Genomic DNA, 56216 nt, shown 5'->3' with positions numbered 1-56216 from the left:
GCACTCAGCGAAGGGCCCAACCGGCGAAGTCTACGCGCTGGAGCGCGATCCCCAGGGCGTACACGCCGGGATCATGAAGTACAACCTGAACCAGAGCAGTTAAACGAACCGCAGTGAGTCGGACCCTCAGAATTCCGAGCCCCGATCAGGCATCAGAATTCAGTCTCGGAAGCGGATGTCGGAAGTCCGTCCTCAGGATTCAGAGTCACACTCCCTGACCCTGAATCCCGAAGTCCGCCATCCGACCTCTGCGCCCGAGACCGAATTCCGATGCCCGATCAAGCACTGAGTTCGGAAATCCGATCAACCGCATCCGGGCGGATAAGCGCGACGCGCTGCAGCGCGTCGCCACTCGCCGACGCCACATAGGCCATCGCCGCGCCGCTCGCGTCCAGCGCGCGCCGCAGCTGCGTGAGCTCGCCGCACTGATACCGGTTGCACAGATTCGACCGCAATTCGCGCCGCAGCGTGCACCCCAGGCGCGCGTGGAACACGCACGAGTCCGCGTAGTGCTCCGCCGGCAGCGCCGCCACATACAGCGCCTCGATCGCGGCCGGGTTCTCCTCGTGCACGCCGAGGGTGACCCGCTGCGCCCGCACGCGCACCAGTGAATCGGCCTTGAGAAACGCGCGCGTGCCCCCCGACGTGCAGCAGTCGCCGCGGCAGGTCGAGCAGCCGCCCAGCACCATGTAGGCGGGGAGCCCGTCGTCGCGACTCATCGTTTCACCCGCGTCATCGCGCTCACTGGCCGCCTGCGCGCTCATGGCATCCAGATTGTCGCGCAGCGGCTGCGCAAACGACTCCGCGATCACGTCGCGCAGATGCGCCAGAAACGCCTCGCGCGCGCGGTCCGGCAACGGGACCAGCGCGCGCGTGTTGGCCGGCACCATCACCACCGGAACGTTGGCGCGGACCCCATGCGCCGCCGCGTGGGTGGCCGCGATCTGTTCCGCTTCTCCCTGCATGCGCGCGTTGCGCGCGCGTTGGGCCGCGATGGGGCCGAGCGACGAGGTCATCGCGCAACCTACTGCACGACTCAGCGTGAGAACACCGCCCCGTGCGGAATTCCCTTGGCCGACCCGCCGTGCGGCCACGTCTTGTTGTCCATGAAGAAACCCGGCGTTCCCGACGCCGGCTCACGGAAGCGCGTATCGAGCGCCAGCTGCCCCGTCTGTTCGTTGAACGTGAGCATCATGACGCGATGCTGCATGCCGGCGTAACCGGTCACGACGATCCGCTGATGATTCGGTTCCACACTGAGCCAGTGCGGCACGTCGTCTTTCCCGAACGCCACGCGCGACACCTCCTTGGGGTGCAGCGGGTCGCGGATATCCAGGCTCACCACCGCGCTGTACGCCGGGACCGTCACCACGTAGTAGTGCCCCACGATACTCGGGATCGCACAGTACGTCTTGGGCTTCTGCGGAAAGCTCGCCACCAGCTTGGCCGTCGGGTTGGGCGTATCGAGCCCGCTCACATGATAGAGCCCGCAGTTGAACGTGCTCACCAGCAGCGACTTGCCATCGGGCAACAGACGCGGCTCCGCCGTGAGCGCCCCTTCGTTGCCCCGCGGACCGTTCGGCAGCTTGAACGTCTTGAGCAGGGTGAGATCCGACAGCTTCCACAGCTGCACGTCGTTGATCTCGTCCTTCCCATCCATGTCGGTCGTGGTCGTGAACACCCGATCGATCGTGGGCATGATCGCCGCCGAGTACGGGCGCACGCGCGGATCGACGCCCGGTCCATTGGCGTTCGCCGTACGCACCACGGCGCCCGTATTCGTCAATTCGGCGAGTCCACCCGGGAGCGTCTTGCCATTCGCGTGGCGCATCTGGAAGGTGGCCAGCACGTTCCCATTCGCCAGACGAAGGAAGCTGTGCGGATGCATCATCCCCTGCACATCGCCGAACGTACGGAACAGGCTCGGCGCCGCCGGCGTCTTCAGGTCGAAGATGAACGTCTTGCCGCCATCGAAGCCGTTCGCGAACAGCCGCCCGTCAGCGGCCAGCTCGTGTTCGGTGTGATGCGGCCAGTTCGCGCGCCCGGGCACCGGCACCGTGGTGACCAGCTTGCCGTACGTCGGACTCTGCGGGGCCACATCCACCACCGCCAGAAAGTCGGGCAGCGTGGTATCGGCCGACGCCGTCCACAAATAGAGATAGCGGCTCGGCGCGGCCGGCTTGGCCTGCGCCCGCAGCGCAACCGGAGCGATGGCACAGGCAGCGAGGGCGGACGACAACAGGGTACGACGCAGCATCACGAACACGACCGGCGCTCCACAAGAAGGTCGCCTAAGCTAGACCCGCGCGGCCGCTCCGTCCATTAACGCCTGCGGTGACGCCCACGCCACCCGCAGCTCCGGCAGCACGCGGCCGTCGCTCGCCAGCTGCTCCACCGCTTCCACTTCCGCGCCGCCCACCCGTGCGTAGAAGCCGCGCGCCGGCGTGTTGTCGGTAAACACCCACAAATAGACGCCCGCATCCGGCGCGTACTGCATGCACCAGGTGGCCACCTCGTGCAGCAACCGCTTGCCCAGCCCGTGCCCCTGATACGTCGGCAGCACATGCAGGTTGTCCACGAGCGTCCCCCACTGCGCGTCGGCGTGCGGCCGCACGAACACGAACCCCGCCGGCGCGCCATCCACCCGCACGATCCACCCAAGGCCCACCCCGTCAGCCAGCTTCTCGCGCCACACCGCCGTCCGTTCGGCGACCAGATCACCATCGAGATAGTCGTCGCCCAGAATGCCGCGATACGCCCGGCGCCAACTCGTGGCGTGCAGCGAGGCAATCGTGGGGAGATCGTCGAGCGCCAACGCGTGCAGCGACACCATTGAGCTCACCGTGCGCCCAGCTCCCGGTACCACGCCGTCATCGCGCGCTCCACACTCGGCTTGCTCGCCATCCACTCGCCGAGCGCTGCTGGCACGGTGTACGCCGCCGCCACATCGGCCGCCGGCTTGCCCGCCGCATGCCCGGCGCGCGCCGCACCTTCGAGACTCTCGAGCAGCCCCACGTAGGTGCGCATGCCGTCGGCGGTGATGCGCGCCCCGTGCCCCGGCACCATCAGCGCCCCCTTCGCATCGAGGCGCGACGCCAGCGCGCGCACGCTCGCCGCGAGCTTGGTGGGCGTCGCGTCCACGAAGTTCGGGAACATGCGATACCACACGAGATCCCCACTCCAGTGCAGCGCCGCATCGTCGTCGTGTACCGCGAGATCGCTGCTCGTGTGCCCCGTGAACGGCTCCAGCGTGAGCACCCGATTGCCCAGGTCAATCCGCGTCGCGCCGCTCGTCGGCACCACCACCACATCGGCCAGCGCGTGCTCGAGCGCCGCGTCCTTGGCCGGCGCCACCGGCCCGCCACCCAACGCCTGCGCACGCGTCGGCGCCGTGGCATGCACGCGCGGCATCGCACCGCCATCTGCAAATCCCGCCACCCCCGACGCGTGATCCACATGGTAGTGCGTGAGCACCACGTGCGTCGGCCACCGCCCCGTGAGCGCCCGCGCCTGCTGCGCCAGCCACTCCGCGCCCGCCGTCTTGTAGAACCCTTCCACGACGACCACCCCACTGCGCCCGGCAATGATGCCGCCATTCGCAAACGTGGTGCGATCACCACCCAGCGGCGTGGAGATCAGCGCCCACGCATCCGCCCCAATCGCCTCAAGCCGCGCGAAGGGCGTGGTGGTCACCACCGGATCCTGCGGCGCCGTCCACGCCAATCGCGACCGCCGCGGCGCGCAGGCCGCGTTGAGGAAGACGTGCGCGGCGCAGCCGGCGGTCAGCTTTAGGAAGGTACGTCTGGAAGACATGCTGGATTTTAACTGCGTAGACGTGGGGCGCATACGTGGGGCGCATACGTACAGCGCATACGTCCAGCGGGCACCGCGGTGAGCGCGGTGAGCGCATCACGTATGCGCCCCACGTATGCGCTGTACGTATGCGCCCCCCGTATACGCAGTTCACCCCCCATCAGCCTCCCGCACCCGCCTCCCCGCCTCCTCCCAATCCACCACCGGCGCAACGCCCGCGTCGTCCAGCGCCAGCGACGCGAGCGCGCGCTCGATCACCGGTGCACCGAGTTCCGGCGGGAGCGCGCGACCAAAGGCGAGCTCGGCGCGGCGGCACACCCGTTCTTCATGCGCCGCATCGCCGTCGGCGACGCCGCCAAGGACGCGGGTACGGAAGGCATGGACGCGCGCGTGCACGCCTTCGTGAAGAATCGAGCTCGCCACCGGCGCGGCGGAGATGTCGCGGCGCGCGAGGAAGGTGAGTTCGGTGAGCACCGTACGCTCGCCCGGGAAGTACGCGCCGCGTGTGGCGAATCGTTCGACCTTGATCCCGCGGATGTCGCGCTGCAGATGCCGCAACCGCGCCGGCGCGTAGCGCTCGATCAGCGCGAGCGCCTCGTCGAGCCGCTCAAGCACCGCCTCATCGTCGATGTCGGCGCGCGTGTTGGTAAGACGAATCGGCACCCCGCGAAGCACCAGCGGTGGCGGCGCGTCGGGTCGGCGGAACAGGCGATCGAGAAAACCCATGGGTGAAGTCTACCCCGAACCGCCGAAACCGATCGGACACCCACCACCCACAACCAAAAACCCGATACCCACGACCAATCAGTTCAACACCACCCGCCGCCGCGCCGCCCGCACCAACAACAGCGTCCCCACCGTCAACCCGCCAAAGAACACCAGCAGGCTGGTCGACTCGAGCAGCAGCCACGGCTGCGTGAACAGGTTCCACTTGCCGGCGATCTCGAGCGGCGTCCAGGCCACGATCATCGCGCCGATCGCGTAGCGAATCGCCGGCCCCCAGCCGCGGTGCTGGTGCAGCCGCCAGAGTACAAAGAGGGTGCCCGAGATCGTCGCGAACATCGTGGCGGTCGTGAAGATGCCGTGCACGCCGAACACCACTTCGTCATACGCCCAGAGCAGCAGGAGATAGAAGCCCCACACCGTCGTGGCGTACTGCACCGCGCTGCGTGAGCCGTAGTTCTCAATGCGCCCCACGCCGGCGGTGACCTTGGCGCGCACGAAGAAGCGGCGCCACCAGATGGAGATCGGACAGCGCGAGCTCTCCTGCATCAGGAGATACGCCACCACCAGCACCATCAGCCCCCAGGTGTGCTTGAGGAGCACGTACTCGCCGTAGATCCCAGCGAGCTGCCCATCGATCACCCCCACGTTCTTCGCCACACCCAGCGCGCGCCCGGCGATGGTGAGCCCATACTCGACGCCGCCCGTCCAGAGCAGGTTGCCGGCGAACACCCCGGCGATCGTCTGCGCCGCATCGGTCTTCATGCGCGTCGTGCTCCACAGCAGAAGCAGACCGGCGACCGTGATCAGCAGCGTGGCCCACACCAGCGCCGGCGTCACCGGCAGCGTGCGGATCTCCACCGCCTTGCCCGCCTCGACGTCCGCGATCGCGCGCCGCAGCACCGCCTGATCCGCCGGCACCTTGGACTTCTTGAGCGCCGCCGCCAGTTCGTCGGCCATCGGCGAGTCGGCATACATCCGCGCCGTCATCCCCTGAGCGGGGGTGGGATGCTCGAGGCGCATCTCGATCGCGTTGACCACGACCATGGAGAGATGGGCCGAGCCCAGCATCAGGAGGATGAACAGCGCCGAGAGGACCGTGCGCACGATCGGCACGGAACGCCAGGAGGCCAGCGGCGACGCCGCGGCAGGCAGGGAGAGGGAAGCGCCCATGCCTGAGACATAGCCCATTCCAGTCGCCTCCGTAAGACTACGGAGGCACCAAGAGACACCTATCGGACCTCCGACCTCAGAATCCATCGGGCCTCGGAATTCGAGATCGGCCACGGATGTCCGAATTCAGTCGTCAGGATTCAGACGGCAACCGCCGTCGAATCCCGAGATCCGACCTCCGACCTCCGCGTCCGATCTCGAATTCCGAGGCCCGACGGATGCCGAGGTCTGACGTCCGATCAAGCGCGCCGCATCGCGGCGCGCTTGAGCAGGGCAATCTGCCCCCCATGCCAGATCCCGTGCTCGATCACCCCATCCAGCATCGTCGCCACCGAGTAGTCCTGCTCCGGCACCACGGCCAGCAGATCGGTCGGCTCGAGCTGCGCCGCGCGGGTCGCCAGTGCTCCATACGCGTCGCCTAAAGCAACGACATCACGAAGCCATATTTCAGGCAGAGCAGCGTCAGGAACGGCCGGCCAGTCCTCATCGGCCGGCGGATACGCCAACCGCTCGCCATCCAGTCGGGCCAGCGCGATTTCCGCCCACACCGTCATGTGCCGCACCAGCGCCCAGATGCTGTGCGCCCCCGCCACGTCGCTCCGGTGCGCCAGCGTGGCGTCGACCTCCTGCAGCACCTCCCGCAGCGACGCCCCATGCCACATCGGGCCGTCGAAGGTCCGGCGCAACCGGCCGGCCACATGCCGCACCGGATCGAACGCGAGATCGGTCATATAGAACACCTCCCTCTGACTGGAACGGCTTCGCCAAATCATCGCGCGCGTCGTAGCTTCGCGCATGAGCCCACGTCATCCCCTCGGCTGGCTCCTGCTGAGTGCGCTCGCGAGCCCCGCCGCCCAGGCGCAGCCGCGCCCCACGGCCCCGAGCGCCAAACGCGCGCTCGCCATCGAAGACTACTATCGCGTCCAGACCGCGGGCGCCCCGACGATCTCGCCCGATGGGCGCTGGGTCGCCTTCACCGTCTCGACCCGCATCGAGGAGACCAACGCCGAGCCCACGGAAGTGTGGCTCGCCGCGACCGATGGCACCGCGCCCCCGCGGCGCGTCTCGCCAGCGAACGTCTCGGCCAGTGCCCCCACGTGGCGTCGCGACACGCTCGAGCTCCGCGCCAACGGGCGCAGCTGGCGTCTCCTGCCCGGACGATCCGATAGCCTGACGCCCGTCGCACCAGCGGCAGCCGGCGGCGAGCTGCCGCTGCCGGCGCCGACCGGAACCCGCGTCGCCCTGCTCCGCGACGTGGCCGTCCCCGCCGCGGCCCCCGACACACGCACCCCCTTTGAGCAGCGCCACGACGCGCGCTTCAAAGGGCGGCAGTTCGACTGGCTCAACTTCCAACGCGACGGGGCCGTCTATCCCGTCCCCGATCGCACCAATCCGCGCCTCTTTCCCGCCCAGGAGCTCTGGCTCGTCAACGCGCCCGGCGCCGAGCCGCGTCGCCTCACCGCACTCGGCCTGCGCCCGCAAACCGTGCGCTGGAATCGCGCCGGCACCGCGCTCGTCTTCTCCGCCGACTCCGGGTATCGCGATGAACGCCGCTACGCTGCCGCGCAGGTCTACATCGCGCGCATCGACGGCACCGTCACGCGCCTGACGCCCGAGGCGGACTGCGATTGCGATGACCCCAGCTTCTCCCCCGACGGGCAGTGGGTGCTGTACACCAAGCAGATCACGACCAACGCGCTCATCGCGCGCAAAAGCGATCGCGGCAGCCCCACCGATCTCGCGCTGCGCCCCGCCACCGGTGGAACGGAACGCGTGCTCACCAGCGACTGGGATCTCATCCCCGAGAACCCGCGCTGGAGCGCCGACGGCCGCTTCATCTACTTCTCCGCGGCCATCGCCGGCGCCCAGCATCTCTTCCGCGTGGCCAGCACCGGTGGGCGCGTGGAACAGATCACCACCGGCACGCGCCGACTCACCACCATCTCGTTCGACAGCGCCTTCACGCGCATGGCGTATCTCGCCACCGCCATCGATGCGCCCCCCGAGGTGTTCGTCGCCGCCATCGATGGGACGCAGGAGCGGCGCCTCTCCACCGTCACCACGGCGCTCACGCGGGACGTCGCTCTCAGTACGGCCGATCGCCTGCAGTTCCCCAGCGCCGACGGCACGCCCATCGAAGGGTGGTTGCTCAAGCCCTTCGGCTACGATCCCACCAGGCGCTACCCGCTGGTGGTCAGCAATCACGGCGGCCCGCACTCGGCGGATGGCTATGCCTTCGACTTCAAGGCTCAGTATCTGGCGGCCAACGGCTACTTCGTCCTCAAGGTCAACTTCCGCAGCAGCACCGGCTACGGCGAACCCTTCCTCTGGGCCACGTGGGGCGCATGGGGCACGAAGGACGGACAGGATGTGATGGCCGGTGTGGACTACGCGATCGCGCACTATCCCATCGATCGCACGCAGGTCGCCACCATGGGCCACTCGTATGGCGGCTTCATGACCAACTGGCTCATCACGCAGTATCCCGATCGCTTCGCCGCCGCGATCCCCGGCGCCGGCATCGTGAACTGGGTGAGCGACTACGGCACCGCCGATATCGCCGTCACCAAGGAGACCGAGTTCTACGGCACGCCGTGGGACTCCACCGCGCGCGCGATCATGATCCGGCAGTCACCGCTCAGCTACGCCGGTCGCGTGCGCACGCCCACGCTGCTCATTCACGGCGAGATCGACGAGCGCGTCCCCTACTCCGAAGCCGAACAGTTCTTCGTGGCGCTCAAGAAGAACGGTGTCCCCGCCGCGATCATTCAGTACAAGGACATGCCGCACAGCATCAGCGGCTCGTGGAATCAGGTCCATCGCATGCTGCACGAGCGCGCGTGGCTCGATCAGTGGATGCGGAAGCCGACGCCGTAGACCACGCCTCCCTCCCCCCTCTTTCCTGACGTCTGGATGTCCATCTCGCCCACGCACTCGTCTCGACGTGATTTCCTCTCCACGTCACTGACGCTCACCGCCGGCGCCGCGCTCGCCCCACACGCGCTGCACGCCGAGGACGCTCCTCAACCCCCGGTCCTCCCCCCCGCCATCGCCGCCCTCAAGCCCATGAAGGACGGCGTCGTCCCCATCAGCGTGGACGAGCGCCGCGGCCGCCTCGAGAAGGCGCGGCGTCTCATGAAGGAGAACAAGATCGACGCCCTCATGCTCACCGGCGGCACGAGCATGATGTACTTCACCGGCATCAGCTGGGGCCTGAGCGAACGGCTCCTGGCCGCGATCATCCCCGCCACCGGCGCGCCCTTCCTCGTCACCCCCAAGTTCGAAGAAGAACGCGCGATGGAGCAGGCGCATCTGGGCCCGTTGGGCAAAGACGCCACCGTGTACGCGTGGGAAGAACACGAAAGCCCCTACGCCCTCATCGCGCAGGGGCTCAAGGCGCGCGGCCTGAGCACCGCCACCATCGGCGCCGAAGAAACGGTGCGCTTCGTCTTTGCCGACAACGCCGCGCACATCCCGAATGTCAAAGTCGTGAGCGGCACGCCCATCACCGCCGGCTGTCGCACCATCAAGGACGCGCACGAACTCGCCCTCATGCGCCACGCGAGCGCGGTCACGCTCAAGGCCTACGAAGCCGCGTACAAGTCCCTCAAGGAAGGGATGACGCAGAACGACTTCGCCGACCTCGTGCGCCTCGCGCACAAACAGCTCGGCTACACCGGCTCCGCCGGCGTGCAGGTCGGCAAGTACTCCGCGCTTCCGCACGGCAGCGCCACCCCGCAGGTCGTGCGCGAAGGGAGCATCCTGCTCATCGACGGCGGCTGCAGCGTCGAAGGCTACGCCAGCGACATCTCCCGCACCTTCGTGCTCGGCAAACCCACGCAGCGCATGAAGGATGTGTTCGAGATTGAACACCGTGCGCAGACGGCTGCCGTGAAGACCGCCCGCCCCGGCCTCCCCTGCGAAGCCGTCGACGCGGCCGCACGCAAGGTCATCGTCGACGCCGGCTTCGGCCCCGACTACAAGTATTTCAGCCACCGCGTCGGCCACGGCATGGGCATGGACGGCCACGAGTGGCCGTACCTGGTGAAGGGCAACACACTGCCCCTCAAGCCCGGCATGGTCTTCAGCGACGAGCCCGGGATCTACATCCCGGGTGAATTCGGCATTCGCCTCGAAGACGACATGGTGATCACGGAAGCCGGCGCCGAGCTCTTCACGCCGCAAAGCGAAAGCCTGGAAAAACCCTTCTAACCCAGTACAACCCAAAACCCAGAACCACCCACAACCCATGACCAAAAACCTGAAACCCAGAACCGATCAGTTCTGGGTTTCGGGTTTTTGGTCATGGGTTGTGGGTTGTTTTGGGTTGCCCTCCAGCACCCCCTCGATCACCTCGCACGCCGCCGCCGCTCCGTCCTCCGCGCGCACTTGCTCCGCCACGCGCGCGGCCGCCTCGGAGTAGGAGCGCATGCCGAGCAGCACCTCCAGCTCACGCGCCGCCCGCCGCGGCGTGTAGCGGTTGGGGTACAGCGTGCGCGCCACGCCCAGGCGCTCGAGGCGCCACGCATTGTCGGGTTGATCGTTTGCGAAGGGCACGGCCAGAATGGGGACGCCCGCGTGCAGCGCGGTGCCCACGGTGCCAATGCCGCACTGCTGCACCACCGCCGCCGCGCGCGGAAAGAGCAGCGAGTGCGGCGCCGACTCCACCACCATCACATCAGGCGCGGCGTCGCCCGCCTCGCGCGCCGCACGCGCTGCCAGCGACGCAGTCCGCTGGCGCCCCGCCAGCAGCACAGCGCGACGGCCAAGTCGTCGCGCGGCGGCGAGGCTGTGTTCGTAGAACGTCCCCGCCACTTCCACCGCCGATGAGCCGAGTGTGAACACGATCGGTGGCGGGCCCGCCGCGAGAAACGTCTCGAGCGCCGGCGTGAGCGCCGCGCCGTGCGCCACGTCGTAGCGCACTTGCCCCGTGATCGTGACGTTCGGCGGCCAGTCCGGCTGCGGCGAGGCCAGCACCCGCGAGAACATCGCGAGCACACCCGACGGCGCGTGCGATCCCTCGAACACCGGATGTGCACCACGCGGTAACCCCAACGACGCGCGCAGCTCGTACACCGGCGTGACCCACTTGTCGGCGACCAGTCGCGCGCCGCCCGCCATCCAGTCCGCAAAGCGCGCGAGCCGATCGTAACCCAGATACCGCAGCCACGGCGCCACCGGCGGAATCACCGGCTCGTATGCCGACAGGAACGACAGCGGTGCCAGCACCGTGGACACCCAGCGCACCCCCGTCTTCGCCACCGCGATCGGCGCCGCCGGAACACCGGGGTGGCTGATCAGCAGGTCCGCATCGTCGGCCAACTCACGCAACGTGGCGTACTGCTGCGCCAGCGCCGGCATCAGCACCTCGCGGAAGATCACCTCCGCCCCGCGCCGCGGATCCATCACCCGCCGCACCATCGCCGCGTCCTTCTCCGGATCCGCATCCGGCTCGAGCCCCACGAACGCAAACCCCAGCGCTTCGCATACAGCGCGATAGTACGGCGGCAACGCCAGCACCGGCACATGCCCCCGCGCGCGCAGGGCAGTGGCAAGGCCAAGCATGGGATTCAGGTCCCCGAAGGACCCCCAGGAGCACAGGACGATACGAGACACGCCAGAAGATAGAAGCCAAAAACCCAAGAACCCCAAACCCTAAAACCCCGAACCCCAAACTGATCAGTTTGGGGTTCGGGGTCATAAGGTTTGGGGTTGGCGGGTTACTTCCCTGACGTCGCCCACGCCGTGTACCACAGATCCCGCAGCATTTCCGCTCCCGCCGCCAGCCGCGCCACCGCGAACGCCTTCTGCTCCGGCGTCGCCTGCTCGGGCGCAAACTGCATCTTGCCGTCGAGCTGATACAACTCCTCGAGGTGGCTGTACGACTCCTTGAGATACGCCAGCACCGCCGGCCGCAGCGCGGGGAACGTCTGCGGCGCGTGCGTCATCGCGGCCTTCACATCGGGCGCCTTGATGTGCGCCTGCACGAACGCCGACTCGAAGCGGTAGTGGAAGCGATTGTCGGTCGTGTACCCCTTCGGGTTGTCGCCGACCCAGCCGTTGTGATGCTTCGTGGTGTGATGCGGGTTCGAGCCATCCGCCACGTAGTGGCCGAGCAGGCCGGCGTCATCGATGATACGCGCTTCGATCCACTTCCGCACCGAATCGTTGGGCGCGATGCGCCACAGACGGAAGTCTTCACGCAGCTTGGACGTGTGCTCGAGAATCGTGTACGGCAGGAGCCCCATCTTGTCGGCGCCCACGCCGAGTGGGCGGAGCGAATCGGAGAAGGCCCAGCGATGCGGCGCGGCGAGTGCCTTGTCGAGCGCGCCCAGATCGATGAGATCCATATCGATGTAATGATCCGGGCTCGTCCCACCATTGAGCGCCGGCTCGAGCTGCGACTCGGCGCGATCCTTCCAGCGATCGGGCTCCGGATTGAGATAGCTCAGCTGTTCCGCCGCATCGCGGAAGAACTTCGGCATGTCGGCCGGCAGCGCTTGCGCTGCGGTGAGGCCGATGATGCGATGCCCCGCATCACCCCACGCGTTGAGCGTAGCGGGAAGGGCGAGCAGGGCCGCGGCAAGCGTGCCACGGAGCAAGCGGGAGCGTGTGATGGCGTGCATGCCGGAACATAGCAAGGCCGCGAGAGCCCCGCGCCTCCGACGCCCGTCCCTTGTGTCGGCGAGCCCAACCGCGATATTCGCGCGATGCGCTTTCCTGTCGTGCTCGCCGTCCTGCTCCTGCCCCTCGCCGCCTGCGGCGACAGTAGCCTGAGCGTCCCGAAGACGCTCGAAGCCGCCCACGTGGACGTGGCGCGCGTCAAACCCGAACTGACCCGGTACGGCGCCGACTCCCGCCTCGGCGCCGTCTGGGGGCTCGCCCAGGGCCCCGCCGATACCGGCATGCTCGCCGTCGGCGACGCGTTCTGCCGCATCGCCTCCACCGACGCCACCGCTGAATGCTTCCCGTCGCCAGTCGCGATGGAATCGGTGCACGCCATCATCAACGACAGCGGTCACGTCGCCGGCGTCGTGGTGAGCGGCCAGTTCGGCAAACCCAGCGCCGCGCGTCTCTCCCCCACCGGTGAACTCGTGTGGCGCTACGACGGCGACGTGCGCAACATGGGCTCCATCGCCATCGCCGATCTCGCCGACGGCCCCGCCGTGATCGTCTCCGGCAGCGACAGTATCGCCATCCTCGACTTCGCCACCGGCAAGATCAAAAGCCGCCGCACCAAGGGCCGCGCCCTCCTCGGCGCCAACTGGATCGGCGGCAGCACGCGCGAATACCTCCTCGGCACGAGCGACAGCACCTTCAACCTCATCGGCCCCAGCGGCAGCACGCTCGCCGCGCTCACGCTGCCCACCGGCAGCTGGATCGAGCCGGTGATGACGCCTGTCGTCGCCGCGAACGAGCGCCCGTATCTCGTGAGCTCCGCCGGCACCACGATCAGCGTGTACGACTCGCTCCTCGCACCGGTACGCACCTTTCAGGCGCCCGCGCTCGTCGCCCCACTGCACGTCGTCGCCGCCGCCTTTCTGACGAACGACCCCAAGGGCCCCTTCGCCGCGGTCTACAACGCCGCCAACAACTGGCACCGCAGCGTCCTCTGCGTCTTCGGCAGCGACGGCAGCGTGGCCTACGCCGAAGTGCTCGAAGACGACCACCACGTCCTCCGCCCACGCCCGGACCCCACCGGTCTCACGTTCCTGCTCGGCGGGCGTGGGGTGGTGTGGCAATACCGCTTCCCCATCGGCTTGTAAAAACCCAGAACCCACAACCAAAAACCCGGAACCCAGAACTGATCAGTTCTGGGTTCCGGGTTTTTGGTGGTGGGTCGTGGGTTGTTTCGGGTTCTGGGTTGTTGCGGGTTTCGCTTAGCCGGCTACCTGCGCCGACGCCACATCCCAATTGATCCGCCCCAGCACCGCGTCGAGGTAATCCGCGCGCCGGTTCTGGTACTTGAGATAGTACGCATGCTCCCACACATCGATCCCCACGATCGGGAGCTCGCCTTCGAGCAGCGGCGAATCCTGATTCGGCAGCCCGCGAATCGCGAGCCGGTTCGTGGCCGTCTTCACCAGCCACGCCCAGCCGCTGCCGAACTGCCCCGTGCCGGCCGCCTTGAGCTGTGCCTTGAGCGCGTCGAGCGATTCGAACTCGCGCTTCACCATCTCCGCCAACCGCCCCGTCGGCGCCGTGGCGCCACCGGGCGAGAGCAGCTTCCAAAAGAGCGCGTGATTCGCATGCCCGCCGCCATTGTTGCGAATGGCCGTCTGCACGGCCGGCGGCACGCGATGCAACCCGAGCAACAGCTGCCCCAGCGTGCGGTCATGCAGCGTGGGCTGATTCTCGAGCGCCTTGTTGAGATTCGTCACGTACGTCGCGTGATGCTTGTCGTGATGAATCCCCATCGTCTGCGCGTCCACCGCCGGCTCCACCGCCGTGGCGGCATAACCGAGGTCAGGCAGCACGAACGGATACTTCTGGTCCAGCACCGCATCCGGGCCGGGCACGACGTTCGAGAAAAGTGATCGCATCATGAGAAAGTAATCCCCAAATGTCCCCTCCGTTGCTCCGCATCGCCGCTGCTCCGCATGGCAGGTACAGCGAAGCCGGACGAATCGCTGGGCCTGCACCGCGGAGGGGCGGTGGAGCGGAGGAACGGAGAACGTGCGGTGCTAGTACCGCGGCAGATACCGATCCATCTCCCAGCGTGTCACCTGCTGGTTGTACTCCTCCCACTCCGCACGCTTGGCCGCCAGGAACTGCTGCGTGATGTGCTCCCCCAGCGCCGCGCAGATCACATCGTCCTTCTCGAGCTCGTCGCACGCTTCCGACAGTGACGTCGGGAGGTCGTCAATGCGCAGCCGGCGGCGCTCCCGGTACGACAGCTCCCAGATGTTCGTGTTCACCGGTTCGCGCCAGTCCGCCTCGGTGGCCAGCCCATCCAGGCCGGCGGCGAGCATCACCGTGAGCGCCAGGTACGGATTCGCCGACGGGTCCGGCGTACGCAACTCGAGCCGTGTCCCCGACCCGCGGCGCTCCGGCACGCGGATCATCGGCGACCGGTTCCGCATGCTCCACGCCACGTTCACCGGCGCCTCAAAGCCCGGCACCAGCCGCTTGTACGAATTCACCAGCGGATTGGTGACCGCCGTCATCCCGCGCGCGTGGCGCAGCAGGCCGCCGATGTAGTGCAGCGCCGTCTTGCTCAGTGCCCATTCGCGCTGCGGGTCCCAGAACGCGTTCTGCCCATTGGCGAAGAGGCTCTGATGCGTGTGCATGCCGCTGCCGTTCTGTCCGAACACCGGCTTGGGCATGAACGACGCATACAACCCGAACTGCCGCGCGACCTGCTTCACGACGAAGCGGAACGTCGCGATGTTGTCGGCCGTGCGCAGCGCATCGGCGTAGCGGAAGTCGATCTCATGCTGCCCGTGCGCCACTTCGTGATGCGCCGCTTCCACTTCAAAGCCCATCTGCTCGAGCGCATCGACAATTGCGCGCCGCGCATCTTCGCCCTGATCCATCGGCGCGAGATCGAAGTAGCCGCCGCTGTCGTGCGTGTCGGTCGCGGGCCGGCCATCGGCGGTGGGCTTGAAGAGGAAGAACTCCGCTTCCATCCCCGCGTTCATCACGTAGCCCTGGGCCTTCGCGAGCCCCAGCTGCTTCTTGAGCGCGCCGCGCGGATCGCCCGCAAACGGCGACCCATCGGGCATCGTGATATCGCAGATCAGCCGCCCCACCCGCGCCGCCGGATCGCCCCACGGAAAGATCTGGAACGTGCTCAGATCCGGCGCGAGCAGCATGTCCGACTCTTCCACGCGCACAAAGCCCGCGATGCTCGAGCCGTCGAACATGATGTCGCCCTTGAGCGCCTTCCTGAACTGCGACGACGGAATCTCGACGTTTTTGATGACGCCCAGAATGTCCGTGAACTGCAGGCGAAGGAATCGCACCTGCTGCGCTTCGGCCAACTCCAGAATGTCGGCCGTCGAGGCACCCTCGAGATTGGCAGGAACGAGCGAGCGACTGGGAGTAGGCACAGGGAGAGGGCTGAGTGTTCCGAGACGCTTGTATTGTAGTACCTTCCGCCTGCCATGACCGACACAGCCCCGGCCCCCAAGTTCTGCAGCGAGTGCGGCGCCCCCCTCTCGCCCACCGCCAAGTTCTGCCACGCCTGCGGCCACCAAGTAGGCGCCGCAGCCCCCGCAGTCCCAGCTCCCGCAGTCCCAGCTTCCGCCGTACAGGCTTCCGCAGTTGAAGACGAGGACACCGCCCCCCCCGCCCCCCTCGTCACCCGCGCCAAGTCCTCCGCCACCGCCCTCCCCTGGCTCCTGGGCCTCGCCGGCCTCATCGCCGGCTCCGCCTACCTCGCCACCACCCAGCCCAAGCCAAGCGAAGCCGCCGCCCCCCCAGGCATGGCAGCCCCCTTCGCCAACGGCGGCAGCGGCGCCGCCCCCCCCGACATCGCCAACATGTCGCCCAACGAGCGCGCCAACCGCCTCTACGGTCGCATCATGGCGTACGTCCAGGCCGGCAAGGCCGACTCGGCGGCCTTCTTCGCCCCCATGGCCCTCGCCGCGCACGAGATGCTCGAAACCAAGAGCATCGACGAGCGCTACCACCTCGGCCAGATCAACGAGATGCTCGGCAATGCGGCCGTCGCCGCCGCCCACGCCGACACCATCCTCAAGGCCGAGCCCGAGAACCTGCTGGGGCTCATGCTCGCGACCCATGCGGCCCGCCTCGCCAACAAGGCGGCCGACATCAAGACGTTCGACGCGCTCTTCCTGAAGGTGCTGGACGCCCAGCTCGCCACGAAGAAGCCGGAGTACGACATGCACAAGGCGGAAATCGACCGCACCGCCGCCGAGGCCCGGGGCGGCAAGTAAGCCGCCCCACCGGTTGGCGCCCCCGTCCAATCGCAGGGACGAACCGCCAGGCCGGCCATCAGCAAAAACCCTGATTGCCGGCACTTGGCCCGCGCGGTAGGGTCTATCAACTGGGAAGACCAGCCCGGGCCGCGTGCGCGACGTCGTGTGCCCCCGGTGCGTCAATTCCGGGGACCCCTGTCGGGAGCACGTGACCGAACCGCGACAGTATCGCGAGCGCTCTGGCCATCGACTGGCCGAATTGGTACGCGCCCAGCAACAGCTGGCGCGGCAGCTCGCGCACGCCACCGTGGGCGATGGGCTGGCCCGCGCCGTGGCCGACGCGGCCATGCTCGTCTTCCCCTGCCACGTCGCCGAGCTCTATCGGTTCCGCGGGGAGCGCATCGATCGCGTCGTACGCGTCGGCACCCCACTCGACCCCGCGGACGCCGACACGCTCGATCTCGAGCTGGTCCGTGCCGTGGGCGACAGCGGTGTCGCCCACATGGCCACGCGGCTCACCCCGCATCCCGACGCCCCCGCCGGCACCACCGAGCTCTGCGCTCCGGTGCGCGACATGCGCCACGGCGCCGGCGTGCTGCGCCTCGTCGCCTCCCCCGGGCATGCCTTCGACGGCGAAGATCTCTTTCTCGTGGCCGTCCTCACCGGCCACGCCGCCACCGCCGCCGAAGCCGCGCGCCTCGTCACCGCGCAACGCCGCCAACGCCGCCGCGCCGAACTCTCGGCGGCGCTCGGGCGCGTCGCCATTCACGCCACGCAGCTCGTGCCCGGCGCGCAGCAGCTCCTCGATGTGCTCGCGCGCGCGCTCCCCGTGCGCGGCCTCGCCCTCGGCGTAAGTCGCGCCCGCGACGGCCACCTCGAATACATCGCCGCCAACGGCGCGCTCGAATACTATGTGGGCGTCGAGCAGCCCCCCGAGACGAGCGATCCACTCCGCGTCCTCTCGCTGGCGTCGCGCGGTCATCAAATCGGCGAACTCCGCGTCCTCGCGAGCGACACGAGCCTGCGTACCCTCAAACGCCTCGGCCGTGCGCTGGAGTACGTGGCCACGCCCCTCACGCTCTCCCTCGACGCCATGCTGCTCGACGAGGAAGAACGCTTCGCGCGTGAACGCGAGCATCTCCTCGCCACCGGCCTCACCACGATCAATCACCCGATCTTCATTCTCGATCAGAGCGGCATCCGCTACGCCAACCCCGCCACCGCGCGCGAATACGGGTGGACGCAGCCGGAGCTCATGGAAATGAAGTTCGAGGATCTCGTCGTGGGCGCCGACACGCGCGAAGGGCTCGACGCCGGCTCCGGCATTGTCGAAGCCGGCGTGCGCATCTCGCACGACATCCATCGCCGCAAGAACGGCGCGGAGTTCCCTGCCGCCGTAAGCATTGCGCCACTCCGCGGGCACACTGGCGATATCCTCGGCCAGGTCGTCAGCGTGCGCGATGTGTCGCAGGACCGGCACGTCGAAGAACAGCTGCGCCACACCGAAAAGATGGTCGCGCTCGGCGAACTCGTCGCTGGCGTCGCGCACGAGATCAACAATCCGCTGACCGGCATTTCGGCGTTCGCGCAGATCCTGCTCGAAGAAGAGCTGGGCGAGGAACAGCGCGAAAGCGTGCAGCTCATCAAGCAGGAAAGCGATCGCGCCAAGGGCGTCATTCGCGACCTGCTCCTCTTTGCGCGCAAGACCGATCGCGGCTTCGGGCCGGTGGATGTGAACGCCATGCTGCAACAGGTCGTGCGCCTCCGCACGTATCCGCTGCGGCAGGCCGGCGTGAAGGTGACGCTCGAGCTCGATCCCAATGCCCCCAAGGTCAGCGGCGACGAGCAGAAGTTGCAGCAGGTGCTGCTCAACATGATCAGCAACGCCGAATTCGCCATGCAGGGCCGTCTCGAGCGGGTGCTCACGCTCTCCACGCGCACGAGTGGCGATCAGGTGCACATCCTCGCGCACGACACCGGCCGCGGCATGAGCGCCGAGGTCAAGCGCCGCATCTTCGAGCCGTTCTTCAGTACCAAACCCGCGGGTCTCGGCACCGGTCTCGGGCTCAGTGTGAGCTACGGCATCGTGCACGCCCACGGCGGCAGCATTAGCGTAGAGTCGGAGCCCGACGTCGGCACGACCTTCCAGCTCAACTTGCCGGTGCTTGCCAGCACGCCTGCGTTCGTCGAATCGCCCTCATGACTGCCACTGCCCCCACCCCCGAATCCGTCCGCGCCATCGAAGCGGCCGGCGCCGCGCTCGTCACCGACACGCTGCGGCGAATCCTCGTGGTCGACGACGAAAGCACCATCCGCCTCGCCCTGAGCCGGTTCCTCAAGAGCCGCGGCTACACCGTGGATCTGGCCGACTCCGGCGAAAGCGCCCTCGAACAGCTGGGCCGCGAGCAGTACGCGCTCATGCTCTGCGACCTGCGCATGCCCGGCCTCTCCGGCCTCGAAGTCGTGCCGCGCGCGCTCCATGCCGACGAAAACCTCGGCATCATCATGCTCACGGCCGTCAACGACGCCGCCAGCGCCACCGAAGCGCTGGGGAGCGGCGCTTTTGATTATCTCACGAAGCCCGTCGAACTCCCCGACCTGCAGAACGCCGTGGAGCGCGCCCTCGAGCGCCGCACCCGCACGCTCGAACGGAAGAGCATCGACCGTCTCATTCGTGAAGAAGTCGCCATCCGCACCGCGCAGCTCGAGCGCGAAAAGGCAGCCCTGCGCGACCTCACGGTGAGCGTGGCCGACTCGCTCATCAACGCGATGGAAGCCAAGGACCTCTACCTCCGCGGCCACTCCCACCGCGTCGCCGAACTCGGCGCCGCCATCGCCCAGGAACTCGGCCTCGACCCGCACACGCAGGAGCGCGTGCACCTCGCCGGCCGCCTGCACGACGTCGGCAAGATCGGCATCAGCGAAGCGGTGCTCAACAAGAACGGCCCCCTCACCGCCGAAGAGTTCGCCCACGTAAAGGACCACGTGAAGATCGGCCTCGACATCCTCCAGCCCCTGAGCCACCTGGGCGAGGTCCTGCACTACGTCCGCGACCACCACGAACACTGGGACGGCAGCGGCTACCCCTACGGCCGCGCCGGCGAGGACATCACCTTGGGCGGCCGCATCCTCACCGCCGCCGACGCCTTCGACGCCCTCACCAGCAAGCGCGCCTATCGCGATCCCATGACCGCGCAAACCACGCTGGATTACCTGCGCGGGCAGGTGAACAAGCTGGTGGATGGGCGGGTGTATGCCGCGCTGGCCGCCGTCATCGCCGAGGGAAGGGTCGAGGGCGTCCCCCGCCTCTAACCCCGCAGGGTCGGACCTCAGACCTCAGCCAAAGTCGGGCATCGGAATTCAAGATCGGTCGCCGACTTCCGAAGTCCGACCTCAGAAGTCAGCGCCCGATCTCGAGGTCCGAAACCGGACGTCAACCGAGGTCCGAAGCCCGATCTCATCCGGCGTCCCAAGCCCGATCGTAAATCTGGACCTCGTTGAGGGAACTTGACTCTTGGCCCCGGTCCTAGTAATAGCAGGCTGTTGAGTGCGAGTCCTTTCGCACACCCTCACTAACTGCTGGTACGGAGGCGGTCATGCCGCGTGGCGACGAGTTGGAAAAGCTCCATCTGATCGATGATGACATGGACGATCTGGGGGGCTACGGTTCGTCGTACGACGACGATGACGAGGATGACGGCTACGGCATCAATTCGGACGAAGGCGACTCCCTCTGGGACAGCACCGACGACGATGATGACGACGACGAAGACGACGACGAGATCGACGGCTTCGACGACGACGGCCTGATGGGCGACGACGACGATGACGACGACCTCTTCGGTCGCCCCATCGTGCGCCGCGGCCCCGGCCGTCCGCCCAAGAACCCGGGTGCCCCCAAGCCCGTGAAGAAGCCCAAGGCCGAAAAGCCCGCCCCCGCCGCGCCGGCGGAGCCGGCCGCGCCCGCCGCGGTTGCCGAGGTTCCAGCTCCCGCAGTTCCAGCTTCCGAAGTAAAGGCTTCCGCCCCTAAGGCGGCCAAGGCGCCGAAGGCGCCAAAGGCCGCCAAGCCCGAGCCCGCCCCCAAGGCCGAAAAGCCCGCGCCCAAGGCCGAGAAGAAGGCTGCCCCGGCCAAGGCTCCAGCCAAGGCTGCCAAGGCTCCCGCAAAGGCTCCGGCCAAGGCGCCCGCCAAGGCCGCCAAGAAGGCTGCGCCGGCCAAGAAGGCGGCCCCCGCCAAGAAGGCCGCCAAGCCCGCTCCCAAGAAGGCCGCCAAGCCGGCGCCCAAGAAGGCTGCCCCCAAGAAGGCCGCCAAGCCGGTGAAGAAGGCCGCGAAGCCCGCGCCCAAGAAGGCCGCCAAGCCGGCCAAGAAGGCGCCCGCCAAGAAGCCCGCCGCCAGGAAGCCCGCTCCCAAGAAGCCGGCGAAAAAGGCCGCGAAGCGGAAGTAACCACGGGTGAACATCACCACCGAGCAGCCGCCGTTCTCGCGGCGGCTGCTCGACTCGCTCCCCTTCACGATCTGGTCGGTCGACCTCGACGGCCGGATCACCGCAGCGAACAGCACCTGGTCTCGGTTCGCCGAGGATAACGGAGCACCCGGCATCGCGTCCGAAGACGCGGTGATCGGGTGCTCAGTGTTCTCGAGCGTCGCCGACGACGCCTCGCGCTCGCAGATCGAGCGCGCCATGACCCTCCTTCGGGAGCGGCAGACCTCCCTCGTGCGCTGGGAGTTCCCCTGCAACTCCCCCACCGAGGAGCGGGTCTTCCTCATGCAGGTCACCGCCATCGAGACCGATGGCGACATCACCGGCTTCGTCTTCAGCACCGTCGACATCACGCCGAGCCATCGCTCGCGTGAAGCACTCATCGCCACCGGCATCGCCCTCGCCGAAGCGATCGCGCTCGACCGCGTCTACGCCGAAGTCGCGCAGCAGCTCCGCCGCGCCGTGCCCTCCACCGGCTTCGTCATCGCACTCGTCGACGACGAAACCGGCCAGATGTCCATCACGCATCGCCAGGGCTACGGCGACCGCGACACCGAAGATCTCGAGCGGCAGCTCCTCCCCATCTGGCTCGACGCGCTCGCCGGCAGCCAGGTCGTGCGCGTCCCCACGTACGACGGCCTGGAGCTCACCGCGCCGCTCATGAGTGCGGACGCCGTGCTGGGGGCGCTCACGCTGTATGCGCTCCCCATCGAGACCGATCAGGCGCTCGAAGAAGCCGAGCGGGTCGTGGCGGTTATTGCTGCGCAGACGGCCGTTGCCATCGAGCGCGCCTGGCTCGTGCACCGCGTGGAGAGCAAGCGCCGCCTCGAGGCTATTGGTGAAGTGGCGGCCGGTGTCGCGCACGAACTGCGCAACCCGCTCTTCGGCATCTCGAGCGCCGCGCAGCTCATGAAGTACCGCTTCAAGGACGATCCCGTCGTCGACAAGAACGTCGGGCGCATCCTGCGTGAGGTGGAGCGGCTCAACAAGATGGTCACCAGCCTCCTCGAGTTCGGCCGCCCCAACGCCGTGCATCTCCAGGCCGGCGACCCCGAGCAGGTGTGGGACGATATCCTCGAGGGCGAGCGCGCCATTCTCGACGCCAAGCACCTCGTGCTCCGGCGCACGCGCCCCGAGCACCCCGTGCACTGCATGCTCGACGCGAACCAGCTCGGGCAGGTGTGCCGCAACATCCTCGTGAACGCCTGCGACCACGCCCCCGAGGGGAGCGAGATCATCCTGGTCGGCCACGCGCTCCCGAATGGCGGCTGGCGCTCGCGCCTCACCAACGGCGGCCCCGCGATCCCGCCCGAGGTGCTCCCGCACGTCTTCGAGTTCTTCTACTCCACCAAGGCGAGCGGCTCCGGCATCGGCCTGGCCCTCTGCCAGCGCATCATGGACGAACGCGGCGGCGTCATCGGCATCGACAGCTCCCCCGAGCACGGCACCACGCTGACGCTCACGCTGCCGCCCAGCCCCGCGACCTGAGGGCGCGCCCATGGCCCTCTCCATCCTCGTCGTCGACGACGACGAAACGGTCCGCGATACCCTCGTCGATTTCTTCGAAAGCCTCGGCCACACCGCCCGCGGCGCCGGCACCGCCACCGAAGGGCGCCAGCTCGCCGCCGAGCATGCGCCGGATGTGGTGCTCCTCGATCTGCGCCTCCCCGACGCCGACGGCGGGGTGGCCCTCGAAGCGCTCAAGGCCGACGACCCCGACCTCGCCATCATCGTCCTCACCGGCTTCGCCGATGTGAAGACCGCCGTAAAGGCCATGCAGCGCGGCGCCGTGGACCTGCTCGAGAAGCCCGTCGACCTCGAAGCGCTCGAAGCCGCCGTGAACCGCGCCGCCCAAACCGGCCGCCTCCGCCAGGAGGTCGCGGTCCTCCGCGCCCAAAGCCGCCCCACCGGCCAGGCGTCGCCGAGTCTCGCGCCCACCTTCCAGGACCTCATCGAGCTCGCCGCCAAAAACGCCGACGCCCCGGTGCTCCTGCAGGGCGAAACCGGCACCGGTAAAGGCTACATCGCGCGCCAGATCCACGATCGTTCGACCCGGAACAGTTCCCCGTTCGTCGAGATTAACTGCGCCAGTCTTTCGAGTACGTTTTTCGAAAGTGAACTGTTCGGCCACGAACGAGGCGCCTTCACCGACGCCAAGGCCGCCAAGCGCGGCCTCCTGGAAGTCGCCGGCGAGGGCAGCGTGTTCTTGGACGAAATCGCCGAAATGGGCCTCGACGTGCAGCCCCGCCTCCTCAAGGTCCTGGAGGAGCGCACGTTCAGAAGGCTGGGCGGCACCACAACCCTGCGCAGCAACGCCCGGGTGATCGTCGCCACCCACCAGCCGCTGACCGATGCCGTGGAGGCGCGCCGTTTCCGCGCCGACCTCTATTACCGCCTCCAGGTCCTGACGCTCACCCTCCCCCCACTCAGAGCCCGGCCCGAAGAAATCCTCCCCATGGCCGAGGCCTTCCTCCCCAAGTCGGCGAGGCTGACCAAGTCAGCCGAGCAGTCCCTCGTCGCCTATCGCTGGCCCGGCAACATCCGGGAGCTCAAGAACACCCTCTGGCGCGCCGCGATCCTGGCCAATGGCGGCATCATCGATGTCGTCCACCTCGGCCTTCCGGGCAGCCCCGAGCCGGCCGTGACGAGCACCAGGCCCGAGCAGCCCCGCACCCTCGAAGCCGCCGAGCGCGACGCCATCCGCGTGGCCCTCAACGCCACCGGCGACAACCGCACCAAGACGGCCCAACTCCTCGGCATCGCCCGCAGCACGCTTTTGGAGAAGCTCCGCAAGTACGGCTTGGAGTAGAGTTCGCTGGAAACAGCAATTGGAAGCAACGGAGAATCGGGGCATCGGAGGACCAACGCGCAGTTCTCCGTCCCCCCGCCCCTCCGCCCCTCCGCAAGTCAGTCACAACCGACTTTCCGCCGCCCGAAAATCAGTCGACACGATAAAATTGGAGTCTTTTCGTACAGCAAATGACGAGGCCAAAAATCCGTAAGCTGAATTGAGTCAATAGCTTAAGAAATTGCCCAGCCATGGCACCCTTCTCGCACGAGCGCTTGGCATGAAGTCGGAAACTGCAACCAAGTCGGTCCTGGTCGTCGAGGACGAACAGTCCATCCGCGACGTTCTGGTCGAGCTGTTCGAGACCGAAGGGAACGTTGTAACGGCCGCCGAGCTTTTACCGGAAGCGCTCGATCGCCTGCGCTCGCAGCGCTTCGATCTCATCGTCACGGATCTCCGCCTCGGCGGGAAGCGCGACGGTGGCCTGCAGGTGATGGCCCTGGCCGGGATGCTGTCCCCCGATGCCACGGTGTTGGTGTTGACCGCGTACCCCGATGACTCCAACCGTCAGGCGAGTTTCCGGCTCGGTGCGCTGCACTTCTTGGAGAAACCCGTAGACCTGGCCGTGATCGCCCAGCACGCCAATGCCTGCGGCGTAAAGACCGCCTTCGCCACCTCGGCGAAGGACTAGCAGGACCGAAGGAACACGGTCGCGCGACCGTGCCGACACAATCGTCTGGTCGTTCCGGTGGGTGGTGGGTGATACTGGGGAGTGTCACACGGGCGGCCAGGCGAGTCGGCACGGTTAGCGCGATCGGTGCTTTGCGGAGGACGCATGCTGGTGTTTCCGCACGTCCCGCTCCCGAACCCCCTTGGGGGACAACGCCGCGAATATCGCTGGCGCGGCCATCAGATTGCGTATGTCGTCCGAGGCGATGAGCAAAGTTCCAACACGCCGCTCTTCTTCGTCCACTCCATCCACGCCGCGGCGTGGAGCGCGGAGTGGCGTTTTGTTTTCGGCCCCCTGAGCGAGCGCGAAGGCAACGGCCCCGCCTACGCCCTGGACCTCCTCGGCTTCGGCGCCAGCGACCGCCCGCCGCTCAAGTACACCGCGCAGCTCTACATCGATCTCGTCAGCGACTTCACGAGCGATGTCATCGGTCGCGCGCCCATCGCCTTCGGCAGTTCGTTGGGGGCCTCGTACATCATGGCCGCCGAAGCGGCCCATCCCGGTCTCTTCAGCGAAATCACCGCCATCGGCCCCGCCGGCATCTCGAGGCTGTACGAACCCGGCAGCGCCCTCAATCACGCCGTCGAACGCCTCTTCCGCAGCAAAGTCCCCGGCACCGCGCTGTTCCGGGCACTCGTGTCGCGCCCCAGCATCCAGTTCTTCCTGAAGGACATTTACAGCAATCCCGCCTGCCTCACCCCAGAAGCCATCAGTCTCTTCTGGCAGGCCGCGAATCACCCGAATGCCCGCTACGCCCCCGCCGCATTCGTAGGCATGCGTCTCAACACCAATCTGAGATCGTCCGAGCCAGCGATCAGATGTCCCCTCCACCTGATCTGGGGCACCAAAGCCGCCCAAACCCCCTACAAGGAGTCCCCGCAGGTGAGGGAAGCGTTTCCACACGCCACCTTCACCGCCATAGAGTCCGGCGACCTCCCCCACGAGGAGAACCCAAGGGATTTCCTCCGCGCCACCCAAGCAGTTCCCGCAGTCCAGCTCCCGTAGTCCAGCTCCCGTAGTCCAGCTTCCGCAGTACAGGCTTCCGCACGCAGTCCCAAAGCAGACCAAGAACTCGCGCCATATATTCGGGCATGGCCGAGTCCCCAGTCCCGCTCCTAAGAGCCCACGCCAAGCACGCCCCCTTCAACGCTAGGGGCCTCGCCGCACACGCCGCCGCATTAGTCGACTCGGCCGGCGTCAAACCCACGAACGCCAGCGCGAGAGCCATGCCCTCCGCGCGCGCCGTCAGGTTTTACGTCGCGAACGGCCTCCTCGACCGCCCCGAAGGCGCCGGCACCGCCGCCACGTACGGCTATCGGCATCTCCTGCAGCTGCTCGCCATCAAGATCCGTCAGCGTGAGGGACAAACGCTCGACGCGATCAAGGCCGAAATGAAGGAGACGACCGGCGACGCCCTCGAGCGCCGCGTCGCCGCCAGCCTCGCCCCCGCGCTGCAACTCCACATGGACGGCAACGGCCGGCGCGACATCCCCGCCGAAGCCACCTGGCGACGCCTCGCGATCGCCGACGGCGTGGAGCTCAACGTGCGAGACGACTCCCCCGCCGCCAGCAACGAAATGCTCGTCGCCCTGCGCGACGCCCTCCGTCGAACACTCGGGGCCTAGCACCGCCGAACAGCTCGCATAGAGCACACAGAGGGCCACAGCGATCACAGGGAACAGCATTCAATTTTTTGAAGCTGTTCCCTGTGTGCGCTGTGGCCCCCTGTGCCCTCTGTGCGAGCCGTTCAGCTCCACTAGCTTTCGAAGCGAGCTCCCCGCCAACGCGCCAATAGAGAAGCCAGTGTCCCAATACCGTGTCCTCGTAACCGACGAAGTCGACCAGGAAGGCGTCGTCCTCCTCACCGCTGAACCCAGCCTGCAGGTCGACGAACTCCCCACGCTCCCCAAGGACGAGCTCCTCGCGCGCATCGGCGACTACGACGCCATCGTCGGCCGCAGCGCCACGCGCATCAGCGCCGAGTTGCTACAGGCCGCCAAGAAGTTGAAGGTGGTGGGCCGCGCCGGCGTCGGCGTCGACAACGTCGCCATCGACACCGCCACCAGCCTCGGCATCGCCGTCATCAACGCCCCCGCCGGCAACACCATTGCGGTGGCCGAGCTCTTCTTCGGCGCGGTGATTGGGTTGCTGCGCCAGATCCCCAAGGCGCACACCGGCATGCAGGCCGGCCGCTGGGATCGCAACTCCTACATGGGGCGCGAGCTCAAGGGCAAAACCCTCGGCATCGTCGGACTCGGCCGCATCGGCAGCGAAGTCGCCACGCGCGCGCACGCCTTCGGCATGAATGTCGTGGCGTACGATCCGTACATCAGCGACGAACGCTTCACCGCGCTCCGCGTGCGCCGCATGGCCACGCTCGACGCGCTCATCGCCGAAACGAACGTGCTCACGCTGCACGTCCCCTTGAACGACGAAACCAAGGGGATGATCGGCAAGCGCGAACTCGGTCGCCTCCCCGCGCGCAGTGTCGTCGTGAACATGGCAAGAGGTGGCATCATCGACGAAGACGCGCTCGTCGCTGCGCTCGAAGCCGACCAGCTCCGCGGCGCCGTGATGGATGTCTTCACCGTGGAGCCGCCCAGCGCCGATCATCCGCTCCGCAAGGCGCCCAACATCGTCCTCACGCCGCACCTGGGCGCGAATACGGTCGAGGCGCAGCGCAACGTGAGCCGCGACGTGTGCCTCGCTGTGCGCGACGCGCTGCTGCACAACGACTTGAGCAAGAGCCTCAACGTCGCCGCCGGCGCCACCGGCGAGTGGCCCAGCCTTGCCAGCGCCATGACCGTCGCCCGCCGCGCTGCTGCGGTCGCGCGCGCCGTGCTCGCCGACCAGGGCATGCGCGCCGTGCGCCGTCTGGCCCTCCGCGTGGGCGCCGACTACGCGCACGCCAGCGGCCCGCTCCTCGCGAGCGCCGCGGTGGGGCTGTTGGAGGGCGTCATCGAAACCGATCGCCTCAACCTCATCAACGCCCGCAACCTCGCCGAAGCCCGCGGCATCGAACTCAGCGTCGCCGAAACCACTGAGCTTGGGCCAAGAGGCATCGAAGTCGCCCTCGCCGGCGGCATGCAGCAGCTCGCCGTGGCCGGTGTCGCCCTCGATGGCGTGACCCCACGCCTCACGCGCATCGGCAGCTTCCACGTCGATGTGAACCCCCGCCAGACGCTCCTCATCCTCACCAACCACGACGTCCCCGGAGTCATCGGGCGCGTCGGTACGCTCCTCGGCGAGCGCCACGTGAACATCGCCGAGTATCACCAGGCCCGTCTCGCGCAGGGCGGCGATGCGCTGGCCGCGGTGAGTGTGGACGGTGAGGTGAGCGAGGAGACCCGCAAGGCGCTCCTCGAGCTGCCGGATATCCTGAGTGCGAGCGTCGTCCACTTCCGCGACGAGTAGGCGCGGCCGTGCGCATCAGGTATTTCACCCAGACCGACACGGCGCTGCTGGAGTTTTCAAGCGATGACGTCGCCGTGACAGAAACGCGTGAGATTGGGGAGAACGTGTACCTCGATCTCGATCAGGTCGGTAATCCAATCAGCATGACAGTGGAGCACGCGTCGCAGGTAGCGGGGTTCCCTCAGATCAGTGTTTCGGAGTACCGGTCGCCCGCTTCACACCGAGCCGAGTAGTATTTACATTGTAATTACCTAAGCCGGAGGCTTCGATGCGCGCACGACTGGTTCAGATTGGCAATTCACGTGGCCTGCGGCTCGCGAAGCCGCTGCTGGAAGAGGCCGGTTTGACGGACGAGGTGGAGATCCGGGCGGAGGCCGGCGCCTTGATCGTCACAGCGGTACAGTCCCCCCGGGCAGGCTGGGCCGAGGCCGCCGCCCGTTTTGGTCCGTCGCCGCTGATCGATCCGCCGTCGAACACCAAGTTCGATGATGAGGAGTGGACATGGTGACCCGGTCTCGGGTCCAGCGTGGCGATGTCTATCTCGTGGAGCTGAATCCGACGCGTGGGCGAGAGATTCGAAAGACCCGTCCGTGTGTCGTAGTCTCGCCCGACGAGCTGAATGCGCACATGGGCACCTACATCGTGGCACCGCTGACAAGCGGCAGCCACCCATATCCATTTCGGGTGGCATGCCGCTTTGATGGAAAGGCCGGTCACATCGTTGCCGACCAGATTCGCACCGTGGACGACGAGCGGCTCGGAAAACGCCTGGGCGCCCTGACCCCCGCGACCATGACCAAAGTTCTGACCGTCCTCCAGCAGATGTTCGCGGCGTAGACGCGGTACTACCCGAGAGCCGACGCAGTAGCCCGCCTCGCCGCGTCCCGCTCCTCATGCTCGAACGCATCAGCAAACGCGTCGATCTCCGCGCGGGTGAAGCCCAGGTCTGATGCCACGCGGCGCCACGCATCGACCGCGCGTGCAACCTCTCCGAGCACACGCTTCGCCGCATTCGTCGACAGGCTGAAGTAGCGTGCGATGTTCATCAGGGCATCGACGGATGCCGCCGGGCCGGCTTCTTCGCTCAGCCAGGTCTTGAGCTCGCGCACCCGATCGGGGAACGGGTTCACATCGAACGCCGGAGAAAGACGCCAGAGGGCACCCTCCACATGGAGGAATCCATGGTTATGGAGGTGATCATCCACGTTGGTGATCAGGATGGAGAAGGCGATGCGACGCCATAGTTCCTCAAGATCGGCCATGGCATCCGCGCTGCGTTGCCGAATGACATCGGCCACTTCCGTGTAGGCGTGCTCGCCGCTGTCATCTGGCGCGAGCCCCATCAGGGTGGCGGCCGATACGTACAGCAGCCGCCGTTCGGTCTGCGTGGCCTCATCCCACACGCGATCAAAACGGCGCACGAGCGTCACCGGTACACCATCGCTGTCCACAAGCCGCGCATCCGCCACCGAAATGCCCGCGCGGCGAGCGAGCTGCAGCGCGAGCACTTCACCCTTCGTGTACGAGCGCTCGTCGGACACGCTCGGAAACTTGCCAAGACAGAGGCCCCAGGTCTCATCGCGAACGCTGCATTTGGGGCGCATACCCCCTAACGACGTCGCGCGTCCCCGGAGATAGGCAAGATCAGCGAGCGTCTCCGACTGCTGCTCAACCGCCCGAGTCGACCGCAGCAAATCAGGCAACTCGATGAGCGGGGGAGCCGTTCGCCGTCCGGGCTCCAGCGCTCGCTGACAGACACCGTCTTCATCGCGAAAACGCAGGGCACCCACACGCGCGTGATCATCGACCGCCAACAGGAAATCCAGCGCCGTTGCTACCGGCGGCAGATCGGCACCCTCGGCTCTCGCGACCTGGCGTCGTTTCGCGTGATCGCGCAGGATGACGCGCCGTGCCCAGCCATCCGGCTCGGTATCGGCGATGACCCCATGAAATCGTGAGGCATCCGCCGCATCAGCATGCGGAGGGAACTGCGCGCCTTCCACCAGCGGCAACGTCGGGTCGATCTCGAAGCGCGCCGGATCGGCGAGCCACTCGGGCGCGTACGCAAACGCGGCATGCTCCCGGCGCCCTTCGTGCGTGAACCGCAGCTGGCCGACCAGCACATCACCCACCAGGACGTCCAGTCGGCGTTGAGTGATCGATGTCTTTCGTGATATAGCCACGCGCTACTTGGGCCGCGGCGTCCGCTTCGGACGCACCTTCTTGGGAAGATCCTCAAGGTCCAATGCCGTACCGACATCGTCCGCCTGCGGATCGACGCTTTTCTCGAGCCCATTCCACTCGAGACCGAGAACAAACAGCGCCATGACGTAGGTCCCCATCGCCACGGTCGGGTCCCCGAGCTCCACGCGCTGATACGTCTGGCGCCCCACCCCGATGCGCTCAGCCACCATGCTGGCCGTGAGCTTCCGCCGGCGCCGCGCCACGCTGATGCCTCGCCCAAGCAAGCGCATGGACTGCCGGAGTCGAAGGGGGAGAATGTCTATGGTTGGCATAGGTATGATATATCAGTCTTAGAATATTGTAATGAATGATATATCATACCTTATAGCTCGTCAAATATCGCCGAGAGCCTGCGACGAGAAACCTCATCAAACATTGATTTTATGTCATTTTTGACATATAATCCCTTATGGACGCGATCGACAGGGAAAAGCAGGTCCGGCTAACCGCCGCCGGATTCACCGTCGGAACCGTCGCCGAATTCCTCGACCTGAGCGAGGAAGAAAGCGCCCTGATCGAAATGCGCCTGTCCATGGCCCGAGCCTGCAAGGAGCGGCGCCTCGAGGCCGGATTCACCCAGGCTGCCCTCGCCAAGCGGCTCGGCTCGAGCCAATCACGCATCGCCAAAATGGAAGCCGGCGATCCGTCCGTTTCGCTCGACCTGCTGATCCGCGCCATGCTCGCCATGAGTGCCACCCGCGAGCAGATCGCGCACGCGATGGCGGGCGGCGTCATGCTGGCCAAACCCCATTCCGATTCCATTAGAATGCGATCAGCCCGAGCCGCAACACAGCAGTTGAAGAAGGAACTCGCCGGCCACAAGGAGACCGTTCATCTCCTGGAGAGCCCGACGAATGCCGCGCGGCTCTTGGCCGCACTCAAGAGGAAGCGCCACAAGAAGTAACCAAGCCGTTCCCGCAGTACGTCTTCCCGCTGTTCTTCTTCCCGCAGTACGTCTTTCCGCCGTTCCCGTCTCAAGTCTCAATGCTGACGTCCGACCAAGACATCCGAGAATCCCACAGCAAGGATGCCTCCGGCCTCTACCTGGTCCCGGAGCACGTCGCACGTCCCACCAGCATCGAAGAGGTGGCCGAGCTGCTGAAAGCAGCCACGGCTAACAAGACCCCCGTCACCCCCGCCGGTCTCCAGTCTTCCACCACCGGCGCCAGCATCACCGACCTCGGTGTCCTCCTTAGTCTCCGTGGTCTCGCGCACATCGACGAAGTCGATGTGCGCACCAAGTCAGTTGTTGTTGGCCCCGGCGCGATCGTGGCGGATGTGCGCCGAGCAGCAGAAGCCCACGGCCTGCTGTTCACCCCCGATCCCACAAGCGAAGAAGAAAGCACCATCGGCGGCGCCATAGCCTGCAACGCGAGCGGTGCCAGGTCGTACCGCTACGGTGCCACCCGTCCGCACGTCAAAGCCCTCAAAGTCCTCCTCGCCAACGGCGACCTCATCGAGCTCAGAAGGCCACAGCTCGAAAAGAACACCGTCGGCTACCCCATCGCCCACGACCCAGTCGACTGGTTCGTCGGCTCCGAAGGCACGCTCGGCGTAGTAGTGGAAGCCGAGCTCCAACTCCACGATCTCCCGTCTCAAGTCTCAGGTCTCATCATCCCCTTCGAAAAGGAAGAGGACGCGCTCGCCTTCGTCGTAGCCGCCAGAGAAAGCCAGGCCATCAACCCGAGGTGCCTCGAGTACTTCGACCAGGGGGCCATGACCATCGCCAGAACCGCCGAAGGCTCCCAACACTGGGCGAGCACGGCGAACGCGATGGTCTACACCGAAGAAACCGGCCGTCCGAACAGCGACGACGACCTCCCCCTCGACGCCTGGCTAGAACTCGCCGAAGCCCACCACGCGCTCACCGAAGACATCAAAGTCTACGACACGCCCAGCAGCCAGCTCGAAGCGCGCCGCATGCGTCACGCCGTGCCCGCCACCATGAATGAGCGCGGCGCCGCCCGCCGCCCGTTCGGTGGCCGCAAGGTGAGCACGGATTGGGCTGTGCCCTACGCGCGCCTCGCCGACGCGCTCCGCATCGCCCGCACCTTTGCCCGCGACGCGCAGATCCCGCTCGGCATCGCCTACGGCCACGCCGGCAACGGCCATCCGCATCAGAACTTCATCGCGCAAGACGCCGATGAACTCAAGCGCATCGAGCAGGTCGTCTACGCAACTCTGAAGGAAGTCATCCAGATGGGCGGCACCGTCGCCGCCGAACATGGCATCGGCAAGCTCAAGCGCCGCTGGCTCCCCCTGCAGATGAGCGACACCCAGCAGCGCGTCATGCGTGCCCTCAAGCACGAGCTCGACCCACTCGGCTTGCTCGCCCCCGGCAACGTGCTGTGAGCGAAGCACCATGAGTGTCAGCATCCAGCTCCGCGAACCCCGCTTCAAGACGGTGGTGTTCGACGTCGACTCCACCCTCGCCGCCATCGAAGGCATCGACTGGCTCGCGCAGCTCCGCGGCCCTGAAGTCGCCGCCGAAAGCGCCGCGCTCACCGAGCAGGCCATGAATGGCGAGCTCCCCATCGACGCCGTCTACACGAGGCGCCTCGAGCGCATTCGCCCCACCGCCGGCGAGCTCCTGAGCCTCGCCGACGCCTACAACAAGGCCATGCAGCCCGGCGTCGTGGAGCTCATCAACGCCCTCCACAGCGCGCGCGTGCACGTCCACCTGCTGAGCGGCGGCCTCCGCCCCAGCATCATGCCCATGGCCATCCGGCTCGGCATTCAGGGCCACCGCGTACACGCCGTGAGTCTTGCGAGAGACGTAGACGGCACCTTCAGCAAGCTCGATGGCGATCAGCCCCTCGCCACCCAGCGCGGCAAGCCACTCGTCGTGCAGCAGCTCGCGCTGCGCAAACCCATCGTGATGATCGGCGACGGCAGCACCGACGCCGCCGTGCGCGGCGTCGTCGACGAGTTCATCGCCTACACCGGCGTCGCGCGACGCGAGGCCGTCGTGAAGGTCGCCGACCACGAAGCCAAGAGTTTCAGCGAGCTCGACGAACTCCTCTTTTCATGAAAGATCCGGTGACCGGCACCTTTTTTCTCCCGGGACCCACTGAGGTCCGCCAGGAAGTACTCGAGGCGATGCTGCAGCCCATGCTGCCGCACCGTGGTGCCGCATTCGAAGAGCTGTTCGCGCGCATCCAGGCCACCTTCAAGCCCATCTTCCGCACGCAGCGCCCCGTCTACGTGAGCAGCAGCTCGGCGACGGGCCTCATGGAAGCCGCCATCCGCTGCGCGCGCCCCGGCCCCATTCTGAGCCTCGTGAACGGCGCCTTCTCCGAGCGCTTCGCGAACATCGCGCAGGCCTGCGGCCGCGACACGCACATCGTGGGCGGCGACTGGCATCGCCCCGTGCCGCTCGAGTATGTCGACGACGCGCTCGCCCGCCGTCGCTTCGCCGCTGTGACCGTGGTGCACAGCGAAACCAGCACCGGCACGCTTACCGAACTCGAAGACCTCACCAAGGTCGTGCAGAAGCACGGCGCGAGCATCCTCGTCGACTCCGTGACCGGCTTGGGCGGCGCGCCGGTGGAGACCGACAAGTGGAACCTCGATTTCGTGCTCACGGGCTCACAAAAGGCACTGGCCCTTCCGCCCGGATTGGCGTTCGGCGTGGCGAGTGAGCGCTTCATTCAGGAAGCCAAGCAGACTCGCGGGCGCGGCCTCTACTTCGATCTCGTGGAGTTCGAGCAGTACATCCACAAGAACCAGACCCCCAACACGCCGGCGCTGTCGCTGCTCTACGCGGCCGCCGTCCAGGGCGAATACATCGCCGCCGAAGGCATCGAGAACCGCTGGGCGCGTCATCAGGCCATGGCCGAGCGCACGCAGCGTTGGGTGGCCGAGCTGCGCGAGCAGACCGGGGAGCCGTTCTGTATTTACGCGCCGGAGGGGGCGCGCAGTGCTACGGTCACCTGCATCGCACTCACGCCGAAGTTGAACGGCGACGCGATCGTGAAGGAAGTCGCGAAGGCCGGCTACGTGATCGGCGGCGGATATGGTAAGCTCAAGTCATCGACGATTCGGATTGGGCATATGGGGGAACATACGCTTGAGGGGCTTCGCAATGTCATCGAGCGTACTGGTCAAGCGATCCTTGAATTGCTGAGGTGAAAGCAGGGAGCGATAGGCGTATAGAGCTAGCGCGTTGATTTAAGCTCGACGGTCAAGCGGCCACCTACGCTATCCGAGAATGCTTTGCCGCGAGATCTCCAAACCACGGCGATCTTCTTGCTCTGAAAGAGATTCATCATGCTTACCGAAGGCCTGCGTGGGAGAAGAACTGCCAAAGACGGGTGACGCGAGAGGAAGTACCGCTGATAATCGTATAGCTGACCAATAGACATGCGCAGCGTTTCTCGATCCACCCACGCTTTCGCTTCGACTAGTGTGTAAGTACTACTGACGAAGAGGTCCGTGTAGAGACCCGGTTCCGGTAGTCGGCGATGACTGAAAATCTCCGGGCGACCGATCCATTGTGTATACGCCTTGATCAGTGCTCGCTCGGGCTGCCGAAGTTTCTTCGCCGCGTTGTCTGCTAGCAGCGGGAGGCTTGGTAAGCTCGACACTCTAGACTCGAGCGCGCCGCCCCCTTCATTTCCCGGATAGCTCTCGTAATCCGGCTGGGTGGTCCCGGGCCACAGATACAGCGGTGCGTACTCTGCGTTGCTATTTATCGGGACGTATGGGAAATCGGCAGCCCGGGGTTTGCGTACCGTCCCCTTTCGTGCGATCAGCTGCGAGCCTCTAACCCCCTCGTTCTTCACGATTTCTTTTAACTGCATGCTGAGCAGGACCTCTCCGTCGGGCCCTGCAAGATAGACGCGCGCCCCCGGGCGGCATCGCTGAGGCGTATACGGCAGCTTGAACCGTCCATTCTCTAGGACCGTGCTGAGTCGTCGTCTGCTCTTCGTGGGCCAGTTTACGGTCAAGTCGCGATCATCATGGGCGAGGGGCATGCAGATCTCAGTCAGATTCAGATTTTGAGGTAGAAAGTCGCGGAATTGTTATGCGATTTGCATGAAGGCCGCTGACGCATTCGTGTTCGATCAGGTCCTTTGGCTAGAAACGGTTCTCTGATCACCACCCTGGGTAACTGCCCCACCATTCCTCGTCTTCTCTAAACTCAGTCTCGGCGTCGGCAGCAAGGCGGTTCACGATACGCGTTAAGTCAGTGCACAGCGGCGAGTCAGGAAGCCCGTGCTCGCCGAGTATCTGCCCCATCATCGAGCGAAGCGAGCGGATGTTCGTCGGGTTGTATTCGCGCACGCCTACGTGGAGAAGCGACAGCAAGATTCCTCATCGGCATTCGGTGATCGGTACGGAGAGCAGCTGCTCTCAGTCGTCAGTCGAACCGAAGCAGACTGCCGTCGGGTGCTCGCGTCACTCGACGTGACCGGTCGCTCACTGTTGTGGGCGATTCACGGATACCTTCCCCTTACGAACACTCCAGATAAGCGTATCGATGCTCCTGTGAGTCTTTCCAGCGAGATCGTCCTCGGCCACGAGGAGTTCAGACGCTTGGCGCATGCCTCCCCGCAATACCGTCGGGCTTTCGCGGAGGTGTATCGCCGCCGATCCATCCTGTTCCTGGGTGCGGGCCTCAAGGATGTCTATCTCCTCGACCTGTTCGCCGAAGTTCAGGAGCTCTACGGCGTGGGCCCACATCCGCATTTCGCAATAATGAGCGAAAAGGATCATACATCGCGGGATGCAGAGTTCTTGCGTTCCCGCTTCAACATCAATGTTCTGGCGATCGATGAGTGGGAGCAACTATCAGACTGCCTGACTCGTCTCCGCACAACGATACAGAATCAGTCGGTGGGAGCTTCGGAGTGGAGCTTCAGCGTCAATCCTCGCTCTGGTGACAAGCAAACCGATCTCGTGATTCGCGATGGCATGCTACCGGCACCCAAGACAGACGAAGGATGGGCGGTCAGTGCGGGTCTCACGAACGGCGACGTGCTCGGGCATTTGTCGCGACCGATTGTCGGCGCGTTGAAGAAGGTGTTCTCTAAACACTGCTCAAAGGGTGAGGTCGCGCTCGTGCCGCACAATGGCAACCCACGCGCGTTCGAGTGCTTCGCCGAGTCGGGAGAGAAGTTGCCCGTGCTCGCCCTTGCTCCGTGGGAAAGCGTCAGTCAGCGCGACCTGCGTTACATCGCACCACGCGCAATCGATGCATTCGAGTGGGCGACAGCGAACGGCTACGCGGTGCTGCACATGGCGCTACTCGGCACCGGAGAATCCCGCCCATTCGCCAGTCGCTTCGCGCTGGCCGAGATCATTCGTGCATGGGGCCGATGGAGTCGAAACGAGGGATCCCATTCAACGCTTCGACTTCATCTGCACCTGACCTCCCGTGCAGCGCTCTTTGAGCTCACCAGCGGGCGTATGGACGTCGTCGAGCTTCTTACCTCGACCGACCTTCGGTTCTGGATCGAGATCGTTGACGAGAGCGGAAGGCTCTTGGACCGTGAACCGCTCTTCAAGCCCGAAAGCATGACGCTCGGTGAGCTTCGCAATTTCCTTCGGCTGGAGCAAGAGGTGTGGGCCGTTCAGCTGGAGCCTGAGCCTCGGCGCCGAAGCAAGCCTGCTGAGGGGAATGCCAGCTGGCCAGCGCCACAACCAGAGGATGCACTGCAGGCTCTGGGAGTGCTACCTGGGTCCACCGTTCGCTTCGTTGCTGACAAGTCACGCGCTGGCGCGACTAACTGACTGAAGTCTACGCCTGCAGCGCTAGCCCCGCCTCGATTCGCAGCTGCAGGCGCACCTCATCATGCAGCGCCTGACCGTATGACGGGCCACTCATGTAGTATTCGAAGACGCCCATCTCTTCCTTCGCCGCCCTCTCGGCGGCGAGAAACTTCGCCAGAGCCTGATGGGCATCGCCCGCTTCGGCGGAGAGGAGCTCCGCCCGCTGTGCATGCGCGTGCTCCGTCAGTGTTCCAAGAGACGGGACGCGATCGAACGCCAACTGAAACAACGCTTCGGCAGTGCGGTCAAGCAGATCCTTGCGCGCCAGGCGCGATCGCCACTCCGCAGGAATACCGCGCTCACCGTAGAAGGCGCCGGCTAGTTGACCGTAGATCGCCGCGGTTGTGTCGGCATCATCGCCGAGGTTTACGGCGAGCAGGCAGCCTTCGCGGTAGTTGTCGCTCCGATAGAACGCCCATAGGGCCGCTTCGAGCGCGTCGACCGCGTACCCGCGTCCGCGAATCTCCGGTGGTTTCTTTCTCTTGTACGAACCGAAGACGACCATCTGGACAGCGGGGTGCAGCGGCTCGATGTCCCAGCAACCCGGAAAGGGCTCGAAGTCCGGCGCGAGGAGCAGGTCTTTGGTGATGCCCCGAATGGCACCGACGATAAGCCCCGCGAGGTACCGGCAACAGTCAATGGCCACGCGGGCGCCATGCGTAGTGCGTGAACTGTCGGCTGCCATCTGCAGCACTTGGTATTGGTCGAAGTAATACATGGCGATCGGCGCGAGTCGCATCAGCGAGCCGTTGCCGGCCGTTCGTCCTCGAGTGACTCCGGCGAATGGATCATCGTCACGCTCGAATCTGCGGAGCGACTGACTTACTGTGCTCCCGATGTCGAAGCATCGATCTGTGCTCGACAGGTAGCCGTTGTCTCGCCAGTTGACGTATCGCTGCATTTGATCGCGCGCATCGAATGTTCGACGCTCGATCAGGCTGTGTGCGAGGCACAGCGCCATGGACGTGTCATCGGTCCACTGCCCAGGCGAGAGATGGAACGGGCCGCCGCCAATCATGTCGGTGACAGGTTCAAAGGTGCCTGGCGAGCGGAACTCGACGGTAGTTCCGACGGCATCGCCGACCGCGAGGCCGATGAGCGCGCCACGCACACGATCGCGTTGCGCGAGCGTGACGTCCGCCCTCGGTCGGATGTGCTCCCATCGTGCGTGACTGATCGCCGCGAGGGATGGGATTGGATGCGCGCTTTCGAGCCGGTGCGCGTTCACGCCGACGTGTGCAGTCCATTCACGCACCATGGCCCGCTGCGCATCCGTCTGTGGAGAGCCGTGCGCCGCGTGGCGTCGCCGTTTGTCGGGCGACATGGTGCTAAACATGGCACTCACCTGCTCGAGCGCCTGCTCACCACTCGCCCCCTGGCGAACCAGCCAGCAGCCGACGACCATGCCCGTACGCCCCACCCCGCCCCAACAGTGCACGTACGTTGCGTGCCCTCCATTGATATGCCTGTCGAGCTCGTCGAGCACGTCGGTCATCTGCTCGGGCGTGCAGACATCCATATCGCGAATCGGCATGTGCCGGTAGTACAGCTCGATCCCCCGCTTCGCCGCCAAACGTCGAAGTACCGGCTCGTATGGCTCGAGCTTATCCGCCGCATCCGTGAGGTCAATGAACACGTTGATACCCGAGTCCAAGAACGCGCCAAGGCGGGCCTCCAGTTCGGACGTCGGTGTACCTGGTCGAACGCCAGGGTACTCGCCGGCCACCAAGATGTCGCCCTCGATGACATACGAGTTCTCGATCGGACGGCGAATCAACGGTTCACTCACTGGATCTCCTGGACAGATTGGTTCGCCCCCCTCGCGCGCCACTGCGAGATGAGCGTGCCTGCTATTGTGCATTCCAATTCTGACCTCGACACTAACTGGTGGGTCTGACAGGTCATCCGACTCCCCTCCACCACCGCTCCATGGCATCGGGCAGTGCGGGAGCCTGCGGCACCCGATATGTGGACGACGTGAGGTGCTGCGCCACCCACCAGGAGAGCCGGGTCCTGTAGAATGCGCCGAGCTCCGGGTAGACCACCGACGATATGCGAAGCAGCTCGTGCGGCGCCGCGTGGCCCGCGCGTGCGTCAATGCACTCGAGAAGCAGCGCTTCCGGAAACGGCATGCGTCGAGATAGGTCCGGCAGGTGAGGAGCCCGCACGTTATCGAGCAGCAGAATGACGTCGAGCAGAGACAGCGGCTCGGCCACCTCTTCATGCGAGCACGCATAGCGGGTCTCGCCCTCCCCGACCACCCGATGGGAATACCAGAACGGCCAGCCCCACCGCTCACGCAAGCGTGCCGTACAGAAGCGCATGTCCAGCATCCGCCCGCGCAGACTGATCACGATGGCGGGCGAGGTGGCCACCACCAACCGAGCGAGCTCCATTTCACCCTGACGGTATGGCGGGAGGAATTCTCCGCCGGTGTGCCCCACCGGATCATTCGCCACCCATGCGTCACGTCTCCGGCGTGGCAGCCGATCCTCCAACATCCAAGACGGTATTGCAGGGGCGGCCCGGCGCTCCGAGAGTCGCTGATGCACCGCCTCCCGGCGGACCTCCCCGACGATGTTCTGAACCGCCGCCGCCGTGGCGCACCAGTCGGCGACGTACGTCCGTGGGCGGTAGTGCAGATCCACCGGAACGTGGATCGGAAACGAGTGGTACAGGGCCACGGTCATGGCATGCTCCCATGCAAAACGCCGGTGACCCAGGACGGGCCGCCGGCGTTCGCCGCTGCGACTTAGACGGAATGGACAGGACGATTGAGGCGTCCTGCGGTGCGGCCCGTCAAGCCTGGGAAATCGCCGCACCGCTTAGAGTCTAAGGGGTCTGTCTCGCGGTCGCTACGTCAGCTCCCGGAGGACGAGATCAACAGGACCACGAAGGCGGCAGTACCAACCAGCCCGCCCGTCAGCGCGGTGCTCTTCCGCTTGCCCCGCACCTTGTCGGCATAGGCCTTCTCGAAGATCACCCGGTACTCCGCCGACTCCTTCGAGATCTGCAGCTGCTTTTCCGGTGGCAATTCGGGCGAGCTGTTCGCCGCAACGGCGTAAGTCACCCCGGTGCCGATCAGCCCTGTCAACGCGCCGATGACAACCGAGCGACCGAACCATCCGCCGGCATTCGTCGCGGCGATGGTACCATCCAGCTTCGCCTTCGCGATGGCTTCACTCGATGGCTGGCTTGACACGCCCGCCGGAACTGGCTGCTGCTGCGCGCGAAGAGGGGTCGCGCCGATCACGATGATGGCGAAGACAAGGGCAACAATGGACTGCTTCATATCAGACCTCAGGACAGAGGGGAGATCACATCCATCGACCGATGAACGTGCCTCAAGTCTTGCGAGCCCCTCTGACAGTCCCATGTCGACTAGGAAATGATGATTGTCTCCGTCTCACGAAATATTCCTGCGCGGCAATGCGGACACGCACATCCGGCAAGCGCTGCGATCTGAACGACCCCTCTCGATCCGCAGCCGCGACAGCGCCAGGGCGCCTTCGAGGGGTTTCGCCGCGACGTTCGACCGCATCCCAGACAGAGGCAATCCACATCGATCCCCTCGCGAAGAGCCGAGAAGGGGTCCGGATGACAAACGTATCGCTTCCTGCCATTGGGCAGCCGAACCCACGGAGCGCCTTCGTCCCACGCGAGGTGACTTCTCTTGCAGTGTGAGCACGCCATTTCTCGGGCTTCGGCCATATTTGTTCTCGATCCGCGGTTGGCGATCTCGGCTTCAAATCTACGCCACGTTCAACTTGGGACGAATATGAAAATCACTGCGACCGTTGTCGACATCACCACGCTCGCGGTCGACGCCATTGTGAACGCCGCCAATGAACAGCTCTCACGAGGCGGTGGCGTCTGCGGCGCCATCCATCGCGCGGCCGGCCCGGAGTTGGAGCGCGCGTCTAGGCTCGTTGGCTCGTGTCCCACTGGTGAAGCGCGTGTTACTCCAGGCTTTGGCCTTGCAGCACGCCACGTCATTCATGCCGTCGGCCCCGTCTGGCGAGGGGGCAATCACCATGAGGCGGAGTCTCTCAGCAGCTCCTATCGGCAAGCGCTCACACGTGCCGTGGAGTGCCACTGCCGGAGTATCGCCTTCCCCGCGATCAGCACCGGGATCTACGGCTATCCACTCGATGAAGCCACCACTGTTGCGGTCGCGACGGTCCGGGCCTTCGCCGCGACGTCTCCCGGCATCGACGAGGTGATCTTTGCCTGCTTCGACCAGCGTACGTTCGACGCCTACGCCGCGTGTGGCGTGGCCGTCGAGTGAGCGCGACTTCAGCCAATCAGGAATCCCGGTTTCACGCCCTATATGGCCGCAGGGGCGCATGCGCCTCCGCGAAATGCTCATCATCGTCATCAGCGATCACGTAACTGATGGACACGCACGGCGTTCCCACAGGATCGACGAAGCGAAGGAGCGTGATATCTTGTGGCACGTAGTTGGTAATGAGTCCACTCGACTCGAGCAGCGCATTCACGTGTGATGCCTCAAAGTCCTCGAGGCCGGCGTCCGCCATGAAGACCGTCACACCGGTGGATCCCGCCAAGGACCAGCATTCCAGATGATATGGGCGACCGTCGGCGAGTACGCCCTCCGCCCAGCCAACGTCAATCGCCTCGTCGCCAGCGCGACCGTCAAAGTTCGGAACGAAGTCGGAACGATCCACCTTGGCATACGGCATCTGGCTCCTGGCTGACAGTTCAGTCCCTCACGCTCCATTGGCGCACGGTAGAATACCGGAAGGGTCTGACATTCCTCCTCAGCCTCGGATCATTGGCCAGAAGCACATGACAAACCAGATAATTCTCAAAATCGGCGCCGAAGGTGGGTCACTCAAGCTGTACGGCCATCTCCAGCACGGTCAGTGGCGCTTCTCTGGAACCATCATCGATGACACCGGTGACCTCGTGGGTCTTCCTTCCCATCGATCGGACAGTTCCATCGTCGAGACGATCGAGGAAGCGTTGGCGCTGCTTGACCGTTATCCGTGGCAGGCGCTGTATCCTCTCGAGATCCATCCCGAGTTCTGCGAGGCGATCATCGCGCGCGCAGCTGCGTGCGGCGGAGCGAGGGTCAGAGCGCCCCTTCGATGAACGTCTCTGGCGTTCGGCATGCCATTCGGGGCAAGGTCGATAGCAGTCGCTACCGCGGTGCCCTCGCCCGCAATCGCGACCTCGCTGGCGTCAAATACCTGATGGGAGTGCTTTTCGATCAGAATGCAGACTCGGAGCGCCCAGCACGCCCCACCGCTAGAAGTAAACTTCGGCTATGACCTCACTCGTCCAGAGGAAAAAGCTCTCCTTCTTCAGTCATGCCGATCGGGAACCGACACCGATCAAGCCACGCTTCACTGGTCACTTCGGGAATTGGTCTCTGCGAGACTCTCCCCGCCATACGATCGGCGGCATCCGCTAGGATTCCCTCGTCTATGTCAAGCTGGACCTCCGCCAGCAGACGCCAGCGCTCGTCGTCGGGAAGATGCAAAAGGAAGATGTGTATACGACCCTCGAGCTCACACTGCCCGAGCACCTTGAAGCGAGAATCTCGATTCGCCACATGCAACTGCCAGTCGGGGGCGTCAGCCTCCCGTTGATCACCGAGCAACATGTCGAAATCGACCATGTGATTGGAAAGGATCACGAATCGATGGGACGTGACCATCCCGCCAAGACGGACAGTGGCATCTGTGAACGCTCGCTCACGGATCACTAACCCCGACGTGTATCGTTCTCCAAGCTGCGGCGGCAGATTGACGTCGCGCGCAAGTAGCATAAGGCCCGAATAAGTCGCGTTGATCGCGTCTTCGAAGTGCTGTGCAATCTCTCGCTCCATCAGCTCTCCTGTGCAAATGAGCTAGTCAATGCCGGGAATCGGATGCCGCAGCTCCATCCGCACCTGTTCCCGATAGTGATCCAGCATGAATAGCATCGGGCTGTCAGATGGGAATTCTGCGCGAATCTCAGCCTCGTGTTTCGTTACGTATGGCAAGGTCATGTCCGACAGCGCCTCCGGACCAAGCTGTGAAATGACGGCGTCAGCGAACCGCGAAGTGGCGCCTTCCCGCTGTTCTGTGAACTTTGCCAGTGAATCGGCGACACTGTTGGGAAACAATGAATCCATACAGTTGTCCTCTGACATTGTGAGTATCTGACATGTCTGGTTGCCTCATGCTAGCGCACGCATCTGACAGTGCTCAACACGGCCGATTACTAGTGGGGACCCTCCCGTTCACGTGCCCTCCGTCGCGAAGACGATCACCGTCAACTACCTGGCTTCGGCGGGGTGGGCCCGTCATGCGATGCAGACTGTTCGAGCAGTCCGACGATGGTCGCTACATCGGCGTTGCTTTTCACTCGAACCAGACTCCAGCCTCCAGAGGAGCGACGCACAAAGACATCGGGGTCGATCTCAATCTCCGGCCGGATCGCGACACGGACTTCGGTCCGGGTTGCCTGTAGCCAAGTCACCCACTCGCGATCAGCAACTCGACGATAACTGAGAAGCGTGCGAAACGCGCGCTCCTGAACATCGGGTCGCCCTAACAGCCACGCTCGAATCGGCTCTAATAGCTGGCGTGGGGAGCTGTCGATGGACTCCAGATACTCATCGGCCGTAATCTCCTCACGCGTTCGAGCTCGAGGAGTCTCAGCCTCCTTCGACTCTCGCCGAATCTGATAGGCTCGAGTCTCAGGCAGAGGAATCAGGACGGATGACTCCAGGAGCAGCCCAGCATCCGTGCAATACGGACGCAAGCGCACACAACTCACATCGACACCGAATCCTCGCAGCCAGAGAACGGTCGAGGTAATCTCTGGCGGGAAGTCCTCTGCCCCCAAGATGATCCGCGGCCTGTCTGAAATCTCGCTGAATCCGGGATCGTCGACGAAGGTGCGAATTCTCTCTAGCGCCTGTTCAGTCGTGAGTGGAATCTGAGTCCGCCGCTGATGGAATGCAGCGAGCAACTCGGCTACGTCGCGGAGAGAGAGCGTTGAGCAGTAAGCGGCGTAGCGAAGCCCCTGCAGTTCGGCTGCACTACCGGTCGCTGAGCGCTTCAGCTCGACAACCGTAAGTACACCGTCCTTGTCGAGACAAAGAACATCCAGTCGTTCGGAAGTTCGGTCGAATCCTGAGTACTCGCTCGTGATGACCAGCAGCTCTTCACCAAGCAGTGCTGGCTTCGCCAGCACCCATTCTTGGAGATCATAGCGCTCCTTGAGTCCCAGAACTGTGAGGCTCGACGGAGGAACCTCCTTGGCGTCCTTACCTACAACGTCAATGGCGAACAGGGACATACGTCGAAGTGTGTGTTGAGGGCGCTTGCGATTCTGTCACCGTGCAATCCGCTTTCATCTACTGTACGTTGATGCCACGGCGAAACGTTCTTTGGCGATCGTAGGACCACCGATTAAGGGGGACTACTGAACTGCGCACGCTACCACCGTTCGTCTTCGGGATCATCTGTTCCGTAGTCGTAATAGCGGCTACGCTTGCCGTGCTCTGGATGTCCGTTCTCCTCAAGGTATAGCAGGCGACATTCGGTAGAGCAGAATCGCTTCCGTCCCCGAGGAACCGGTTCAGCGCACCGTTGGCACTCGCGTCCCGCTGTTGCTGAAGGCTGCAGTGGAGGCAACGCGTCGATCAGATCGTCGATGGCGACGAGGTCCGCTCCGCGGGGGAGACGATTCCGTTCCTCACGGAGAATCCTTTGCCGTGCCAGCCGTAGCAATTTCAGTGATGCGTCGTGTACGGAGTGCGCAATCTCCGCTTGCTTAGCCTTGATTTCGTACTTCTCTGCTGACTCACGCTCGAACGCGAGTGCGTGCTCGAGTAGCTCCTCTGTCAATCGCATGTAGGCAACCAGCGATGGCGCTCTACGACCATAGCTGGGAAGACCCACCACCTCCTTATAGGCACGCACCCGCTCCCTGGCATGATCCAGCTGGAGCTTTGCGGCAATTAGCTCCGACTCGGTGGTGGCAATAGTTCGAACATGTGATTGCTCGGCATCGCGGAGTTGCGTCTCGATCGTTGTGAGACGCTCAAGAAAGCGATGGCTGAGTTCCTGGTCAGAAAGGCGATCGGTATCCATTGAATCATCTCCAGAGCCCTAGCTCAAGCAGCTATTCCCCACCAATGATTTTGGGATCTATGCACAAGAACGTTGCTCGCACTCGAAATCGCCTGTGATGTCGACTTTCGGATGACTGAGAATGTGGCAGCGGGGAATGCTTATCGCGAGAATGACGGCAACTCGTACTGACACTCGCATCGCTGGGCGAACGGTCGATCTCGGATTGCATTGTCGCCATTATCACGATCGTGAGCTAGTTTGGGACCGACTTCATCCCCTCGGCCTCAGGCGATGACCCCCGATCCCCAGCAAGCCCGCCTCTCCGCCGCCCTCGCCGACCACTACCGCCTCGAGCGCCCCCTCGGCGCCGGCGGCATGGCCACCGTGTATCTCGCCCACGACGAGAAGCACGATCGCAAGGTCGCCCTCAAGGTCCTGAAGCCCGAACTCGCCGCCGTCCTCGGCGCCGAGCGCTTCGTGGTGGAGATCCGCACCACCGCGAGCCTCCAGCATCCGCACATCCTGCCGCTCTTCGACAGCGGCACGGCGGATGGCTTTCTCTACTACGTCATGCCCTACATCGAGGGCGAGACGATTCGCGATCGGCTCAATCGCGAAACGCAGTTCGGCGTCGACGACGCCATCCGCCTCGCGCGCGAAGTCGCCGAGGCGCTCGACTACGCCCATCGGCGCGGCATCATCCATCGCGACATCAAGCCCGAGAACATCCTGCTCCACGACGGCCGCGCGATGGTCATGGATTTCGGCATCGCCCTCGCCGTGAGCGCCGCCGCCGGCGGCCGCATGACCGAAACCGGCCTCTCGCTCGGCACGCCGCACTACATGAGCCCCGAGCAGGCCACCGCGGAGAAGGAGCTCACGCCGCGCAGCGATGTGTACAGCATCGCCAGCGTGCTCTATGAAATGCTCGCCGGCCAACCCCCGCACGTGGGCGGCGCCGCGCAGCAGGTCATCATGCGCATCATCACCGAGGCCGCCCGCCCGGTGAGCGACTTCCGCAAGAACGTCCCCGCGAATGTCGTCGCCGCGCTGGCCAAGGCGCTCGACAAGCTCCCCGCCGATCGCTTCACCTCCGCCAAGGAATTCGCCGACGCCCTCGGCAACGCCAACTTCACCGCCGCGGGCATCGCCGCGCCCGCCCCGCGCACCGCTACGAAGCGCGCCTGGTACGCGCAACCGCTTCCCTACGCCGCCGCGCTCGCGCTGTCACTCGGCGCCCTCGCCTGGCAATCGCAGCGCAGCAGCACGCCCGCCGCGGCCGAGGGCGGCACGCCGGTGCGCTTTGTCGTGAAGCCACCCGCGGATGGACTCGGCGCCGGCCGCAACTTCGCGCTCGCCATCTCTCCCGATGGGCGCCGCATTGCCTTCATGGCCCGCAGCGGCAGCGTGCGGCGCCTGCATGTGCAGGAGCTGAGCAGCCTCACCGCCCGGTCCATCCCCGGCACCGAAAAGGCCGCGTACTTCGCCTTCTCCCCCGATGGCAAGGAGCTGCTCGTGCAACCCGCCACCGGTGGCGCGCAGCGCGTGCAGGTGGAGTCGGGTACCATCACCGATGTCGTACTCCCCGCAGGGATCGACAAGGTGCTCCCGAATGGCGTGAACTGGTTGGGCGAGACGGCGGTGCTGAGCTACGGTCGGATTGGCGTCGCGCTGCTGCGCCCCGGAGCGTCCGTCACGCGCATTCCGCTCCGCCAGAATGGCAAGCCGTACGCGCCGGCGGGGAACGCGGTGCTCTCCACCGACGGCAACTGGGTGGTGATGGTAGGCCGCACCATCGGCGTCGTACCCGCCAAGGGGGGCGAGGTGCGCGACCTGCCCTTCGCCGCCGAGCGCATTGTGGCAGCCTTTCCCGATCTGCTGCTCTATCAGGACGTCACGTTCCGTGTGATGGCCGTCCCCATCGATTGGGCCACCCTCAAGGCGGGCACCGCGCAGGCGCTCGAAGCGGGGCTCGATGGCGGCTCCGACGCGGTACTCTCGCAGTCGGGCACGCTGGTGGTGTTCAAGGGCTCCGGCCGCTCATCGCTGCAGCTGGTGGACGAGCGCGGCAACGGCACACCGATTGGCAGCGCCGCCGATCAGAGCCTCATGTTTCCGCGCCTCTCCCCCGACGGCAAACGCATCGCCGTCGCCGCCGCGTCGCGCGCCGGTGGGTCGTCCGATATGAGCATCAGCATCATCGATGTCACCTCCGGCACCACCACGCGCCTCACCAGCGACATGTACGCCGATCGCCCCGAGTGGACCCCGGACGGCAAGCGCGTGCTCTTCCGCCGGCAGTACGGCGAACGCCGTGAGGAGATCTGGTGGCAGCCGTACGATCGGAGTGGCCCCGCCGAGCCGCTGCAGACGTATACCGGCAGCGACACGCGATTCATGGCCGAGGGGCTCGTGTCGCCCGATGGGAAGTATCTGCTGTATCGCATCCTCGCCGGCCTCACCGGGCGCGACATCTGGTATCGCGCCCTCACCGGCGACACCACGTCCAAGACCTTCGAAGCCACCCCCGCCGACGAAGTGATGCCGCGCTTCTCCCCCGACGGGAAATGGGTGGCGTACACGTCCAATGAATCGGGCGCCGATCAGGTCTTCGTGCGCCCCTTCCCCGGCCCCGGCGGGCGCACGCAGGTGTCGGTGAACACCGGCACCGAACCCGTGTGGGCGCCCGATGGCAAGCGTCTCTTCTACTTCAACGGCAGCGACCTCATGGCCGCCAACGTGAGCACCACCGGCGATTTCACCGTCACCGCGCGCGAGCGGCTCTTCACCACCGATGTGAGTCCGGGTGGCATTCACGCCAACTACGACGTGGCGAAGGACGGCCACCACTTCATCATGATCCGCAACCCCGAAGGCAGCGGCGACGTGACCGTGGTGCTCAACTGGCTGGCGGACGCGCGGAAGCGGATGGTGCCGTAGCTCCAACCGCAGTTCCCGGGATACCCGGGATACCCGGGATGCCCGGGCATCCCGGAACGGCGGCTGATCAGAGGTTCCGATTGTTACCGGCGGCGTTACTCGAGCCCGGCCAACCCCTTCTTGTCCGCGATCTGCAGTAAGCGAAGCCCCATCCCGCCCGGTCGCTTTGCACCCGACTCCCACTGCATCACCGTGCTCGGCGTCGTGTTGAGATAGGCGGCGAACACCGGCTGGCTCACGCCGAGCTTATGTCGGAGTCGCTTGATAGCGGCCGGCGACATCGGCGGCGGCGCGAGACAGGAGGCGTCGAACTCACGCATGGTCTGCGGCGAGACAAGCCCCGCATCGTACAGGTCCGAGGCGGCACTATGGATCGCCTCGAACGCGTCGCTCTTGTACACGCGTCGTGCGGGCTTCGAACCCTTCTTCGCGTCGCCCTCGGCGCGTGCCGTCTTCACGGACGTCTTAGCCACACATCACCTCGATCATCGCCCCGCCGCCGAGGTCGTCACCCTGTCCGTTGTCGAGCGCCTTCGCCGCCCGACACAGCTCCGCGCGCGAAACCCCGTCCTTTCGTGCGGCACGCGCGAACCATTTGGTCATGAAGACCCGGGGCGACTCAAGCGACTGAACGGAGGGTCTCGGCACAATTAAGTCTAATACTTAGTGTTACCCCTGTCCAGCGAAAACCCAACAAGAGCACGTCGTGGTAGCGCAGTTCCCGGGATGCCCGGGATGCCTCGGATGCTTGGTGACGTCAGTTCAGCGGTCCATCCGCCACGACCAAGTCCCTCGCTACGGCGCGATCGCTAACTGACCTCACCAGGCATCCCAGGCATCCTAGGCATCCCGGAACCGCGGGGGGGCGCCCGAGTGGCCTATAAGTGGCCTAAATGGCCTAACTGGCCCTATTGGGCCGAAATCTTTCATTTTTCAATCATACATTGAAAGAATGTAATCTTTGTATAACTGTAAGTTGACAGAATGAGTATATTCATATCATTATTATTGTAAGGAGGTACTCATGCCTACACGCGCCGACGCTGCCTGGCTTCTGCTTCGGCAGCTCGATGCCACCGTCGAGCCCTTTGCCGCCCGCCCCGTGAACCGTCCCGCCAAGGGGTGGATCTCGGCGGTTCGCCACGCCATCGGCATGAGCAGCCTGCAGCTCGCCGAGCGACTGGGTATCAGCCGGTCGGCCGTGCACGCCCTGGAAACACGCGAGCAGGAACACACGACCACGTTGGAGGCGCTGCAGCGCGCGGCCGACGCGATGGAGTGCGATCTCGTCTACGCGCTCGTGCCGCGGGCCGGCTCCTTCACGCGCACCGTGGAGGCGCGCGCCAGCGGCATGGCGCGTCGCCTCATGTCTCGAGCGGGGCACACCATGGCGCTCGAAGCGCAGAGCGTCGAGGGCACGGAAGCCGCCGAGCAGGAGAAGGTGATGACACGTCGCCTGCTCGCCGAACTGCCGCGCGATCTGTGGGATCGGTCGTGGGATGGCTGACTCGCCGCCACCCGCCGAACCGGTCGGCAACACCATCGGCCGCTTTGTCATCGGTGCGCATGCTCCGGGCGCGACGCCGATCGATCCTGATGAAGCGGCCGATCTGATCCCTCCGACGGTCCATACCTTGGCCGAGCTCAATGCCTTTGAGCAGGTCAACATCACGGCCGCCGTCGAGTGGCTGCTTCGCGGCACGCGACGCGCGAGCCCAGCCACCGTGCTCAGCGAGCGCTATCTGCTCGACCTGCACCGTCGCATGTTCGATCAGACGTGGCGCTGGGCCGGTGAACTCCGGCGCACCGACAAGAACATCGGGGTGCACTGGCCGCAGATCCGCATTGCGCTGCGCGAGCGCCTCGAGGACACGCGGCACTGGATCAGTGCCAAAGCGCATGCACCCGAGGAGATCGCGGTGCGTTTTCACCATGCGATCGTCGTCATTCATCCGTTTCCGAATGGCAACGGACGCTGGAGTCGCCTGGCGGCCGACGCGCTCCTGCACGCGCAGCGGCGGCCACTGCTGACGTGGGGGCAATCCAGTCTCACCGCCGCCGGGACCGCGCGAACCGCATACCTCGCGGCGCTTCGCGCTGCCGATCAGGGTGACTTCACGCCGCTGCTGGCGTTTGCCCGTTCCTAGCGGCTTCCTCAGAATGACGCGACGTCGCGCACGTCGACGATCGCCGCCAGATCGATCGGCCCGTAACAGTGCGGGTACAGCGCGTGTGGATCGTCCTGCTTCGGCGTCGCACTCGGCAGCGGCGCCGGCGCTTCGTACACCAGGTGCGAGGTGAGCCGCGCCGGATCGATCACCAGCACGATCACCTCCCGCACCCCCGCGAAATACGCCCGCGCCGTCGGCCCCACCTGATGGGCCTGCGAGCAGTGAATGAAGCCTTCGGTGTCGAGGCTCGGCGCGCGGTACGCGCCCGCGGCCTGCGCCGCGTCGAGCGCCGGACGGGTGGTGAGGTGGTAGACCATTGGTTTGGGACGAGTCGTGTCGATCACGTAGACATGCCAGCAGAACGTGTATATTTTTTACGGAAATCTATGCATGTTGGCCATATTGTGCATAGAAAACACGCAATTGGTATACAAAATGAACTCCGAAGAGCTCGCCCCGTTCGACCCCGCCTTCGTCGAGACCCCTGCGGTTTTTCGAAAGCTCACCGAGGCCTCCCGCGCCTTGGCGGAGTTCAAGGGTCTGGTCGCCACGATCCCCAATGAGCGCGTGCTGCTGACCGCGCTGGCCCTGCAGGAAGCCAAAGACTCGTCGGCCATCGAGAACATCGTCACCAGCCACGACGAGCTCTTCCGATCGGCGGCCGAATCGGACGCCACCGCCAGCCCCGCCACCAAGGAGGTCCTGCGCTACCGCCAAGCGCTCAATATCGGCGTCGAGCTGGTCCGCGAACACGGGCTCATCACGAACAACTACATCCAGCGCGTGCAGGCCGAGCTGGAGCCGAGCAAGACCGGCTTTCGGAAGGTCCCGGGCACCACGCTGCGCGATCAGGGCGGGCGCCTCATCTACACGCCCCCGCAAGACGCGCGGCGCATCGTGGAGCTCATGAACGCACTCGAAGCCGATCTCAACGCCCCGCCAGCCGACGGCCTCGATCCACTCGTGCGCATGGCCGTGCTCCATCACCGCTTCGAGAGCATCCATCCGTTCCACGATGGCAACGGGCGCACGGGGCGTATCCTCAACGTGCTCTACCTGCTCAAGGAGGGGCTGCTCGATCTCCCCGTGCTCTACATGAGCCGCTACATCGTGCAGACCAAGCGCGACTACTATCGCCTCCGGCAGGCCGTACGCGATGAGCGCGCGTGGGAAGCGTGGGTGCTCTACATGCTCACGGCGGTCGCCGAGAGTGCACGCGATGGGTTGGCAACCGTGAACGCGATCCGCGAGGCGCTGCAGCTCACCAAGCAGGAGCTGCGACGCTTCCCGTTCTACTCCCAGGACCTCTTGAACAATCTGTTCGCCCACCCGTACACGAAGATTCAATTCGTCGTCGACGAGCTCGGCGTCACGCGCCTTACCGCAACGCGTTACCTCGATGCACTCGCGAACGCCGGCATCCTGCAGAAGGTGAAGGCGGGTCGTTCGAGCTACTACGTCAACGTTCGGCTGCTGGAGATTCTGCTGCGGAACGCGTGATTGGCGTCATCGTCACGGCACGAACGCCTTTTTCGCGTCCATCAGCTGCCGCGCGAAGTACGTGAACTCGAGCGCCGTCGTCCGCGCCTGCTGATCGATGTTCGCCCCCGTGCCGTGCCCGCCTTCGAGTACTTCGTAGAAGTAGTACGGCAGCCCCATCGCGCTCATCTTCGCCGCGAACTTGCGCGCGTGCTGCGGGCCCACGCGGTCGTCCTTGGTGGTCGTCCAGATGAACGGCGTGGGGTACCGTACACCAGCCTTGAGATTGTGATACGGCGAGATCTTCGCCAGGAACGCGCGCTCCTCCGGCACCGACACACTGCCGTACTCCCCAATCCAGCTCGCCCCCGCCTGGATCTGCTCGAAGCGCAGCATATCGAGCAGCGGCACGCCGATATCCACGGCGGTGAACAGCTCCGGATGCTGCGTCATCTCCACGCCCATGAGCAAGCCGCCGTTCGAGCCACCGCGAATGCCCAGTCGGCGCGGTGAGGTGACTTTGCGGGCAATGAGATCTTCAGCCACCGCGCGGAAATCGTCGTAGATGATCTGCCGCTTGGTCTTCATCCCCGCTTCGTGCCACGTCGGCCCGAACTCGCCGCCGCCGCGGATGTTCGCCACCACCCACACGCCGCCCTGACTCACCCACAGCTTGCCGGCGTTCTGGTTGTACGAGGGAGTGCTGGAGATCTCGAACCCGCCGTACGCATTGATGATCGTGGCGGTGCTGCCATCGAGCGGCATGCCCTTGGGCGACACCATGAAGTACGGAATCTTCACGCCGTCGCTGCTCGTGGCCTCCCGCTGCTCCACCACCATCTGCGACGCATCGAATCGCGGCGCGAGCGACTTGAGTGCGGTCGCGGTCCCGCGGACCGCATCGGCATACCAGATGCTGCTCGGCGTGAGAAACCCCGTCACCCCGAGCATCGCGGCGCCGCGGCCGTCCACGCTCTCGATGCTCGTACTCACGTTGTCGGGCAGCGGCAGCCGCTTGCTCGTCCACGCGCCGTTCGCACCGCGCGTGAACGCCAGCACGCGCCCACGCACGTTCTGGTAGACGTTGAGCAGCACCGTGTTGCCGCTCGTGACGACCGTATCCACGAACTCGCGCGACGTGGGCGCATACACTACGCGCGGCTGCAGCTGATCGGGCGTGCGCGCCGCCGTCGCGATGGAGAATTCGGCAATTGCGCCCGAAGGAATCGTGGTGCTGCCGCTCGTCCACGCTTCCGACAGCTTCACGAGCGCGCGCCCGCCCTGTACGGCGTGGAGGTACGACCGGCGCGGCATGGTGAGCGGGATGGCCTTCCCGCCCTGCACCAGCGCGTACTGATACTCGAAGGTGCTCATGGCGTACGCCACGAACGACACGCTCTTCCCCGTCGCATCGCTGAACGTCACCGGCAACGCGCCAAAACCCGGGTCGCTCGCCTTGCCGCGAAACAGCTCCTGCGCGTCGGCCAGCGACTGTCCGCGCGTCACCCGCCGCACGATGTACGGATACCCCGACGCGCCCAGCTCACTCGCATTGCGCGCACTCGCAAAGAGCATCGCATCACGGCCATCCCACGCGACCCACTGCTTCCCCTTCGGCAGCGCGAAGCCGTCCTTCACGAACGACCGCGACGGCACATCGAACTCGCGCACCGTCACCGCATCTTCGCCACCATCCGACAGCTGAATGAGGCAGCGATCACCGCGCACCCCTTCACAGTCCACGCTGTGCCACACCCAGTTGGCACCTTCCGCCTTCACCACCGCATCCAGGTCCAGCACGGTCGTCCACTGCGGCGCCTTGGTGCGGAAGGAGGCGAGCGTGGTACGCCGCCAGATGCCGCGCGGGTGCTGATCATCACGCCAGAAGTTGTAAAGCATCCCGCCGATGAACTGCACATCGGTCAACCGATCTGTCGCCGCCGCCATCGCCCGCGCCGCCCCAAAAATCCCCGCAAAGCGCGGGTCTTTCTCGAGCACCGCCGTGGTCTTCGCATTCTCCGCATTCACCCACGCCATCGCGCGGGTCCCGGTCATCTCTTCGAGAAAGAGATTCGGATCCGTGGTATCCGTGGCCGGGCGCACCTGCGCCCCACTGAGCGACGGGAAGACACACAACACCACCGCAAAGAGCAGTCGGCGAAACACGGCATTCTCCATGTATGTGACCGCCCAATCTATCCCCAGAAATCGCTGTTCCGGGATGCCCGGGATATCTCGGATGCCTGGTGACCTGCTGTTGAAGAACTTGCCGTTGCGACCGACTCGGCCGCAGCCGCGAGATGGTGAACTGCAGGGCACCGGGCATCCGAGGTATCCCGGGCATCCCGGAACGGCGGTGGGGGGTTGTTTATGCGGCGCCGACCATCGCGGCGGTAAGGCCGCGGCGCAGGGTGACCACCGTGACCTCCGGCAGTGCACCGATGCGCAGCGGCAGCCCCCAGTACCCCGTGCCCGGGTTGATGTAGAGCAGCGAATCACCCGCCTGATGGCTCCCCATCGCGTGCTTGAGGAACGGGCTCGCGAGGCTCCACCCGATCCTGGGGATGGAGAACTGCCCGTAGTGCGTGTGCCCGCTCAGCGTGAGCTGCACGCCGCGCTTGGCGAGCGCCGGCCAGAGCGCCGGGTTGTGCGCGAGCGCCACCGTGAACGCATCATCGGGCACCGCAGACAGTGTGCGCGAAATGTCCGGCGCCACGTCACGCCCCGCGCCGGCCGGAAAACCCATCGCGGCCGGATCGCCCGTACCCGCGAGCCACAGCCGCGCGGCGCCGCGCGTGAGCACCTGCGCTTCGTTCACCAGCACGCGCACGCCCATCGCTTCGAGCCCCGCGCGCACACCACGCCAGCCGGCGTACACATCATGATTGCCGGCGATGGCATACACACCAAGCGGCGCATTGAGCTCGCGGAACGCCTCGGCGAAGTAGCGCACATCGGGCGCGTGATCGTCCACCTGATCGCCGGTGATCGCCACGAGATCGGCACGCGCGGCCGCCACCGCGTCGCGCACGCGCGCCAGAAAGCCGCGCGGCGTATGTGGCCCCACGTGCAGATCGCTGATCTGCGCGATGCGCACACCATCGAACTCGTGCGGCAGGTCGGGGTGCACCGACTCCAGCTCCTTCACCACCACCGCGCGCGACCCCGCGTACCCCACCAGCGCAATGAGCGCGAGCAGCGTGAACACCAGCGCGAGCGCCCAGCGCCCCGCCGTGCCCGCCACACCGAACGGCCAGCCGATGAGCGCGCCAGCGGCCCCCGCCACGCCCAGCAGCGGCAACGCCAGCTGCAGGTACCAGAACGGGCGCATGATCCACACCCGCTCGAACGCGCCCGGATAGTGCCGCTTGTTGAACGCCGCAATCACGCGCAGCAGCGGCGCGCTGGCCACGAGCGCGAGCGCGACCGCCGTCCCCCACCCGCCCGGCACCACCGGCGCCACCAGCGCCACGATGATGCTCCACCAGATGCTCATCCACAGGCCGAAGCCCAGGGCAATACGTCCTGCGTTCATCTCGATCTCGATGTATGTATGACAGCGAGGTGCTGTTTCCTCCTAATACTCGCCGAACGCCCCTGCGTTTCGTCCCGACTCATCCCTGAGCGCACCATGCCCGATTTCGCCAATCGCCTCGTTGTCATCACCGGAGTAGGCCGCCAGGGCCAGGTCGGCGAGGCCCTCGCCTTGGGCTTCGCGCAGCGGGGCGCGTCGCTCGCGCTCCTCGACCGCGATCAGGCGCAGGTCGAAGCCCGCGCCGCCGAGCTCACGCAGCAGGGGTTCACCGCCACCGCGCACGTCGCCAATCTCGCCGACGCCGCCGACGCCGAGCGGGCCGCGCGCGAGGTGCTGGCCGCGCATGGCACCACCGCCGTGCACGCCGTGGTGTGTACCGCCGGCGGCTTCGGCATGACCGGCCCGGTGAGCGATGCGAATCAGGCCGACTGGGCGCGGCAGTTCATGATCAACCTCGACACCGCCTTCGCCACCACGCGCGCGTTCCTCCCCGCGCTGCGCGAAGGCCAGGGCGCGCTCGTCTACTTCGGCTCGGTGGCCGCGCTCCCGCAGGGCAACCCCAAGGGCATGGCCGCCTACGCCGCCGCCAAGAGTGGTGTGCTCTCCCTCATGCGCACCGTCGCCGTAGACGAAAAGTCCAACGGCGTCCGCGCCAACGCCGTCGCGCCCACGGCCATCCGCACCGCGACGAACATCGCCGACATGGGCGACAAGACCGAGTACGTCGAGCGCGAGAGCGTGGCTGATGTCGTCGCGTTCCTTGCCAGCCCCGAGGCCCGCAATGTCTCCGGGCAGGTGATCACGCTGGCGTGATGCTGGTTCGGAGGAACTGATCACATCCAAGACAACCAAGCGATCCAAGACATCCAAGAACGGCGTTCTCGAATGACTCGGATCGCTTGGATGCCTTCTATGAGAAAGGCCAACTAGTCAAGGCCACCGTGGTGGCCTCGCGGCTGGGTCCTGCGCGAGAATCGG

The 56216-nt window shown here is 65.6% G+C and carries 56 protein-coding genes (1 of these 56 running past the window's edge); 29 read left to right on the top strand and 27 right to left on the bottom strand.

Annotation, left to right across the window (positions count from 1 at the left end; genetic code table 11):
• Window positions 1–103, top strand: the end of a protein-coding gene (locus K2R93_03150) for an aldo/keto reductase (GenBank protein ID MBY0488819.1). Its footprint begins 944 nt before the window's first position; 103 of the gene's 1047 nt are visible here — the last part of the coding sequence; the start codon falls outside the window, past its left edge; the stop codon is at window positions 101–103.
• A 175-nt stretch (window positions 104–278) separates the two neighbouring features.
• Here the strand turns inward: K2R93_03150 and K2R93_03145 are convergent, their stop codons facing one another.
• The 7 genes from K2R93_03145 to K2R93_03115 form a co-directional block, all read right to left on the bottom strand.
• Window positions 279–1016, bottom strand: a complete 738-nt coding sequence (locus tag K2R93_03145) for a hypothetical protein (GenBank protein ID MBY0488818.1) — start codon at window positions 1014–1016, stop codon at window positions 279–281.
• A gap of 20 nt (window positions 1017–1036) precedes the next feature.
• Complete coding sequence (locus tag K2R93_03140) at window positions 1037–2257, bottom strand: selenium-binding family protein (GenBank protein ID MBY0488817.1); 1221 nt, start codon at window positions 2255–2257, stop codon at window positions 1037–1039.
• A gap of 39 nt (window positions 2258–2296) precedes the next feature.
• The gene (locus tag K2R93_03135; GenBank protein ID MBY0488816.1) at window positions 2297–2842 is read right to left on the bottom strand and encodes a GNAT family N-acetyltransferase; all 546 of its coding nucleotides are present in this window, start codon (window positions 2840–2842) and stop codon (window positions 2297–2299) included.
• The gene (locus tag K2R93_03130) at window positions 2839–3813 is read right to left on the bottom strand and encodes an MBL fold metallo-hydrolase (GenBank protein ID MBY0488815.1); all 975 of its coding nucleotides are present in this window, start codon (window positions 3811–3813) and stop codon (window positions 2839–2841) included. The genes K2R93_03135 and K2R93_03130 overlap by 4 nt, the downstream gene beginning before the upstream one ends.
• A 150-nt stretch (window positions 3814–3963) precedes the next feature.
• Window positions 3964–4539 carry a hypothetical protein gene (locus K2R93_03125; GenBank protein ID MBY0488814.1) on the bottom strand — a complete coding sequence of 192 codons (576 nt, stop codon included), beginning with the start codon at window positions 4537–4539 and terminating at the stop codon, window positions 3964–3966.
• Between the two features lie 78 nt (window positions 4540–4617).
• Window positions 4618–5709, bottom strand: a complete 1092-nt coding sequence (locus K2R93_03120; GenBank protein ID MBY0488813.1) for a hypothetical protein — start codon at window positions 5707–5709, stop codon at window positions 4618–4620.
• Window positions 5710–5948: 239 nt separating this feature from the next.
• Complete coding sequence (locus K2R93_03115; protein MBY0488812.1) at window positions 5949–6440, bottom strand: DinB family protein; 492 nt, start codon at window positions 6438–6440, stop codon at window positions 5949–5951.
• A 64-nt stretch (window positions 6441–6504) separates the two neighbouring features.
• Here K2R93_03115 and K2R93_03110 point away from each other — a divergent pair, with 64 nt between their 5' ends.
• Together K2R93_03110 and K2R93_03105 are read left to right on the top strand one after the other, a co-directional pair.
• Window positions 6505–8586, top strand: a complete 2082-nt coding sequence (locus K2R93_03110) for a S9 family peptidase (protein MBY0488811.1) — start codon at window positions 6505–6507, stop codon at window positions 8584–8586.
• Between the two features lie 36 nt (window positions 8587–8622).
• Complete coding sequence (locus K2R93_03105; GenBank protein ID MBY0488810.1) at window positions 8623–9921, top strand: Xaa-Pro peptidase family protein; 1299 nt, start codon at window positions 8623–8625, stop codon at window positions 9919–9921.
• A gap of 66 nt (window positions 9922–9987) precedes the next feature.
• Here K2R93_03105 and K2R93_03100 read toward each other — a convergent pair whose 3' ends face one another.
• On the bottom strand, window positions 9988–11325 hold the full coding sequence (locus tag K2R93_03100) for a glycosyltransferase (GenBank protein ID MBY0488809.1): 1338 nt from the start codon (window positions 11323–11325) through the stop codon (window positions 9988–9990).
• 104 nt (window positions 11326–11429) lie between these two features.
• Window positions 11430–12335 carry a hypothetical protein gene (locus K2R93_03095; protein ID MBY0488808.1) on the bottom strand — a complete coding sequence of 302 codons (906 nt, stop codon included), beginning with the start codon at window positions 12333–12335 and terminating at the stop codon, window positions 11430–11432.
• A gap of 84 nt (window positions 12336–12419) precedes the next feature.
• Here K2R93_03095 and K2R93_03090 point away from each other — a divergent pair, with 84 nt between their 5' ends.
• Window positions 12420–13475 carry a hypothetical protein gene (locus K2R93_03090; protein MBY0488807.1) on the top strand — a complete coding sequence of 352 codons (1056 nt, stop codon included), beginning with the start codon at window positions 12420–12422 and terminating at the stop codon, window positions 13473–13475.
• Window positions 13476–13589: 114 nt separating this feature from the next.
• Here the strand turns inward: K2R93_03090 and K2R93_03085 are convergent, their stop codons facing one another.
• Together K2R93_03085 and glnA are read right to left on the bottom strand one after the other, a co-directional pair.
• Window positions 13590–14252: a superoxide dismutase gene (locus K2R93_03085; GenBank protein MBY0488806.1), complete on the bottom strand. Its 663-nt coding sequence runs from the start codon at window positions 14250–14252 to the stop codon at window positions 13590–13592.
• A gap of 141 nt (window positions 14253–14393) precedes the next feature.
• On the bottom strand, window positions 14394–15701 hold the full coding sequence (gene glnA, locus K2R93_03080) for a type I glutamate--ammonia ligase (GenBank protein ID MBY0488805.1): 1308 nt from the start codon (window positions 15699–15701) through the stop codon (window positions 14394–14396).
• Window positions 15702–15815: 114 nt separating this feature from the next.
• Here glnA and K2R93_03075 point away from each other — a divergent pair, with 114 nt between their 5' ends.
• The 13 genes from K2R93_03075 (at window position 15816) to K2R93_03015 (ending at window position 28839) form a co-directional block, all read left to right on the top strand.
• Window positions 15816–16610: a zinc ribbon domain-containing protein gene (locus tag K2R93_03075; protein MBY0488804.1), complete on the top strand. Its 795-nt coding sequence runs from the start codon at window positions 15816–15818 to the stop codon at window positions 16608–16610.
• A 190-nt stretch (window positions 16611–16800) separates the two neighbouring features.
• The gene (locus tag K2R93_03070) at window positions 16801–18795 is read left to right on the top strand and encodes a PAS domain S-box protein (GenBank protein MBY0488803.1); all 1995 of its coding nucleotides are present in this window, start codon (window positions 16801–16803) and stop codon (window positions 18793–18795) included.
• On the top strand, window positions 18792–19904 hold the full coding sequence (locus tag K2R93_03065; GenBank protein ID MBY0488802.1) for a response regulator: 1113 nt from the start codon (window positions 18792–18794) through the stop codon (window positions 19902–19904). The genes K2R93_03070 and K2R93_03065 overlap by 4 nt, the downstream gene beginning before the upstream one ends.
• A 284-nt stretch (window positions 19905–20188) precedes the next feature.
• The gene (locus K2R93_03060) at window positions 20189–21034 is read left to right on the top strand and encodes a hypothetical protein (protein MBY0488801.1); all 846 of its coding nucleotides are present in this window, start codon (window positions 20189–20191) and stop codon (window positions 21032–21034) included.
• A gap of 6 nt (window positions 21035–21040) precedes the next feature.
• Window positions 21041–22558, top strand: coding sequence for a PAS domain-containing protein (locus K2R93_03055; protein MBY0488800.1), 1518 nt, complete (start codon window positions 21041–21043; stop codon window positions 22556–22558).
• 10 nt (window positions 22559–22568) lie between these two features.
• A complete protein-coding gene (locus K2R93_03050) occupies window positions 22569–23879 on the top strand; it encodes a sigma-54 dependent transcriptional regulator (protein ID MBY0488799.1) in 1311 nt (436 codons plus the stop codon).
• Window positions 23880–24138: 259 nt separating this feature from the next.
• Window positions 24139–24549: a response regulator gene (locus tag K2R93_03045; GenBank protein MBY0488798.1), complete on the top strand. Its 411-nt coding sequence runs from the start codon at window positions 24139–24141 to the stop codon at window positions 24547–24549.
• Window positions 24550–24693: 144 nt separating this feature from the next.
• Window positions 24694–25593 carry an alpha/beta fold hydrolase gene (locus K2R93_03040; protein MBY0488797.1) on the top strand — a complete coding sequence of 300 codons (900 nt, stop codon included), beginning with the start codon at window positions 24694–24696 and terminating at the stop codon, window positions 25591–25593.
• A gap of 221 nt (window positions 25594–25814) precedes the next feature.
• Window positions 25815–26213: a helix-turn-helix domain-containing protein gene (locus tag K2R93_03035; GenBank protein MBY0488796.1), complete on the top strand. Its 399-nt coding sequence runs from the start codon at window positions 25815–25817 to the stop codon at window positions 26211–26213.
• Window positions 26214–26391: 178 nt separating this feature from the next.
• Window positions 26392–28002 carry a phosphoglycerate dehydrogenase gene (gene serA / locus K2R93_03030; protein MBY0488795.1) on the top strand — a complete coding sequence of 537 codons (1611 nt, stop codon included), beginning with the start codon at window positions 26392–26394 and terminating at the stop codon, window positions 28000–28002.
• An 8-nt stretch (window positions 28003–28010) separates the two neighbouring features.
• Window positions 28011–28235, top strand: coding sequence for a DUF2283 domain-containing protein (locus K2R93_03025; protein MBY0488794.1), 225 nt, complete (start codon window positions 28011–28013; stop codon window positions 28233–28235).
• Window positions 28236–28270: 35 nt separating this feature from the next.
• The gene (locus K2R93_03020) at window positions 28271–28510 is read left to right on the top strand and encodes a hypothetical protein (protein ID MBY0488793.1); all 240 of its coding nucleotides are present in this window, start codon (window positions 28271–28273) and stop codon (window positions 28508–28510) included.
• Entirely contained in the window at window positions 28504–28839 is a 336-nt protein-coding gene (locus tag K2R93_03015; protein ID MBY0488792.1) for a type II toxin-antitoxin system PemK/MazF family toxin, read from the top strand. The genes K2R93_03020 and K2R93_03015 overlap by 7 nt, the downstream gene beginning before the upstream one ends.
• An 8-nt stretch (window positions 28840–28847) precedes the next feature.
• On the opposite strand, the gene K2R93_03010 is transcribed toward K2R93_03015, so the two are convergent.
• Both K2R93_03010 and K2R93_03005 read right to left on the bottom strand, forming a co-directional pair.
• A complete protein-coding gene (locus K2R93_03010; GenBank protein ID MBY0488791.1) occupies window positions 28848–30161 on the bottom strand; it encodes a type II toxin-antitoxin system HipA family toxin in 1314 nt (437 codons plus the stop codon).
• Window positions 30162–30188: 27 nt separating this feature from the next.
• Window positions 30189–30518 (bottom strand): helix-turn-helix domain-containing protein, encoded by a 330-nt coding sequence (locus tag K2R93_03005; protein ID MBY0488790.1) that lies wholly within the window; start codon window positions 30516–30518, stop codon window positions 30189–30191.
• A gap of 146 nt (window positions 30519–30664) precedes the next feature.
• Here K2R93_03005 and K2R93_03000 point away from each other — a divergent pair, with 146 nt between their 5' ends.
• The 4 genes from K2R93_03000 to K2R93_02985 all read left to right on the top strand — a co-directional run bounded on the left by K2R93_03000 (window position 30665) and on the right by K2R93_02985 (window position 34377).
• On the top strand, window positions 30665–31150 hold the full coding sequence (locus K2R93_03000) for a helix-turn-helix domain-containing protein (GenBank protein ID MBY0488789.1): 486 nt from the start codon (window positions 30665–30667) through the stop codon (window positions 31148–31150).
• 80 nt (window positions 31151–31230) lie between these two features.
• Window positions 31231–32598, top strand: a complete 1368-nt coding sequence (locus K2R93_02995) for an FAD-binding oxidoreductase (GenBank protein MBY0488788.1) — start codon at window positions 31231–31233, stop codon at window positions 32596–32598.
• Window positions 32599–32608: 10 nt separating this feature from the next.
• Window positions 32609–33277 (top strand): HAD-IB family phosphatase, encoded by a 669-nt coding sequence (locus K2R93_02990; GenBank protein MBY0488787.1) that lies wholly within the window; start codon window positions 32609–32611, stop codon window positions 33275–33277.
• Window positions 33274–34377, top strand: coding sequence for an alanine--glyoxylate aminotransferase family protein (locus K2R93_02985; protein MBY0488786.1), 1104 nt, complete (start codon window positions 33274–33276; stop codon window positions 34375–34377). The genes K2R93_02990 and K2R93_02985 overlap by 4 nt, the downstream gene beginning before the upstream one ends.
• Before the next feature lie 26 nt (window positions 34378–34403).
• Here K2R93_02985 and K2R93_02980 read toward each other — a convergent pair whose 3' ends face one another.
• On the bottom strand, window positions 34404–35222 hold the full coding sequence (locus tag K2R93_02980; protein ID MBY0488785.1) for a hypothetical protein: 819 nt from the start codon (window positions 35220–35222) through the stop codon (window positions 34404–34406).
• A gap of 241 nt (window positions 35223–35463) precedes the next feature.
• On the opposite strand from K2R93_02980, the gene K2R93_02975 reads away from it, so the two are divergent.
• Window positions 35464–36981 carry an SIR2 family protein gene (locus K2R93_02975; GenBank protein ID MBY0488784.1) on the top strand — a complete coding sequence of 506 codons (1518 nt, stop codon included), beginning with the start codon at window positions 35464–35466 and terminating at the stop codon, window positions 36979–36981.
• Window positions 36982–36988: 7 nt separating this feature from the next.
• Here K2R93_02975 and K2R93_02970 read toward each other — a convergent pair whose 3' ends face one another.
• The 3 genes from K2R93_02970 to K2R93_02960 form a co-directional block, all read right to left on the bottom strand.
• Entirely contained in the window at window positions 36989–38278 is a 1290-nt protein-coding gene (locus K2R93_02970; GenBank protein ID MBY0488783.1) for an ADP-ribosylglycohydrolase family protein, read from the bottom strand.
• 643 nt (window positions 38279–38921) lie between these two features.
• Entirely contained in the window at window positions 38922–39710 is a 789-nt protein-coding gene (locus K2R93_02965) for a hypothetical protein (protein MBY0488782.1), read from the bottom strand.
• Between the two features lie 170 nt (window positions 39711–39880).
• A complete protein-coding gene (locus K2R93_02960; protein MBY0488781.1) occupies window positions 39881–40312 on the bottom strand; it encodes a hypothetical protein in 432 nt (143 codons plus the stop codon).
• 486 nt (window positions 40313–40798) lie between these two features.
• Here K2R93_02960 and K2R93_02955 point away from each other — a divergent pair, with 486 nt between their 5' ends.
• Complete coding sequence (locus K2R93_02955; protein MBY0488780.1) at window positions 40799–41308, top strand: macro domain-containing protein; 510 nt, start codon at window positions 40799–40801, stop codon at window positions 41306–41308.
• Window positions 41309–41339: 31 nt separating this feature from the next.
• Here K2R93_02955 and K2R93_02950 read toward each other — a convergent pair whose 3' ends face one another.
• Window positions 41340–41723: a hypothetical protein gene (locus K2R93_02950; GenBank protein ID MBY0488779.1), complete on the bottom strand. Its 384-nt coding sequence runs from the start codon at window positions 41721–41723 to the stop codon at window positions 41340–41342.
• 106 nt (window positions 41724–41829) lie between these two features.
• On the opposite strand from K2R93_02950, the gene K2R93_02945 reads away from it, so the two are divergent.
• Entirely contained in the window at window positions 41830–42135 is a 306-nt protein-coding gene (locus tag K2R93_02945; GenBank protein ID MBY0488778.1) for a hypothetical protein, read from the top strand.
• Window positions 42136–42316: 181 nt separating this feature from the next.
• On the opposite strand, the gene K2R93_02940 is transcribed toward K2R93_02945, so the two are convergent.
• The 4 genes from K2R93_02940 to K2R93_02925 form a co-directional block, all read right to left on the bottom strand.
• Window positions 42317–42874, bottom strand: a complete 558-nt coding sequence (locus tag K2R93_02940; protein ID MBY0488777.1) for a hypothetical protein — start codon at window positions 42872–42874, stop codon at window positions 42317–42319.
• 21 nt (window positions 42875–42895) lie between these two features.
• Window positions 42896–43162: a hypothetical protein gene (locus K2R93_02935; GenBank protein MBY0488776.1), complete on the bottom strand. Its 267-nt coding sequence runs from the start codon at window positions 43160–43162 to the stop codon at window positions 42896–42898.
• A 140-nt stretch (window positions 43163–43302) separates the two neighbouring features.
• A complete protein-coding gene (locus K2R93_02930) occupies window positions 43303–44334 on the bottom strand; it encodes an endonuclease NucS (GenBank protein ID MBY0488775.1) in 1032 nt (343 codons plus the stop codon).
• Window positions 44335–44474: 140 nt separating this feature from the next.
• Window positions 44475–45131 carry a hypothetical protein gene (locus K2R93_02925; GenBank protein MBY0488774.1) on the bottom strand — a complete coding sequence of 219 codons (657 nt, stop codon included), beginning with the start codon at window positions 45129–45131 and terminating at the stop codon, window positions 44475–44477.
• Between the two features lie 273 nt (window positions 45132–45404).
• Here K2R93_02925 and K2R93_02920 point away from each other — a divergent pair, with 273 nt between their 5' ends.
• Window positions 45405–48053 carry a serine/threonine-protein kinase gene (locus tag K2R93_02920; GenBank protein ID MBY0488773.1) on the top strand — a complete coding sequence of 883 codons (2649 nt, stop codon included), beginning with the start codon at window positions 45405–45407 and terminating at the stop codon, window positions 48051–48053.
• Window positions 48054–48148: 95 nt separating this feature from the next.
• On the opposite strand, the gene K2R93_02915 is transcribed toward K2R93_02920, so the two are convergent.
• Together K2R93_02915 and K2R93_02910 are read right to left on the bottom strand one after the other, a co-directional pair.
• Complete coding sequence (locus K2R93_02915) at window positions 48149–48526, bottom strand: DNA-binding transcriptional regulator (GenBank protein ID MBY0488772.1); 378 nt, start codon at window positions 48524–48526, stop codon at window positions 48149–48151.
• Complete coding sequence (locus K2R93_02910) at window positions 48519–48656, bottom strand: type II toxin-antitoxin system RelE/ParE family toxin (protein ID MBY0488771.1); 138 nt, start codon at window positions 48654–48656, stop codon at window positions 48519–48521. The genes K2R93_02915 and K2R93_02910 overlap by 8 nt, the downstream gene beginning before the upstream one ends.
• Before the next feature lie 421 nt (window positions 48657–49077).
• Here K2R93_02910 and K2R93_02905 point away from each other — a divergent pair, with 421 nt between their 5' ends.
• Together K2R93_02905 and K2R93_02900 are read left to right on the top strand one after the other, a co-directional pair.
• Complete coding sequence (locus K2R93_02905; GenBank protein ID MBY0488770.1) at window positions 49078–49560, top strand: mobile mystery protein A; 483 nt, start codon at window positions 49078–49080, stop codon at window positions 49558–49560.
• On the top strand, window positions 49553–50200 hold the full coding sequence (locus K2R93_02900) for a mobile mystery protein B (protein ID MBY0488769.1): 648 nt from the start codon (window positions 49553–49555) through the stop codon (window positions 50198–50200). Before K2R93_02905 ends, K2R93_02900 begins: the two co-directional genes overlap by 8 nt.
• Before the next feature lie 8 nt (window positions 50201–50208).
• Here K2R93_02900 and K2R93_02895 read toward each other — a convergent pair whose 3' ends face one another.
• Window positions 50209–50541 carry a DUF952 domain-containing protein gene (locus tag K2R93_02895; GenBank protein MBY0488768.1) on the bottom strand — a complete coding sequence of 111 codons (333 nt, stop codon included), beginning with the start codon at window positions 50539–50541 and terminating at the stop codon, window positions 50209–50211.
• A gap of 118 nt (window positions 50542–50659) precedes the next feature.
• Between K2R93_02895 and K2R93_02890 the strand changes: the two genes are divergently transcribed.
• Window positions 50660–51724: a Fic family protein gene (locus tag K2R93_02890; protein MBY0488767.1), complete on the top strand. Its 1065-nt coding sequence runs from the start codon at window positions 50660–50662 to the stop codon at window positions 51722–51724.
• Window positions 51725–51736: 12 nt separating this feature from the next.
• On the opposite strand, the gene K2R93_02885 is transcribed toward K2R93_02890, so the two are convergent.
• Both K2R93_02885 and K2R93_02880 read right to left on the bottom strand, forming a co-directional pair.
• A complete protein-coding gene (locus K2R93_02885) occupies window positions 51737–53869 on the bottom strand; it encodes a prolyl oligopeptidase family serine peptidase (GenBank protein ID MBY0488766.1) in 2133 nt (710 codons plus the stop codon).
• 202 nt (window positions 53870–54071) lie between these two features.
• Window positions 54072–55157, bottom strand: coding sequence for a metallophosphoesterase (locus K2R93_02880; protein MBY0488765.1), 1086 nt, complete (start codon window positions 55155–55157; stop codon window positions 54072–54074).
• A gap of 177 nt (window positions 55158–55334) precedes the next feature.
• On the opposite strand from K2R93_02880, the gene K2R93_02875 reads away from it, so the two are divergent.
• A complete protein-coding gene (locus K2R93_02875; protein ID MBY0488764.1) occupies window positions 55335–56051 on the top strand; it encodes an SDR family oxidoreductase in 717 nt (238 codons plus the stop codon).
• Window positions 56052–56216 lie beyond the last annotated feature (165 nt).

It is taken from the genome of Gemmatimonadaceae bacterium, from assembly GCA_019752115.1.
Lineage (GTDB): Bacteria > Gemmatimonadota > Gemmatimonadetes > Gemmatimonadales > Gemmatimonadaceae > Gemmatimonas.
This window is presented reverse-complemented; position numbering and strand designations above follow the sequence as displayed.

What these genes read in the sequence shown, in the direction of transcription:
- K2R93_03145 (MBY0488818.1), bottom strand. Translation starts at nt 1,016, where the DNA reads ATGACCTCGTCGCTCGGCCCCATCGCGGCCCAACGCGCGCGCAACGCG.
- K2R93_03140 (MBY0488817.1), bottom strand. Translation starts at nt 2,257, where the DNA reads ATGCTGCGTCGTACCCTGTTGTCGTCCGCCCTCGCTGCCTGTGCCATC.
- K2R93_03130 (MBY0488815.1), bottom strand. Translation starts at nt 3,813, where the DNA reads ATGTCTTCCAGACGTACCTTCCTAAAGCTGACCGCCGGCTGCGCCGCG.
- K2R93_03125 (MBY0488814.1), bottom strand. Translation starts at nt 4,539, where the DNA reads ATGGGTTTTCTCGATCGCCTGTTCCGCCGACCCGACGCGCCGCCACCG.
- K2R93_03120 (MBY0488813.1), bottom strand. Translation starts at nt 5,709, where the DNA reads ATGGGCGCTTCCCTCTCCCTGCCTGCCGCGGCGTCGCCGCTGGCCTCC.
- K2R93_03115 (MBY0488812.1), bottom strand. Translation starts at nt 6,440, where the DNA reads ATGACCGATCTCGCGTTCGATCCGGTGCGGCATGTGGCCGGCCGGTTG.
- K2R93_03110 (MBY0488811.1), top strand. Translation starts at nt 6,505, where the DNA reads ATGAGCCCACGTCATCCCCTCGGCTGGCTCCTGCTGAGTGCGCTCGCG.
- K2R93_03105 (MBY0488810.1), top strand. Translation starts at nt 8,623, where the DNA reads ATGTCCATCTCGCCCACGCACTCGTCTCGACGTGATTTCCTCTCCACG.
- K2R93_03095 (MBY0488808.1), bottom strand. Translation starts at nt 12,335, where the DNA reads ATGCACGCCATCACACGCTCCCGCTTGCTCCGTGGCACGCTTGCCGCG.
- K2R93_03090 (MBY0488807.1), top strand. Translation starts at nt 12,420, where the DNA reads ATGCGCTTTCCTGTCGTGCTCGCCGTCCTGCTCCTGCCCCTCGCCGCC.
- K2R93_03085 (MBY0488806.1), bottom strand. Translation starts at nt 14,252, where the DNA reads ATGCGATCACTTTTCTCGAACGTCGTGCCCGGCCCGGATGCGGTGCTG.
- K2R93_03075 (MBY0488804.1), top strand. Translation starts at nt 15,816, where the DNA reads ATGACCGACACAGCCCCGGCCCCCAAGTTCTGCAGCGAGTGCGGCGCC.
- K2R93_03065 (MBY0488802.1), top strand. Translation starts at nt 18,792, where the DNA reads ATGACTGCCACTGCCCCCACCCCCGAATCCGTCCGCGCCATCGAAGCG.
- K2R93_03060 (MBY0488801.1), top strand. Translation starts at nt 20,189, where the DNA reads ATGCCGCGTGGCGACGAGTTGGAAAAGCTCCATCTGATCGATGATGAC.
- K2R93_03050 (MBY0488799.1), top strand. Translation starts at nt 22,569, where the DNA reads ATGGCCCTCTCCATCCTCGTCGTCGACGACGACGAAACGGTCCGCGAT.
- K2R93_03045 (MBY0488798.1), top strand. Translation starts at nt 24,139, where the DNA reads ATGAAGTCGGAAACTGCAACCAAGTCGGTCCTGGTCGTCGAGGACGAA.
- K2R93_03040 (MBY0488797.1), top strand. Translation starts at nt 24,694, where the DNA reads ATGCTGGTGTTTCCGCACGTCCCGCTCCCGAACCCCCTTGGGGGACAA.
- K2R93_03035 (MBY0488796.1), top strand. Translation starts at nt 25,815, where the DNA reads ATGCCCTCCGCGCGCGCCGTCAGGTTTTACGTCGCGAACGGCCTCCTC.
- K2R93_03020 (MBY0488793.1), top strand. Translation starts at nt 28,271, where the DNA reads ATGCGCGCACGACTGGTTCAGATTGGCAATTCACGTGGCCTGCGGCTC.
- K2R93_03015 (MBY0488792.1), top strand. Translation starts at nt 28,504, where the DNA reads ATGGTGACCCGGTCTCGGGTCCAGCGTGGCGATGTCTATCTCGTGGAG.
- K2R93_03005 (MBY0488790.1), bottom strand. Translation starts at nt 30,518, where the DNA reads ATGCCAACCATAGACATTCTCCCCCTTCGACTCCGGCAGTCCATGCGC.
- K2R93_02995 (MBY0488788.1), top strand. Translation starts at nt 31,231, where the DNA reads ATGCTGACGTCCGACCAAGACATCCGAGAATCCCACAGCAAGGATGCC.
- K2R93_02990 (MBY0488787.1), top strand. Translation starts at nt 32,609, where the DNA reads ATGAGTGTCAGCATCCAGCTCCGCGAACCCCGCTTCAAGACGGTGGTG.
- K2R93_02985 (MBY0488786.1), top strand. Translation starts at nt 33,274, where the DNA reads ATGAAAGATCCGGTGACCGGCACCTTTTTTCTCCCGGGACCCACTGAG.
- K2R93_02980 (MBY0488785.1), bottom strand. Translation starts at nt 35,222, where the DNA reads ATGCCCCTCGCCCATGATGATCGCGACTTGACCGTAAACTGGCCCACG.
- K2R93_02970 (MBY0488783.1), bottom strand. Translation starts at nt 38,278, where the DNA reads ATGGTGCGTGAATGGACTGCACACGTCGGCGTGAACGCGCACCGGCTC.
- K2R93_02965 (MBY0488782.1), bottom strand. Translation starts at nt 39,710, where the DNA reads ATGACCGTGGCCCTGTACCACTCGTTTCCGATCCACGTTCCGGTGGAT.
- K2R93_02960 (MBY0488781.1), bottom strand. Translation starts at nt 40,312, where the DNA reads ATGAAGCAGTCCATTGTTGCCCTTGTCTTCGCCATCATCGTGATCGGC.
- K2R93_02955 (MBY0488780.1), top strand. Translation starts at nt 40,799, where the DNA reads ATGAAAATCACTGCGACCGTTGTCGACATCACCACGCTCGCGGTCGAC.
- K2R93_02950 (MBY0488779.1), bottom strand. Translation starts at nt 41,723, where the DNA reads ATGCCGTATGCCAAGGTGGATCGTTCCGACTTCGTTCCGAACTTTGAC.
- K2R93_02945 (MBY0488778.1), top strand. Translation starts at nt 41,830, where the DNA reads ATGACAAACCAGATAATTCTCAAAATCGGCGCCGAAGGTGGGTCACTC.
- K2R93_02940 (MBY0488777.1), bottom strand. Translation starts at nt 42,874, where the DNA reads ATGGAGCGAGAGATTGCACAGCACTTCGAAGACGCGATCAACGCGACT.
- K2R93_02935 (MBY0488776.1), bottom strand. Translation starts at nt 43,162, where the DNA reads ATGGATTCATTGTTTCCCAACAGTGTCGCCGATTCACTGGCAAAGTTC.
- K2R93_02930 (MBY0488775.1), bottom strand. Translation starts at nt 44,334, where the DNA reads ATGTCCCTGTTCGCCATTGACGTTGTAGGTAAGGACGCCAAGGAGGTT.
- K2R93_02925 (MBY0488774.1), bottom strand. Translation starts at nt 45,131, where the DNA reads ATGGATACCGATCGCCTTTCTGACCAGGAACTCAGCCATCGCTTTCTT.
- K2R93_02920 (MBY0488773.1), top strand. Translation starts at nt 45,405, where the DNA reads ATGACCCCCGATCCCCAGCAAGCCCGCCTCTCCGCCGCCCTCGCCGAC.
- K2R93_02910 (MBY0488771.1), bottom strand. Translation starts at nt 48,656, where the DNA reads ATGACCAAATGGTTCGCGCGTGCCGCACGAAAGGACGGGGTTTCGCGC.
- K2R93_02905 (MBY0488770.1), top strand. Translation starts at nt 49,078, where the DNA reads ATGCCTACACGCGCCGACGCTGCCTGGCTTCTGCTTCGGCAGCTCGAT.
- K2R93_02900 (MBY0488769.1), top strand. Translation starts at nt 49,553, where the DNA reads ATGGCTGACTCGCCGCCACCCGCCGAACCGGTCGGCAACACCATCGGC.
- K2R93_02895 (MBY0488768.1), bottom strand. Translation starts at nt 50,541, where the DNA reads ATGGTCTACCACCTCACCACCCGTCCGGCGCTCGACGCGGCGCAGGCC.
- K2R93_02890 (MBY0488767.1), top strand. Translation starts at nt 50,660, where the DNA reads ATGAACTCCGAAGAGCTCGCCCCGTTCGACCCCGCCTTCGTCGAGACC.
- K2R93_02875 (MBY0488764.1), top strand. Translation starts at nt 55,335, where the DNA reads ATGCCCGATTTCGCCAATCGCCTCGTTGTCATCACCGGAGTAGGCCGC.